Genomic DNA, 42,037 nt, shown 5'->3' with positions numbered 1-42,037 from the left:
AGGTGATGATTCACCCTCATCGGCAAGCGCCCACATGAATTACCTGATCAAATTGTTAAAGAGCAACTTTCTTGAGTTCGCTGCGACGGGCTCGGTGACCTGAACCGTGTTGCCTCAGCGAGGAAGGCGTATTCTACGCATTCCGTGGTGTTTGTCAAGGGCTGCTTTCAGCGCGTGAAGCGAGCGATCAATCCAACCAGCAGATGACGCTAACTTCCTGACAAACCGAAGGTTTTTCAACCTTCTTCACCGCTGGTAACGCTTGGCGTCCCCGGCAGCGGATGCGTACTTTACGGATTCGCTACCGGGTTGGCAAGGGCTTTTTTAAAATAATTTCAGCTCAGTGCTTGGGCTTGGCCTTGACCTTGGCCTTGCGCATGACGGCCAGCATCGGCCCTGAGCAGACGTAGGCACCAAACAGCAACAGCAACATGACCGAGGGCTGTACCGAGATCATTACGAATCCAAGCACCACCGCCAGCAGCACCACGAAGGGCACGGGCTTCTTGAAGTCCAAATCCTTGAAGCTGTAGTAACGGATATTGCTCACCATGAGAATACCCGCCGCGCCCACCACCACCAGCATCAGCAGCTTGAAGCCGAAGGCATCGGCGTCGAAGCTGTGGAATGTCCACACGCTGGCGGCGACCAGCGCCGCAGCCGAAGGGCTGGGCAAGCCGATGAACCACTTTTTGTCGACGCTGCCGATCTGTACGTTGAAGCGGGCCAGACGCAGGGCAGCACACGCCACATAGAGAAAGGCCACCACCCACCCGGTCTTGCCGATATCTTGCAGTATCCAGGTAAAGGCGACCAAGGCAGGCGCCATACCAAACGAGATCATGTCCGACAGGCTGTCGTACTCGGCCCCAAAAGCGCTTTGCGTATTGGTCATGCGCGCCACGCGACCATCCAGGCCATCCAGCACCATGGCGATGAAGATGGCCGCCGCTGCCGACGTGAACTCGCCATTGATCCCGGCCACCACGGCAAAGAAACCAGAAAACAGTGCCGACGTGGTAAACAGGTTGGGCAGCAGGTAGATGCCCTTGCGGCGAATCTTCTTGCCGTTTTCGACGGCCTCCTCCACGACTTCGGTTTCACGAAGAAAAGCAGCGGCAAGATCCTCGTTCCGCACGATTTCCTCTTCCTTCGACGAAGGAGTAGCCGCGCTGTCCGCGCCTGCAGCGGACGAAGGGAGCGATTCCTGCTCTGGGTCGCGAGCATCCTGAGTCATAAGTGTCATCCATTTAGAGTGAAGTCACGTTCACAAGTAACCCTTCTCATTCTACACGGTGAACCCTTGCCGACCACTCCTGGCAGACGGAATGCAAAACGCCCCGCAGCACGCAGAGGCGCTTCGGGGCGTTTTCATGACGCTGGTCGATCAGTTTTTGGACTTGTCGACCAGCTGGTTGGCAGCAATCCACGGCATCATGCCGCGCAGCTTGGCACCCACCTGCTCGATTTCGTGCTCGGCATTCAGGCGACGGCGTGCAGTCATGGAAGGATAGTTGGTGTTGCCTTCCTGGATGAACATCTTGGCGTACTCACCGGTCTGGATGCGCTTGAGTGCATTGCGCATCGCGGCACGGGACTCGTCGTTGATGACCTCAGGGCCGGTCACGTACTCGCCGTACTCCGCATTGTTGGAGATGGAGTAGTTCATGTTGGCAATGCCGCCTTCGTACATCAGGTCGACGATCAGCTTGAGTTCGTGCAGACACTCGAAGTAGGCCATTTCCGGTGCGTAACCTGCTTCGGTCAGAGTTTCGAAACCGGCCTTCACCAGCTCGACCGCGCCACCACAAAGGACCGCCTGCTCGCCGAACAGGTCCGTTTCGGTTTCATCCTTGAAGGTCGTCTCGATGATACCGCTGCGGCCACCGCCAACGCCTGCAGCGTAAGAGAGCGCCAGCTCTTTGGCGTTGCCAGAGGCATCCTGGTGGATCGCGATCAGGTCGGGAATACCGCCGCCCTTGACGAACTCGGAGCGCACGGTGTGGCCCGGTGCTTTCGGCGCGATCATGATCACGTCGAGGTCTTTACGCGGCTCGATCTGGTTGTAGTGGATGTTGAAACCGTGGGCAAACGCCAGGGTCGCACCTTCTTTCAGATTCGGCTCGACTTCCTGCTCGTAGATGGCTTTCTGGTTTTCGTCCGGCGCCAGAATCATCACGACGTCGGCGGTCTTGCACGCTTCCGGCACGCTGGCGACTTTCAGGCCCGCTGCTTCTGCTTTCGCCGCGGACGAGGAGCCTTTGCGCAGCGCTACGGTGACATCGACACCCGACTCTTTCAGGTTGTTGGCGTGGGCATGCCCCTGAGAACCGTAGCCAACGATGGTGACTTTCTTGGCCTGAATGAGGGAAAGGTCGCAATCTTTATCGTAGTAAACGTGCATGGCGAGACTCCAGAAATCGGTTGAATCAGATCGTTATCGTGTATGTGTCAGCGTTGATGGCCACCCGTGCTGTCTAGTGCAGCACTGGGATTCGGCGTTGAAGTCACTCTACGCCAGCAGCACCATTGCGTAAAACGCTATATTTGCAACATACTATTTCATAAAATGAAATCACACTCAGGGCATCGACCCCATGGATTTTCGTCTTCTCAAACACATGGCCACCCTGGCGGATACGCTGCATTTCGGGCGCGCCAGCGAGCTGTGCCATATCAGCCCTTCCACCTTGAGCCGCTCGATTCAGCAGGTGGAGAGCGAACTGGGCACCCGACTGTTCGAACGCGACAACCGGCATGTCACGCTGACTCCGCAAGGGGTCGCTTTCCTGCGCTACGCCAAGCAGACGCTGGAGCAGTGGGAAACCCAAAAGCGTACGCTGGCCACCAGCGCGACACAGCTCAGCGGGGAAATCAGCATCTACTGCTCGGTCACCGCCAGCTACAGCTTTTTGTATGAGCTGTTGAGCGATGTGCGGGTACGCCACCCCGGCATCGAGCTCAAGCTGCATACGGGTGACCCGGCAGACGCCATGAACCGCGTACAGGAAGGGGCCGATGACATGGCCATTACCCCCAGGCCTCGCATTCCTCCCAGCGCCCTGGCGTTCAAGTCGCTCACCCGCTCGCCGCTGTTGTTCATCGCCCCGACGGAAACCCATGCCTGGCTGCCTAGCCATCCGGAAAGCTCGACCGCCGAACAGTGGCGGCATGTGCCCATGATTCTGTCGGAGGCAGGCCTGTCGCGGGAGTACGCCAACACCTGGTTCAAGGCCATGGGCATTGCGCCCCGTATCTATGCCCAGGTGGCGGGGCATGAAGCCATCGTCAGCATGGTGGGGCTAGGGTTTGGGGTCGGTGTGGTGCCGCGTATCGTGCTGGACAACAGCCCGCTGGCAGAGCGTGTGCAGGTACTCAACGTCAAGCCCGAGCTGCCCCACTACGATGTCGGCCTGTGCGTGCTGAACCGGCGGCTGCAGAATCCCATGATCGATGCTTTCTGGACCACGGTGGCACCTCGCTAGCGGTATCCGCCTTGCGCCACTCAAAAACAAAAAACCGCCCGGCGAAGGGCGGTTTTGGGGTGGGTACTAACGCGCGATCAGAGCGACAGCACCTTGTCACCGCGGGCAATGCCGGAGACGCCCGTGCGCGCCACTTCCAGAATGCCCACCGGCGCCATGGCCTGCAGGAAAGCATCCAGTTTGGAGGCATCGCCGGTGATCTGAACGGTGTAGAGGCTCGGTGTCACGTCCACGACCTGGGCGCGGAAGATATCCACGGTACGCTTCACTTCATCACGGGCAGCGCCCAGCGCCTTGACCTTCACCAGCATTAACTCCCGCTCGATGTGGTTACCTTCGGTCAGGTCGACCAGCTTCACCACGTCGATCAGCTTGTTGAGGTGCTTGGTGATCTGCTCGATCACCCGGTCGTCACCGATGGTGGTGACCGTCAAGCGTGACAGCGACGGGTCTTCCGTCGGTGCTACGTTCAGCGTTTCGATGTTGAAGTTACGCTGAGAGAACAACCCGACTACACGTGACAGCGCACCCGGTTCGTTTTCCATCAGAATCGAGATGATATGACGCATCAGGTACGCTCCGTTTTGGACAGCAGCATGTCACGCATCGCGCCTAACGGCACTTGCATCGGGTAAACGTGCTCAAAGGGGTCGACCTTCACGTCCAGGAATACCAGCTCATGCTTGTTGGCAAAGGCACGCTCCAGCGCTGGCTCCAGCTCGTCCAGGGTAGTGACCGTGATGGCGGTAAACCCGTAAGCTTCGATCAGCATATGGAAGTCGGGCAACGACTCCATGTAGGAGTGCGCATGGCGGGATTTGTAGTTCAAGTCCTGCCACTGGCGCACCATCCCCAGCGACGCGTTGTTCAGGTTGACGATCTTGACCCCCACCCCGTACTGCTTACAGGTGGAAAGCTCCTGCATCATCATCTGGAAGCTGCCTTCCCCCGTGACACATACCACGTCGTCTTCGGGGAAGTTCTGCTTGATGCCCATGGCGGCCGGAAAGCCGAAGCCCATGGTGCCCAGGCCTCCGGAGGTAATCAGGCGGTTGGGCTTGTCGAACTTGTAGTACTGCGCAGCAAACATCTGGTGCTGGCCCACGTCGGTGGTGACGTACGCTTCGCCCCGAGTGACGCGGCACAGTGCCTCGATGACTTCCTGGGGCTTCAGCGCCTCGCCGGGCTTGGAGGGCTCATAGAGCTTGCCTTCCCGCTCGGCGCGCCAGCCGTCGATCTTCTGCCACCAGTCGACCAACGCTTCGGGGTGGGCAATCTCGTGCCCCTGCACCAGGCTGATCATCTCGTTGATGACACTGGCGGCTGGACCGACGATGGGCACGTCGGCACGCACGGTCTTGGAGACCGAACTGGGATCGACGTCCACATGGATGATCTTGGCCGTGGGGCAGAATTTCGACGTGTTGTTGGTCACGCGGTCGTCGAAACGTGCGCCGATGGCAATGATCAGGTCCGCGTGGTGCATGGCCATGTTGGACTCATACGAGCCGTGCATGCCCAGCCAGCCCAGGCACTGGCGGTCGCTTTGCGGGTAAGCGCCAATGCCCATCAGCGTGGTGGTGATCGGATAACCAAGCTGCTTCACCAGATCGGTCAAGCCTTCGCTGGCCTTGCCGGTGACCACACCACCGCCGGTGTAGAACACCGGGCGCTTGGCCTTCAGCATCATCTCGACGGCTTTCTTGATTTGCCCGGTATGCCCCCGGGTCACCGGATTGTAGGAGCGCAGTTTGACCTTCTTCGGGTACACGTACTCGTAGCGCTCGGTGGGCGCGGTCATGTCCTTGGGAATATCGACGACCACGGGGCCGGGGCGACCGGTAGAGGCCAGGTAGAAGGCCTTTTTCAGCACTTCCGGGATTTCAGAAGGGTGACGAATCGAGAAGCTGTGCTTCACGATGGGCCGGGTCACGCCGACGATATCGGTTTCCTGGAAGGCGTCGTCACCAATCAGGTGGCTCATGACCTGACCACACAGCACGACCATGGGAATGGAGTCCATGTAGGCAGTCGCGATACCCGTGACTGCGTTGGTCGCACCGGGGCCGGACGTCACCAGCACCACACCGGGCTTGCCGGAGGCACGGGCATAGCCGTCAGCCGCGTGGGTGGCCGCTTGCTCGTGACGCACGAGGATGTGCTTCACTTTGTCCTGGCGGAACAGCGCATCGTAAATATGCAGTGCCGCACCGCCAGGATAACCATAGATGTACTCTACGCCCTCATCTTGCAAGAAGCGGGCGATCATGTCTGCGCCGGAAAGCAGTTCCACTGTATTTCTCCCCTGGAGGTCTCGAGTGCGATCCGCAGGACATCCTGCGGGGTCGAGTGCGGCGGTATGCCGCTGCCGGCCCATGCCGGCACCTGATGCCAAACCCTGGCAATATGGCCCGGTTAGGGCCTGCACTCTCATCGGGAGCACGCGTTGCTGGTCACCATGGCCTGTCTGGACGTGGCGAGCTTGACGCGTGCCTCCCTTACACGGCGGTTTGCCGTGTCGGGGCGTTGGCCAGGTCAGGCGGTTAGCCCGAGCCCGGAAGTCCTTCGGCGGGTAGAGGCGTGAGCCTACCCTTCGCGCGGTGATGAGGGATTGCCCGCTGGTTCCGCGCCCGCAAATCAGGAACCCACAAGATTCCATTAGCGCCCTTGGCGTGTCAACCACCTATCCGAGCAAACGCAACAAAGGTCGCAGTCGCTGCAAAAAAATGCCCCGCCAGCGTCACTGACGGGGCATTCGCCCTATTTGATTGCGCAGCAAGCCCTTCCGGGATCAGCCAAAGATCAGCTTGCCTTCACCCGCGCTGATGCGAATGGTATCGCCCGGGGCGTACTTGCCAGCCAGCAGATCCTGCGCCAGCGGGTTTTCGATGCGGCTCTGGATGGCACGTTTCAGCGGCCGTGCGCCAAATACGGGGTCGAAGCCAACCACCGCCAACTGCGCCATGGCGTCGTCACTGATTTCCAGGCTCAGGTCGTGCTCTGCCAGGCGAGCCTTCAGGCGCTCCAGTTGAATACCGGCAATCGCTTGAATCTGCTCCTGGCCAAGGGCATGGAATACCACCACTTCATCGATACGGTTGATCAACTCAGGGCGGAAGTGATTGCCCACTACTTCCATGACTGCCTGTTTCATCAGCTCGTAGTCGCTGCCGTCGTCACTGCTGGTGTCGCCTCCCATGCGCTGGATGATGTCCGAGCCCAGGTTGGAGGTCATGACGATGACCGTATTGCGGAAGTCAACGGTACGCCCCTGACCATCGGTCAAGCGCCCATCTTCCAGCACCTGGAGCAGGATGTTGAACACATCCGGGTGGGCTTTTTCCACCTCATCCAGCAGCAGCACCGAGTACGGCTTGCGGCGCACCGCTTCGGTCAGATAACCGCCCTCTTCATAGCCGACGTAGCCAGGCGGTGCGCCAATGAGACGGGCCACGGAGTGCTTCTCCATGAACTCGGACATATCGATGCGCACCATGGCCTCTTCGGTATCGAACAGGAAATTGGCCAGCGACTTGCACAGCTCGGTCTTGCCCACCCCGGTGGGGCCCAGAAACAGGAACGAGCCGTTGGGGCGGTTGGGGTCGGAGAGACCCGCCCGGGAACGCCGCACCGCGTTGGCCACTGCTTCCACGGCTTCGTGCTGACCGATGACCCGTTCGTGCAGGGCATCTTCCATGCGCAGCAGCTTGTCACGCTCGCCTTCGAGCATTTTGGACACCGGGATGCCGGTCCAGCGGGACACGACTTCGGCAATCTCCTCTTCCGTCACGTTGGAGCGCAGCAGCTGATGGCTGGTGGTATCGGCTTCACCCTCACCCGCTTCGCTGATCTTTTTCTCCAGCGCGGGAATCTTGCCGTACTGCAGCTCCGACATGCGCCCAAGATCCCCCTGGCGGCGCGCCTGTTCGAGGTCGATACGCGCTTGCTCCAGCTCGGCCTTGAACTGCGCTGCACCCTGGATGCTGGCCTTTTCCGCCTTCCAGATTTCATCCAGGTCGGCGTACTCGCGCTCCAGCTCATGGATGTGCTGATTGAGGGCTTCCAGACGCTTTTTCGTGGCGTCGTCGGTCTCTTTCTTGAGCGCCTCCCGCTCCATCTTGAGCTGGATCAGACGGCGGTCGAGACGGTCCATCTCCTCCGGTTTGGAGTCCAGCTCCATACGGATGCGCGATGCAGCCTCGTCGATCAGGTCGATGGCCTTGTCCGGCAGCTGGCGGTCGGTGATATAACGGGTCGAGAGCTTGGCCGCCGCGATGATGGCCGAGTCGGTGATATCGACACCGTGGTGAACTTCGTAACGCTCCTTCAAGCCGCGCAGAATGGCCACGGTATCCGCTTCCGAGGGCTCGTCCACCAGCACTTTCTGGAAGCGCCGCTCCAGGGCCGCGTCTTTTTCGATGTACTGACGGTACTCATCCAGCGTGGTGGCCCCGACACAGTGCAGCTCGCCTCGGGCCAACGCCGGCTTGAGCATGTTGCCTGCGTCCATGGCGCCTTCCGCCTTGCCTGCGCCCACCATGGTATGCAGCTCGTCGATGAACAGGATCACCCGACCTTCTTCCTGGGAGAGCTCCTTGAGCACGGCTTTCAGCCGTTCTTCGAATTCCCCGCGGAATTTCGCGCCCGCCAGCAACGCCCCCATATCCAGCGAGAGCACACGCTTTTCCTTCAGGCCTTCGGGCACTTCCCCATTGACGATACGCTGGGCCAGGCCTTCGACGATCGCGGTCTTGCCCACGCCCGGCTCACCGATCAGTACAGGGTTGTTCTTGGTGCGGCGCTGCAACACCTGGATGGTGCGACGAATTTCGTCGTCACGACCGATCACTGGGTCGAGCTTGCCTTCCAGCGCTCGCTGGGTCAGATCGAGGGTATATTTGTTCAGCGCTTCACGCTGATCTTCGGCGTTGGGGTCGTCAACGCGGGAGCCCCCACGCAGGCTGTCGATGGCCGCCTCGAGACTTTTGCGCGTCAGCCCGGCCTCTTTGAGCAGTTTGGTGATGGCACCGTTCATTTCCAGCGCTGCCAGCAGCACCAGCTCGGAGGCAATGAACTGATCACCGCGCTTTTGCGCTTCGCGGTCGGTCAGGTTCATCAGTTTGACGAATTCCCGAGAAGGCTGGACCTCGCCGTCGAACTGGCTGACTTTGGGCAAGTCTTCCAGTTGGCGCTGCAAGCCGTCGCGCAGCCGGGAACCGCTGCCTTCGGCTTTTTCGATCAGCGCCTTGATGCCGGTATCGCGCGTGTCAAGCAACGCCAGCAGCAAATGGGCAGGGTCGAGTTGATTGTGGCCACGCCCCACGGCGAGGGATTGAGCCTCGGCAATGGCGGCCTGCAACTTGGCAGTAAATTTATCGAATCGCATGGAGTGCCTCCTGGGGGGGGTGCCGTGCGTTTCGACCCACGGCGCACCCCGATAACCTGTCGTTGAACGTGCTAAAGACGATTAGCTTGACAAGTAACATGGCGGCAGTTATGGCCATTTCAAGAGGCGTGCGATATTAACCAGCCGCTGCCCGACTGCTCACTTGATCCAGATCACGCTTGCCATGCGGCCGGTGTTGCCGTTATCCCGCCGATAAGAGTAAAAGCGCGATTCGCAGGCCGTGCAGAAGTGACCACCGCTGATCTGATGGATGCCCAACGCCTCCAGGCGAAAGCGCGCCAGGCGGTACAGGTCGGCCATGTAATGGCCCAGACGATAAGGGCTATGATCGAAGGCTTCTGCGGTGTCGGGCTGGATGGCCACGAAGGTGCCGTACACTTCCGGGCCCACCTCGAACTGGGCATTGGAGATCGCCGGGCCAAGCCACACCAGAATGTCTTCGGGGTCGCAGTTCATCGCTGCCACCGTGGCTTCCAGCACACCACCGGCGAGCCCGCGCCATCCGGCGTGGGCCGCCGCTACCTGGGTGCCCTGCCGATTGCAGAACAGCACCGGCAGGCAGTCGGCGGTCAGTACCACACAGGCATAGTCGCTGCTGCTGGCCACCGAGGCATCGGCTTCTGGCACGCTTTCCTGATACTCCTGCTGCACCCGTGCCCCGTGGGTTTGATTGAGCCACAGCAGCGGACGGCTATCGCCGATTTCCTTGTGCAGCAGCCGACGACAAAGCGCCACGTGGTCGGCGTTATCGCCCACGTGGGCTGCCGGGTTGAACGCCGCGAAGTCGTTCTGGCTGGGGCCTGTCTCGCGGGTGGTCACAAAGGCCTGCACGTTGGCAGGCGCCGCCCAATCAGGGCGCAGCAGCGTGGGGCGCAGGTCTATGGCATCGCTCATCGCATGGTCTCGCTATCTTCACGCAGATAATCCAGCAGCATCAGCAAATCGTCAGGCAGCTCCGCCTTGAAGGTCAGCGTTTCTCCACTGGTGGGGTGGACGAAGCTCAACTGGCGCGCATGCAGCGCCTGACGGGGAAATTCACGCAGAATCTCCTTCAATGGCCCGGCTGCCCCCGGCGGTAGCTTGGCGCGACCGCTGTACAGCGGGTCGCCCACCAGCGGAAAACGCGCATGAGACATATGCACGCGTATCTGGTGAGTACGCCCGGTTTCCAACTGGCAGCGCACGTGGGTGTGCGCGCGGAACCGCTCGACGACACGAAAATGCGTCACCGCAGGCTTGCCCGAGGCGGTCACGGCCTGGCGCTTGCGATCCTTCGGATGCCGACCAATGGGGGCGTCGATCGTGCTGCCCGACACCGGCTTGCCGAGCACGACCGCATCGTACTGGCGTGACACGGTCCGCGCCTGAAGCTGCTCCACCAGCGCCGTTTGCGCGGGCAGGGTCTTGGCCACCATCATCAGGCCAGTGGTGTCCTTGTCCAGCCGATGGACGATGCCCGCTCGGGGCACTTCTGCCAGCGAAGGGTGATGGAACAGCAGCGCATTGAGCAGCGTGCCATCGGGATTGCCTGCGGCAGGATGTACCACCATTCCCGCAGGCTTGTTGACCACCATGACGTCGTCGTCTTCATAAACGATGTCCAGGGCGATGTCCTGGGGCGCAAAGCGAGTGTCTTCTTCGATGGTGGCGTGGAGCGCCAACACTTCGTGACCGTGCAGCTTGGCCTTGGGCTTGGCCTTGGCCCCATCGACCGTAAGCTCTCCCGCATTGATCCACGCTTTCAAGCGCTCGCGGGAATAATCGCTGAACAACTCCGCGGCGGCCTGGTCCAAGCGTGCGCCCGCCAGGGTGGCGGGGACGCGCTGCGTGGCTTCCACAATTCGAGACATGAATGACCTCTTTATGACACAAACACGCCTACTTCTGGATGATACGACACCGCTAACCCCTTACAGCAAAGTATCGCCAAGCCTGCGTTTTGCGCTCAGGTGTTTTATAGTGGGCTGACTGCGACCTATTCTACCATTTCTACTTATGGCCATCGTCGCTTTTCGGTGATTGAGGCTTGTTTGCAACGAGGATGATGATGCGCGTTTTTTCCGCTGCCAACCGCTTTGGCGCCCTGGCCCTGAGTCTTGCCCTGTTAGCAGGCTGTGCCAGCAATGACACCACTCCGGAAGACGAAGACGAGCTTGCCGGTGTTCAAGAGCGCGAGCTGTATGAGCTGGCCCGTACGGCCCTCGACAGCAATCGCTACCCTATCGCCATCGAGCGCCTGGAAGCCCTGGACACCCGCTACCCGTTTGGCCCTCATGCCGAACAGGCCCAGCTCGAACTGATCTACGCCTACTACGAGAACAGTAACTGGGAAGAGGCCCGCGCGGCGGCCAGCCGATTCATTCGCCTGCACCCTGACCACCCGCAAGTGGATTACGCCTATTACCTGCGCGGGCTGTCCGCCTGGCAAGCAGGGCGCTTCAGCCTGGAACGCCTGCGCCTGATCGATATTTCCAAGCGCGACCTGGGCGCCTCACGGGATGCCTACAACGACTTCCGCGAGCTGATTCAACGCTATCCGCAAAGCCAATACGCCCCGGATGCCCAGCAGCGTATCGTCTACCTGCGTGAGCTGCTGGCTCGCCATGAGCTGCATGTCGCCGACTACTACCTGCGTCGTGGCGCCTTCCTCGCGGCCATCGAGCGCGGTCGCTGGGTCGTTGAAAACTATCCGGAATCCAACGCCACGCGGGATGCTCTGGCCACCATGGTAGAAGGTTACCAGGGCATGGGCATGCAAGATCGCGCCAGCGAAGTCCTGGCCGTGCTGCGTGAAAATGCGCCTGACCATGAGCAGCTTCAGGGCAGCCGTTTCGTGCCTAAATATAACGGTGGCCGCAACTAAATGACCTGTTAGTGAACATTGATCGCGGCATTCAGGACGCGGTCAATGTCTTACAAGCCGCAGTGACGACAACGGGCCCAGGGCTGGCCGCTGCTGGCAGCAGGCGCTATTCGCCTGGCTGCCAGCCATTGACGATGGGGTAACGCCGGTCACGCCCGAAACCACGCGGCGTGACCCGTACGCCTACCGGAGCCTGGCGACGCTTGTACTCGCAGCGGTCCACCAGCTTCACCACTTTGTAGACATCCTCCTCGTCGTAACCCGCCGCAATGATGGCTTCGGCGCTCATGTCCCCTTCGATGTAGCGCACCAGAATCGCGTCCAGCACATCGTAATCCGGCAGGGAATCGCTATCCTGCTGGTCAGGCGCCAGCTCTGCGCTGGGCGGACGCTCGATGACCCGCTCTGGAATGGCCAGCGACTGGGTGTTACGCCAACGTGCCAAGCGGTAGACCCAGGTCTTGTAGACATCCTTGATGGCGTTGTAACCGCCCACCATGTCGCCATAGAGCGTGGCATAGCCCACGGCCATTTCGCTCTTGTTGCCGGTGGTCAGCACCATCAGGCCCTTCTTGTTGGAAATGGCCATCAGCAGCACGCCTCGGCAGCGCGACTGCAGGTTTTCCTCGGTGGTGTCACGCTCGGTGCCCGCAAAGCTATCCGCCAGGGTCGTCATGAAGGCTTCTACCATGGGCTCAATGGGCATCACGTCATAATGCACCCCCAGCAACGTGGCCTGCTCGGCGGCGTCCTGTTTGGAGATGTCGGCAGTGTAGTGGTAAGGCATCATGACCGCCTGCACGCGCTGCGGCCCTAGCGCATCCACCGCAATCGCCAGCGACAAGGCGGAGTCGATACCGCCGGAAAGCCCCAGCACCACGCCTTTGAAGCCGCTTTTATTGACGTAGTCACGTAGTCCGGTGACCAGCGCACAGTAAAGGCTCTCTTCCGGCATGACCTCCGGCTCGATCTCTCCGGCCTGGGGCTCCCAACGCTCGGCGCTGGTTTGCAGCAGTTGAACGGGCATCAGCCCGGCTTGCCAGTAAGGGGCCAGCACCTTGAGCTGGCCCTGCTCATCCACACAGCAGGAACCGCCGTCGAACACCAGCTCGTCCTGGCCGCCAATGGTGTTGACATAGAGAATGGGGCGCTGAACGTCCTGAGCCCGCTGCTCCAGAAGGCGTAGCCGCTCGGTGGGCTTGTCCTGGTGGTAGGGCGAGGCATTCAGGCTGATCAATACTTCCGCCCCGGCCGCCTGCGCCGCCTTGACCGGCGAGCCTTCCCACAGGTCTTCACAGATCAACAGCCCCAGCTTGGCGCCCTTGTGCTCGTAGACCAGCGGCTGGGTGCCGGGGGTGAAGTAGCGCTGCTCATCGAACACCTGGTAGTTGGGCAGCGCCTGCTTGGCGTACTCCGCTTCCCACTGGCCGTTGTACAGCACGCCCGCCATGTTGTAGCACTTGCCTTCACGCACGCCGGGATAACCAATGATGACCAGCACGTCCCGGGCCACCTTCTCGGCCATTTTGGCGCGGGCTTCGCGCAGGCGCGCCTCCATGGAAGGCCTCAACAGCAGATCTTCCGGCGGGTAGCCGGAAAGAAACAGCTCGGGAAAGACCACAATGTCCGCCCCATGCTCGATCCTCGCCTCACGCACGGCCTCGATGGCGCGCGCGGCATTGCCGGGAATATCTCCCACTAGCGGGTCGAGTTGGGCCATTACCAGCGTTAAGTCTTGCATGGGCGTCAAAATCTCTTGAGAATCTTCAGAATACGATGGCACTTTGGGCATTGTCCCGCAAGGTGCGCCTGCTGGCAAAGGCCATACGGCTACAGGCGTACTGCCCGCTTTTTCCCGGTATGGGAGTTATCGAGGATGAACCTGTTGATCATTCGGCTGATTATTTTTGCGGTGCTGTTTTATGCAGGCCTGAAACTCTACGGCATGTATCGCCAGCACCGCCTTTCCCAGCAGCAGCCCCCCGCTCCTCGCCATGAAGGCGGGCAGATGGTGCGCTGCCGCTGGTGCGACGTCCACGTGCCGGAAAGCGAGGCACTGCGTGACCATGAGCAGTGGTTTTGCTGCAGCGCCCACCGCGACCGTTTCCTGCAGGAACAGCGTGATCGCGACGACGGTAATGCTTGATGCGCTACCCCCGACGTAGCGCCACCGGCAAGTAAGGCGCTGGGTCGATCAGCGGCTCACGGTCCAATAGCTGGTCGACCAGCAGATGCGTCGAGGCGGGAGCCAGTACCAGACCATTACGGTAGTGCCCTGCATTGACGAACACGTTGGGAAATTCCGGCAGCGCCCCGATGAACGGAATGCCGTCCGGGGAGCCCGGACGCAGCCCCGCCCAGTGATACGCCACGGGGTACCTGGCCAGCGCAGGAATGATGTTTTCAGCACTCTGGCGCAGCGACGCCAGGGCGTCCTGGTCGGTGGTTTTATCGAACCCGGCCTCTTCCAGCGTCGAGCCCACCAGCAGCAGACCATCGTTACGCGGAATCACATAGCGACCATCTTTCAGCACCACCCGCTGCACCAGCCCTGGCGGGGTCTGATAAGCAATCATCTGCCCTTTCACGGGCCGAACGGGCAACTGGACACCCAGGCCTTCCAGTAGCTGGGCTGCCCAGGCTCCGCCACATACCACTACTCGCTCGGCATGCAGCTCGCCCGACGCCATGGCCACCCCCACGACCTTGCCCTGACGCTGGAGGAAGCCGGTGACCTGACACTGCTCGACCAGCGTGACGCGCGGCATCGCCGCCAGCCGGGCCCGCAGCGCCTGGCCAAGGCGGGGGTTACGAATGCTACCCAGCGTCGGCATCCACAGAGCGCTCCCGCCAGAGGCCGGCGCGGCGGGCTCTTTCTGCTGCACGACCTCTGCCTCGACCCGTTCGAGCGGCTTGCCCATTTGCCGAGCCCACGCCAGCGCCTGCTCGTCATCTTCCACGTTCAGGTAAAGCAGGCCTTTCTGGCGATACTCGGGGTCGATGCCCGTTTCTTCCAGCAGCCGTAGCGCCAGCGTGGGGTAGACCCCTTCCGACCAGCGCGAGAGCCGCGACACCGGCTCAGCGTAACGCCAGGGGTAGAGCGGCGAGACGATACCCCCACCCGCCCAGGAAGCCTCCTGGCCACACTGCCCGCGCTCCACCAACGTGACCTGCTGCCCTGCATCAGCCAGCTGGAGCGCGGTCATCATGCCGATGACACCGCCGCCAATAATTAAGATATGGCTCACAAGCTTTGTCCGTTTTGGCTTACATAAAAAGAGCACAAGGCCCTCTAGGATAAGTCCCATGACCGTACACAGAGGGTCTCATGATGATATGCGATACCGCTGCACACCCACAGCCTGGCTCGGTTCAGCGAGGCTTTACGCTCCTCGAACTGATGGTGGCCCTGGTGCTGATGGCCGTCATGACTGCCTGGCTGGCCCCAGGTTTTCAAGCCTTGGGGCACCACAGCATGCTCAACAGTGAAACGACGCGGCTGCAGGCTGCGTTTGCCTTGGCGCGCAATACGGCCATTACCCAGCGCACGGCGGTCACCGTCTGCCCAGCCAACCCACAACACACTGCCTGCACTGCGAGCTGGCACGACACCTTGATGGTGGTGAAAGGACGCGCCACGGATACCGTCGAGCCAGAACACGTACTGCGCACCTTTCCCGGCCAGTTGGCCACCTACACCACCTATAGCCGTGGCTGGCATCGAGTGACGTACACGCCACTCGGCCATGCCAGCGGCTATAACGGCAGCTTCGACGTGTGCGCGACCGGTGAAACGGGCAAGCGGCTGGTGCTGAGCCAGTTAGGCAGACTGCGTATCGATACGTCGCCTATCGCCTGCTAGTCGGGTCAGCCTCAGGCAATACCGTCCAGGTAACGCTCTGCATCCAGCGCTGCCATGCAGCCACTGCCCGCCGAGGTGATGGCCTGGCGATAGATATGGTCCATGACGTCGCCACAGGCAAACACGCCTGGCACGCTGGTGGCCGTGGCGTTACCCTCGCTGCCGGACTGCACCTTGATATAGCCACCGTTCATTTCCAGCTGGCCTTCGAAAACGCCCGTATTGGGGCTGTGGCCAATGGCGATGAACAGCCCAGGTGCGTGGATCTCCTTGGTGCTGCCGTCCTGGGTCGACTTCACCCGCACGCCGGTGACGCCGGTATTGTCGCCCAGCACTTCTTCCACCTCGTAAAACCATTCCAGGGCGATCTTGCCTGCCTCTGCCTTCTCGAACAGCTTGTCCTGCAGGATCTTTTCGGCGCGAAGCGTATCGCGGCGATGGACCAGCGTGACCCTGGAGGCAATGTTCGACAGGTAGAGCGCTTCTTCGACCGCCGTGTTGCCACCGCCAACCACGATCACTTCCTGATTGCGGTAGAAGAAACCGTCGCAGGTAGCACAGGCAGAGACCCCCTGGCCCATGAACTGCTGCTCTGAAGGCAGCCCCAGATAGCGAGCGCTGGCGCCGGTAGCCACGATCAGGGCGTCGCAGGTATAGACGCCGCTATCGCCCTTCAGGGTGAACGGCTTCTCGCCCAGGCTCACCTCGTGGATATGATCGAACAGCACTTCGGTGTTGAAACGTTCGGCATGCTGTTTCATGCGCTCCATCAGCTCAGGCCCTTGTACGCCCTCGGCATCGCCAGGCCAGTTGTCCACGTCGGTCGTCGTGGTCAATTGGCCACCCGCCTGCATGCCGGTAATCAGCAGTGGCTTCAGATTTGCCCGAGCGGCATAAACCGCTGCCGTGTACCCCGCCGGGCCAGAGCCTAGAATGATCAAACGTTCATGACGCGTTTCCATGACACCACCTTTGTGACAATTGAGCAGAGTTCGTCGTCGACATTCGTTGCAGGGCCGACATTCGCAGAAGAGTCTGCCTGAAATGGCGTCGAGTACAAGTAATTACAAGGGTTGGTCTACGCTATTAGGCCAGGATAGCTTGAAAGGCGAGCCAGCCACACCCATGTGCTCTATATGGGCCATACTATTGATTAGCGCTATCCAGACAGTGGCCGTTGCGATACCCATAAGCGATCGAGAGGAGAATGGAATGAGCAAGATACCCAGCACGCTTCATACCCTGACGGCAGGAAGCCAGGAGTATCACTACTACAGCTTGCCCAAAGCAGCCGAAACGCTGGGCAACATCGACCGGCTGCCCAAGACACTCAAGATTCTGCTCGAAAACCAGCTGCGCTTCGCTGACGACGAGAGCGTCGAACAGGCCGACATGCAAGCCCTGGTCGACTGGCAAAAAGAGGGGCGGTCCAGCCGCGAAATCGGTTACCGCCCTGCCCGCGTTCTGATGCAGGACTTCACCGGCGTACCGGGGGTCGTGGATCTCGCCTCCATGCGCGCAGCGGTCGAGTCCCTGGGCGAAGACCCCGCCCGCATCAACCCGCTCACTCCGGTCGATCTGGTCATCGACCACTCGGTCATGGTCGACAAGTTTGGCACCCCCACGGCCTTTCAGGAGAACGTGGATATCGAAATGCAGCGTAACGGCGAGCGTTACGAGTTCCTGCGCTGGGGCCAGAAAGCATTCGACAACTTCAGAGTTGTGCCGCCCGGCACCGGCATTTGCCACCAGGTTAACCTGGAGTACCTGGGCCGCACCGTCTGGACCAAACAAGAAGACGGCAAAACCTTCGCCTACCCGGACACGCTGGTAGGCACCGACTCCCACACCACCATGATCAACGGCCTGGGCGTACTGGGCTGGGGGGTAGGCGGCATCGAGGCCGAGGCGGCCATGCTGGGCCAGCCGGTATCGATGCTGATTCCCGAGGTTATCGGCTTCAAGCTGACCGGCAAGCTGCAGGAAGGCATTACGGCCACCGACCTGGTTCTCACGGTCACCGAGATGCTGCGCAAGAAGGGCGTGGTCGGCAAGTTCGTCGAGTTCTACGGAGATGGCCTGAAAGACCTGCCGCTGGCCGACCGCGCCACCATTGCCAACATGGCCCCCGAGTATGGCGCCACCTGCGGCTTCTTCCCGGTGGACGATGAAACCCTCAATTACCTGCGCCTGACCGGCCGTGAAGATGAGCTGGTCGCGCTGGTCGAAGCGTACAGTAAGGCCCAAGGGCTCTGGCGTGAGCCCGGTGACGAGCCCATCTTCACCGATACCCTCAGCCTCGACATGAGCAGCGTGGAAGCCAGCCTGGCAGGCCCCAAACGCCCGCAGGATCGCGTCTCTCTCAAGAACATGCCCAAGGCGTTTGCCAGCGTCATGGAGGAAGATGGCAAGCCCTACCCTGCTACGGAAATGGGCAAGCTTTCCTCGGAAGGCGGCCAGACCGCCGTCGGCATCGACCGGAGCTTCGAGCGCTCGTTTCAGCATAACGATAGCCAAGCGGTCAAGATGGGTGAGCAGGATTTCAACCTGGACCCCGGTGCCGTGGTCATCGCGGCCATCACTTCTTGCACCAATACCTCCAACCCCAGTGTCATGATGGCAGCGGGCCTGTTGGCACGTAACGCGCGTCAGAAGGGGCTGACCACCAAACCCTGGGTCAAGACGTCCCTGGCGCCTGGTTCCAAGGTGGTCACCGACTACCTGGCCGCTGCCGAACTGGATGATGACCTGGATGCGCTGGGCTTCAACCTCGTGGGCTACGGCTGCACCACCTGTATCGGCAACTCCGGCCCACTGCCCGACGCCATTGAAAAAGCCATTCAGCAGGGGGACCTTGCCGTCGCCTCCGTGCTATCGGGTAACCGCAACTTCGAAGGCCGCGTGCATCCGCTGGTCAAAACCAACTGGCTGGCTTCACCGCCGCTGGTGGTGGCCTATGCACTGGCAGGCAACGTTCAATGCAACCTGTCCACCGACCCGCTTGGGGAAGACAGCGATGGCAACCCGGTGTACCTGAAAGACATCTGGCCCTCGCAGGCGGATATCGCCAATGCCGTACAGAAGGTCAACACCGAGATGTTCCGCAAGGAGTACAGTGCCGTTTTCGAAGGCGACGAAACATGGCAGTCGATCAAGGTGCCGGAAAGCAACGTCTACGAGTGGCCCTCCTCCACCTACATTCAGCACCCACCCTTCTTCAAAGGCATGCAGCGCGAGCCCGATGCCATCGAAGATGTCCAGAGTGCTCGAGTACTGGCGATGCTGGGTGACTCCGTCACCACCGACCATATTTCCCCAGCAGGCTCCATCAAGCCCGACAGCCCTGCTGGCCGCTACCTGCAGGAGCATGGCGTCAAACCCGTGGACTTCAACTCCTACGGCTCACGCCGAGGCAACCATGAAGTCATGATGCGCGGCACCTTCGCCAACGTGCGGATCAAGAACGAAATGCTGGACGGCGTGGTCGGGGGTGAAACGCGCCATGTGCCCAGTGGTGAGCAGATGTCGATCTATGACGCCGCCATGAAGTACAAGGAAGAAGGCACGCCGCTGGTGGTGGTGGCAGGCAAGGAGTACGGCACCGGCTCTTCCCGCGACTGGGCAGCCAAGGGAACCCGGCTGCTGGGCGTACGGGCGGTGATTGCCGAATCCTACGAGCGGATCCACCGCTCCAACCTGATTGGCATGGGCGTCGTACCGCTGCAGTTCCCCGAAGGCGAGAGCCGCACGAGCCTTGGGCTCACCGGTGACGAAGAGATTTCAATTGCGGGATTAAACGACTTGAGCCCAGGCGGCACGGTCAAAGTGGTCATCAAACAGGGCGACCAGGAGCGTACCATTGATGCCAAATGCAGAATTGATACCGCCAATGAGCTGGCTTACTACCGCCACGGTGGTATCCTTCACTACGTGCTGCGCAAAATGATCGGCGCAGCCTAACGGTAAAAACTTCCAATGCTTGCATCGCCCCCACCTTGGTGGGGGCTTTTTTTGCACCGCGCCTTAGAAAGCGCGGCGACGGTAGAAGCGATACTCCGGCGACCAGCAGGACTTTTCGATACGCTCACGCAGCTCCGAGCCGCTGGTTTTCAGCGCCACGCCGTTTTGCTGCGCCTGGGCAGCCACTTCGAAAGCAATCGACTTACTGATTTCACGAATGCGCGACAGCGGTGGCAGCAGCGCACCCTGCCCCTCCCTGACCAGCGGTGCTTCACGGGCCAGAGCACGCGAGGCGCTCATTAGCATCTCGTCGGTCACGCGGTGGGCGTCGGCGGCAATCACCCCCAGGCCAATACCGGGGAAAATATAAGCGTTGTTGCACTGGGCAATGGGGTAGGTCCGCCCGTTGTAGACCACCGGCGCAAAGGGGCTACCCGTGGCTACCAAGGCCTGGCCGTCGGTCCAGCGAATCACGTCCTCAGGCACGGCTTCTGCCTGGGAGGTGGGGTTGGAGAGCGGCATGATGACCGGGTGTTCACAGCCTGCATGCATGGTACGCACGACCTGTTCGGTAAAGATGCCCCGCTGGCCACAGACCCCAATCAGGATGGTGGGTTTGATCTGGGCGATGGTCTCTTCCAGCCCCTGACCGTTCCAGTTGGCTACCAGCGCAGGATCATGGGCCAGACGACGCTGGAAATCCCGCTGCCAGGTCTGGTCGCTGGTCATCAAGCCATCCCGGTCGACGATGAAGATGCGTGCTCGCGCCTCTGCTTCGGTCAAACCTTCGGCCTCCATGGAGACCACTACCTGCTCGGCGATACCACACCCCGCCGAACCACCGCCCACGAACACCACCCGCTGCTGCGCAATGGTTTCGCCCCGCGCCTGGCAGGCAGCCATCAGCGTACCCACCACTACAGAGGCCGTTCCCTGCACGTCGTCGTTGAAGCAGCACAGTTCGTTGCGGTAGCGCTCCAGCAACGGCACGGCGTTGGCCTGGGCAAAATCCTCGAACTGCAGCAGCACATTCGGCCAGCGACGCTTCACGGCGCAAATGAACTCGGCCATGAAGGCATCGTACTCTTCCTGGCTGACCCGCTCGTGACGCCATCCCATGTACATGGGGTCATCCAGCAGCGCTTGGTTATTGGTGCCCACGTCGATCATGATCGGCAGCGTGTAGGCAGGGCTGATGCCGCCACAGGCGGTATACAGCGCCAGCTTACCGATAGGAATGCCCATGCCGCCGATGCCCTGGTCACCCAGGCCAAGAATACGCTCGCCATCGGTTACCACGATGACTTTCACGTTGTCCTTGGTGGCACTGCGCAGGATGTCGTCCATATGCTCGCGGTCCGGGTAGCTGATGAACAAGCCCCGGTGGTTACGATAGATATTGGAAAACTCCTGGCACGCCTGACCCACAGTAGGGGTGTAGATGATCGGCAGCATCTCTTCCAGATGCTCGGACACCAGACGGAAATAGAGCGTTTCGTTATCGTCCTGAATGGCGCGCAGATGAATATGACGCTCCAGGTCACTATGGCACTGCTGGTACTGACGATAGACACGTTCGAGCTGGTCGTCGATGGTTTCGACTTTTTGCGGGAGCAGGCCGATCAGGTTGAACGCCAATCGCTCCTCTTGAGTAAACGCGCTGCCTTTGTTCAATAGCGGCATTTCAAGCAGCGAAGGACCGGCGTAAGGAATGTACAGGGGGCGTTTACTCTTCGTAGACATAGGCACTCTCTTTTTATGTCAATTGCTGTTGCAATGCAGCAACGCTGGGCGTTGGCGACGTTTGTGCGTAATGTAACATGGTCGTGCGACAAAGGTAGAAGCAGCGCCAGGAATGGCCATAAAAAAACACCCCGGCCATGGCCGAGGTGTTCATCGAATACACCAAAACGCTATCGATCAGCAGCTCTTGGCCGTGGGGCGACGCCCCTCTTCCCCGGCAAAGAAAAACGGCCGCAGTTTCACGCCGATCATGTTGCCCGCAAACGCCGCTGCCATCCAGACCCAGCCATGCAGGCTACCCGACGCAATGCCGCTGAAGTAAGCACCGATATTGCAACCAAACGCCAAACGCGCACCATACCCCAGCAGTAGGCCACCAATCACAGCGGCCAACACCGAGCGCAGCGGAATACGGAAATTCGGTGCGAAACGCCCGGCCAGATGGGCGGCTGCCAGTGCTCCCAGCATGATACCCACGTTCATGACCGTCGTGATATCGCTCCATACGCTGGCTTCCAGCGCGGCCGCGTTACCCGGTGCTTGCCAATAACCCCACTGGCTCACATCGCCGCCCACCAGCTCATACGCCTTGGCGCCCCACAGCGCAAAGGCCGAGGTAATTCCCCAAGGGCGACCCGCCAATGCCAGGGTGGCAAAGTTGAGCAGCGCCAGGGCCACGGCCCCCGCCACCAGCGGCCAGGGTCCCGTGAGCCAGCGCTCCACGCCGGGCTTATCGACCGTAGGGACCTGCTCCAGCTGGCCATGACGGCGCTTCTCCATGATCACCGTAAAGGCGGCAATGGCAGCGAACAGCACCAGGCTGATGCCGATGCCGCCCCCCACACCAGCCACATTGACCAACGACACCGGCTGGAAGGCGGGCAAACTTTGCCACCAGGTGAAATGCGCGGAGCCAATGACCGAGCCCACGATAAAGAACACCAGGGTAATCAGCATACGGGCATTACCACCGCCAGCGGTAAACAGCGTGCCCGAGGCACAGCCGCCTCCCAGCTGCATGCCGATACCGAAGATGAACGCACCGAACAGCACCGAAATGCCGATCGGCGAGACGAAGCCACTCACCGGCGTACCAAACAGCGACCCCGCCCCCAGCGCCGGGAAAAACAACACTACGGCAATCGCCAGCATGATCATTTGCGCCCGTAAGCCACGCCCACGACGCTCGGTAATGAACACCCGCCAGGCCGCCGTAAAGCCAAACGCTGCATGATAGAGCACCATACCCAGCAGGCCACCCACGATCATCAGCAGCCCGATATTGGCGCCAAAGATGACGCCAATCACGAGCGCCCCCAGCACAATCGCTGCCACGGCCAGAAGGGGCACGCGGTACGAGCTCGAAGCCACCATTGAGGTAGTCGCCATAATTCACCTGTTAGCAACGCCAAAAGCGCCTGCAACAGCAAGGCGCTTGGCTAAGTTGGACAATAGTTATAAGCCTAACGGCGAGGCGTAAACGCCGGAAATTCTTTATTAAAAGGTTAATATTCCAAAAGTGAATAATTAAACAAAACGCCCCAGCCCAACCACCGAACGCAGCTTATCCATGGTAATGGATGCCTCGGCACGGGCACGCTCAGCGCCTTTCTGCAATATGGCTTCGATATGGGCTGGGTCTTCCATCAAGGCATTATAGCGTTCACGCGGCGCGCTGAGATGGGCATTGAGGTATTCGAAGACCTGATCCTTGGCCTCTCCCCAGCCAATACCTTCCTCATATTGTTGACGCATGGTGGCGGTTTCGGCATCGCTGGCAAACGCAGCATAGATCTGGAACAGCGTACACGTGTCGGGGTCTTTGGGCTCACCAGGTTCCAGAGAGTTGGTCTTGATCTTGCGCACCAGCTTTTGCAGCTTTTTCTCGCTGACAAAAAGCGGAATGGTATTGTTGTAGCTTTTGGACATCTTGCGACCGTCCAGGCCTTTCAGCACCTCTGCCTTTTCGTTGACCTCGGCTTCCGGCTGAGCAAAGTACTGCCCTTTGAACAGATGGTTGAAGCGCCCTGCGATATCACGTGCCATCTCGATATGCTGGATCTGGTCGCGCCCGACCGGCACTTTATGGGCATTGAACATCAGTATATCGGCGGCCATCAGTACCGGGTAGCTAAACAGCCCCATGGTAATGCCCTTGTCCGGATCCTGGTCGCCAGCCTCTTCGTTTTCGGCCACGGCGGCCTTGTAGGCATGGGCTCGGTTCATCAGGCCCTTGGCACAGACGCACGACAGCATCCACATCAGCTCGGGAATTTCGCTGATATCCGACTGGCGATAGAAGATGGCGTTATCGGTATCCAGACCCAACGCCAGCCAGGTAGCGGCGATCTCCATGCGTGACGCCTGAACACGCTTGGGATCCTGACACTTGATCAGGGCGTGAAAGTCGGCCAGGAAGTAGAACGACTGCACGTTAGGGTCCTGGCTTGCCTCGATGGCAGGCTTGATGGCCCCGACGTAATTGCCGAGGTGAGGCGTCCCCGTCGTGGTAATTCCGGTCAGCACGCGGGTTTTGGCTATCTGACTCATGATCTGGATCCAACTGAATAAAGGTGAAAAACGATACGCTATTGTACGCCTATTTCCAAACAACGGCTGCCTGCCCATCCTCATGCAGCTCCAGCCGCACGAACACGGGCTCACTCTGGGCCACGACGCCATCATTTTCAGACAGCACTGCCCCCAGCGCCATGACCCACGGCTCGCCCTGAAACATCACCGGCACGAACAGACAGCCCTGGGAGGGGCAATTCTGCGACACACGATAGGCAAGAGGGTTGCCAAGGTAGTCGTCGAAGCGCACCGTGGCGGGAACTTCTATCTGCGGCGCGCCCTCCCACGATAGTTCGTCGAATCGCCATACCGCGTGTGCCGCCGCACTCCCTGAGTTCATTTGAGCCTGCAGGGAAGCACGGAAATTGCCCGCGAGCCGCTCGTCCACCAGGGCGGACTGCATGCCCATCATCGCCGTGACCAGTGCACTGGCCAGCAATACCATGACAATGACCAGCGCAGCGCCTCGCTGAGTGTTCATCTGCTCGAGCCCCCCAGGCTATTCATCCGGATGGAATAACGCTTCACGATGGGCCACATGAAAAGTGACTGCTTGACCACTGGGTCCTAACGGCAACACTACTTGATACACGTCAGACGCCTGTCCAACGACGGTGCCGACGGGTTCATCGCGTGCACAGGAGGCACCCTCTGCAGCCTGGAAGGTCACCAGCGGCTGCGCTCGCGACATATCCTGTAGTGTGCAGCGACACTCACTGGCTGACGGGACGCACTGTAACCGGTAGTACGGCTCTCCCGTATCGTCGTATGCCCCGTGGCGCTGTAACGTGGCCGTAATGTGGGCAACGGAGAAAATCAGCGCCTCCTGCTGGCGCCCGAGACTTTCTGTCTGCCTAAATGTGTGCAGAGTGCTCAAGAAGAGCTGCCCTGCCCCTATCACAATGGTGACGCCCACCACCATGGCCACCATCATCTCTGTCAGGGTGAAGCCGTTTTGCCTCTCCATAGGCGCCGCCACACTCTTTAAAGAGGGAGTTGAAAAGGATAAACAAGCGACTGGGCGCTTGCGTCCAACGCGCTGTCCAGCCCGACCGTCACCTCGAACAGGCAATCTTGCCGGGTAATGGTGCTATCAGCCGCCCTGGCATGGCGGATAAGCGGCCCACCTGAAGCAGCGAACCAGGCCGCGTGCCAGGCACGCTCGATCTCGGCAAGCGGGATATCCTGACAGCCCTCGGCATGACGCGTTGCCGCCCAGACCCGTTCCTGGGCATCCAGCGCCGCTACGCTCACCAGCGTTTGCTGATAGCCGCGCTGCACGGCCTGCAAGGCTTTCAGCTGCATGGCAGCAATACTGATCAGGCCAAGTGACAGCACCACCAGCGCCACGAGTGCCTCGACCAAGGAGAAGCCGCCTTGCTGCCGGTGCTTACCAGCAGGCAGCAGGCAGCCTTTCGCCACGGGCGTTGTACTGCAAGTCTTGTTCGCAGCCATCGTCTCGCTCACTGGAAGCCGTTAGCAGGAAACCACCGTCTTCGTCACCACCATTGGCGACCGTAATGGCGTAGTTACCATCGGGCGAGGTGGCCGTGACGGTGCAGTCATTGTAGGAGTATTGACGTGAATAGCAGCGCTCCATCTCGGAGGCGGCCTGAAGCAGGCCCGCATGCGCATCGGTGCGCAGGGAACGCTCGACATAGCGGTTATAGCTGGGGTAGGCGATACCGACGATGATACCGATGATCGCGACGGCGATCAGCAACTCGATGAGGGTAAACCCCTGAGGGGGAAATTTGCCACCCACAGGGGGAATAGAGCGATCTGGCACGCGCGGTGCTCCCGTATCAACTGAACCATACTTCGAGTATGTCCCAAACCGATACGCTTTGCACCTCCATGAACAGCTCAGGTGTTAACGCTGTCTCACTGATGATTATTCACTAACGATCACACGCTCGCGTAGCTCTTTGGGCATGGAGAAGGTGATGTTCTCCTCACGCCCCTGCAGCTCCACGGGGGCTTCTGCGCCTAGCGTCTGTAACTGGTCGATGACGCCTTTCACCAGCACTTCCGGGGCGCTGGCACCAGCAGTGACGCCAATGCGCTTGACGCCTTCGAGCCAGGCAGCCTCAATCTGCTCGGCATTGTCGATCAGATAGGCGGGGGTCCCCATGCGCTCGGAAAGCTCCCGCAGGCGGTTGGAGTTCGAGCTGTTGGGGCTGCCCACGACCAGCACCAGGTCGCTGTCCGCTGCCAGCTCGCGCACGGCATCCTGGCGGTTTTGAGTGGCGTAGCAGATATCGTCCTTGCGCGGCCCCTGGATCTCGGGAAACTTCTCCCGCAGCGCGTCGATCACTTTGGCCGTGTCGTCCATGGAGAGCGTGGTCTGGGTGACGAACGCCAGCGCCGCAGGGTCGTTGACGACCAGATTGGCAACGTCCTGTTCGTCTTCCACCAGATAGATCTTGCCCCCATGGGAAGTGTCGTAGCGCCCCATGGTGCCTTCGACTTCGGGGTGGCCTTCATGCCCGATGAGAATGCACTCCTGGCCGCGTTTGGCGTAGCGCAGCACTTCCATGTGTACCTTGGTGACCAGCGGGCAAGTGGCATCGAAAACTTTCAGACCACGCTGTTCGGCATCCTGCTGAACCGCTCGGGAAACGCCGTGGGCCGAGAAGATGACGATCACATCGTCGGGCACTTCATGGAGTTCTTCGACGAAGACTGCCCCGCGCTCGCGCAGCGTTTCCACCACGAAGCGGTTGTGCACGACTTCATGGCGCACATAAATCGGCGGGCCGAAGACATCCAGCGCGCGATTGACGATATCGATCGCACGGTCGACCCCGGCGCAGAACCCGCGCGGGTTAGCCAGCTTGATCTGAATGGGCTGAGATGACTCTGATGACTGCATAAATGCGCCTTGATGCAACCTGCATCGCTCGGGAAATTAGTGTTTGGTGATCGGCGTGACGTTGAGCACTTCGACCTCGAACGTCAGCGTGCGCCCTGCCAGCGGGTGGTTGAAATCGACCTCCACGCGGTCACCTTCTACTGTTTTGACCACGCCCGGCAGTTCCGTTCCCGCCTTGTCGGCAAACGACATGACCATACCCACTTCGGGCTCGTCGTCACCAAAATCGGCTCGCTTCAAGGTCTGGATATTCTGCGGATTATGCTGACCGAAGGCATGCTCCGGGGTAATCTGGAATGACCCGCTCTGGCCAGCAGCCATGCCCTTGATGGGGTGCTCGAAACCCGGCGGCAAGTTGCCATCGCCATATTGAAACGTGGCAGCCGCTTTCTCTTTGGTGGAATCCACCACCGTGCCGTCCTCCAGCTTCAACGTGAAGTGGAGGGTAATTTCCATGCCATCGTCAATTAGGTAGTCCATAGTTCCTCACAGGTAGGTGCGGGGGCGTTCAGGCCATTTTTTTACGGCGTCGATCGCCCATGAACGACTCCCAGATAAGCCCCACGGCACCCAGCGTAATACCAATATCGGCCACGTTGAAAGCCGGGTAGTACCAGCCCGCCACGTGGAATGAGAGAAAGTCCACGACATAGCCGTGAATGAGCCGATCATACAGGTTGCCCAGCGCGCCACCGATGATCAACGGCAGCGCGATGGCCAGCAGCTTTTCGTCTGCCCGCACCCTGGAGAGCCACACGGTCAGCCCTATGCTGGCGCCAATGGCCACCGTGGCAAAAAACCAGCGCTGCCAGCCCGGATGGTCAGCCAGGAAGCTGAAGGCCGCGCCGGTATTGTGCAGCAGGGTCAGGTTGAAAAACGGCAGTACTTCAACCGGCTGTGCATAACTCAAAAAATGGCTGGCGGCGTATTTGGTCAGCAAATCCAGCACGATCACCGCCACCGCCAGCCATAGCCAGCGCAGCGGCCGCCGCATGGGCGGACGCTGGTGGGTCGAGGCTTCCGTGCCGCTCACGGTGTTAGGCATAGTAACGAATCTCTCCACTGCCTTCGGGCAAGTTGCTCACACAGCGGCCACACAGGTCCGGATGGGCGGCAAAACTGCCCACATCGGCGCGGTGGTGCCAGCAGCGCTCGCACTTGGCATGCTCACTAGCGTTGACGGCTACCTTCAACCCCTCAAGCTCGGTACTTTCGGCACCGGCCGCATCGGCCAGCGGTGCCAGATGCACTTCACTGGTGAGCATCACAAAGCGCAGCTCGTCGCCCAGCTTGGCCAGCGCCGTGTGCAGTTCGTCGTTCACGTAAAGCGTGACTTCTGCCGCCAGGCTGCCCTTGATCACTTTGGCGTTACGGGCATCTTCCAGGCACTTGTTCACCGAGTGCTTCACTTCCAGCACCTGCTCCCAGAACGCCCGGCCCATCTCGGCACCCTCGTCCAGCGTGGAGAGGCCTGTGTAATAAGTCTCCAGCAGCACGCTGTCGCCACGCTGGCCGGGGATATGCTCGAAAATCTCTTCGGCGGTGAACGATAGAATCGGGGCCACCCAGCGGCTCAACGCTTCCACCACGTGATACAGCGCAGTTTGCGCACTGCGACGGGCCAGCGAGTCGGTTTGCGTGGTGTACTGGCGGTCCTTGATGACATCCAGGTAGAAACCACCCAGCTCCCGGGCGCAGAAACCGTGCACCTGCTGGTAGACATCCAGGAAGCGGTACTCTTCATACGCTTTTTCGATACGGCCCTGCAGCTGAGCCGCACGGTCCACTACCCACTGGTCCAGCGCCAGCATATCGCCGAACGCCACCTGATCCCGAGCAGGGTCAAAACCGCTCAGGTTGGACAACAGGAAGCGGGCCGTGTTGCGAATACGGCGATAGACGTCGGCCGTACGCTTGAGAATTTCGTCGGAGACGGCCATCTCGCCGGAGTAGTCCGTCGAGGCGACCCACAAGCGCAGAATGTCCGCCCCCAGCTTGTCCATCACGCTTTGCGGGGCCACCACGTTACCGATGGACTTGGACATCTTGCGCCCCTGGGCATCGACGGTGAAGCCGTGGGTCAGCAGCTGCCGGTAAGGCGCATGCCCATCAATGGCCGCGCCGGTCAGCAGCGAGGAGTGGAACCAGCCCCGGTGCTGGTCCGAGCCTTCCAGGTAAAGGTCTGCCCGGGGGCCACTCTCATGGCCATGGGGGTGCGAGCCGCGCAGCACGTGGCGGTGGGTGGTGCCCGAGTCGAACCACACGTCCAGCGTGTCGGTGACTTTTTCGTAGTCGGCGGCTTCCGCGCCCAGCAGCTCGGAGGGTTCCAGCTTGAACCACGCTTCGATGCCCTCTTGCTCCACGCGCTTGGCGGCCTCTTCCATCAGCGACACGGTGTTCGGGTGCAGCTCACCGGTCTGCCTGTGCAGGAAGAAGGGGATCGGCACGCCCCAGTTACGCTGACGGGAGATACACCAATCCGGGCGGTTGGCAATCATGCTGTGCAGGCGCGCCTGCCCCCAGGCAGGGGTGAACTCGGTGGCTTCGATACCGGCCAGCGCCCGTTCGCGCAGGGTCTTGCCATCCTTGCCTTTGATATCCATGCCGACGAACCACTGGGCCGTGGCACGATAGATGACCGGCGTCTTGTGGCGCCAGCAGTGCATATAGCTGTGCGTGATCGGCGTATGTGCCATCAGCGCGTTTACGTCACGCAGCTTCTCGATGATGTTCGGGTTGGCTTTCCAGATCATCTGGCCGCCAAAGAACGGCAGGTCATCGGCATAAACGCCGTTGCCCTGCACGGGGTTCAGCATGTCGTCAAAGCTCATGCCGTGCTCACGGCAGGTAACAAAGTCATCCATACCGTAAGAAGGGGCGGAGTGAACGATACCGGTGCTGCCGACTTCAGACTCCACGTAATCCGCCAGATAAACCGGCGAGAGGCGGTCGTAGAACGGGTGGCGGAAATTGATCAGATCCAGGTTGTTGCCCTGAGTCGTCGCTACCACCTCACCTTGTAAACCAAAACGCTCCAGGCAGCTCTCGACCAGCTCTTCGGCCAGCAGCAGCAACCGCTCGCCGGTATCCACCAGCGCGTAGGTGAAGTCGGGGTGAACGTTCAGCGCCTGGTTGGCGGGAATGGTCCAGGGCGTGGTGGTCCAGATCACCACCGCCGCAGGCTTGGCCAGCTCGCTCAGACCGAACGCCGCTGCCAGCTTGTCGGCATCTTCCACGGGGAAGGCCACGTCGATGGCGTCAGATTTTTTATCAGCGTACTCGACTTCCGCCTCGGCCAGCGCCGAGCCACAGTCGAAGCACCAGTTGACCGGTTTAAGCCCTTTGAAGACGTAGCCCGCTTCGACCATATCGGCCAGGGCGCGGATCTCGCCCGCCTCGTTGGCGTAATCCATGGAGCGGTAGGGGTGATCCCAATCACCGATGATCCCCAGGCGCACGAAATCCACCAGCTGGGTTTCGATCTGGGCACCGGCGTACTCACGGCACAGCTCACGGGCTTTATCGGCCGGAAGGTGCTTGCCATGGGTGGTCTCGACCTTGTGCTCGATAGGCAGGCCGTGGCAGTCCCAACCCGGCACGTAGGGTGCATCGAAGCCCGCCAGGTTCTTGGACTTGACGATGATGTCCTTGAGAATCTTGTTGACGGCGTGACCGATATGGATGCTGCCGTTGGCATAGGGAGGGCCATCGTGCAGGACGAACAGCGGTGCCCCCGCACGGGCTTCGCGCAGGCGCTGGTACAGGTTCATGTCCTGCCACTGGGAAACGCGCCCTGGCTCCTGCTTCGGCAGCATGCCGCGCATGGGAAAGTCGGTTTCTGGCAGGTTTAGCGTGTGCTTGTAATCCATAGTTCCGGTCAGCCGTCGTTAGCATCGGCGTCGTTATCCGCCGAAGTGAAATCAGAAGAAGCGGTCTCACGCCCAAGCGGGGCCGAGGCCAGCGGAAGAGTACGTGCTACGCCAGCCTCAGCCGCCGCAAAATAGCGGCGCGCCCTGGCCTGGTCGTGTTGAATCTGCGCCTTCAGCGCGTCGAAATCGTCGAACTTCACTTCCCCGCGCAACCGTGCGCAAGGGTAAACCGTCAGCCGCTGACCATACAGGTCGCCGGAAAAGTCCAGCAGATGCACTTCGAGGGTGGGCCGTTTGGCCCCCACGGTGGGCCGAAAACCGACGTTGGCCACGGCGGGCAGGCGAGCACCGTTCGGCAGCTCGGCCACCACGGCAAACACGCCGCGCAGCGTCAGCGGCTGGGGCAGTAGCGGCAAATTGGCCGTGGGCACACCGATGGTGCGCCCCAACTGCTGATCGCGCACCACGCGGCCATGCAGCGAATAGGCCCTGCCCAGCAGGCGCGCCGCCACCTCGAAATTGCCGCTGGCCAGCAAGGTACGCACCCGGGTGCTCGATACACGCTCCCCTGCCACCGTGAAGGTGTGGGTATTTTCGACGCCAAACCCATGGTGACTGCCCACGGCTTCCAGCAGCTCGAAATCGCCCTGGCGATCACAGCCAAAACGGAAATCATCCCCTACCACCAGATGGCGGACGTTCAACCCCTGGATCAACACCTGGTCGATGAACTGGCGGCCGGTCAGGCTGCGCAAGGCGTCGTTGAACGGCAGGCAAAGCACCTGTTCCGCACCGTGGTCGTGCAGCAAGCGCACTTTTTCCCGCAGCCGCGTCAGACGAGGCGGCGCCTGGTCACCCGCAAAGAACTCCCGTGGCTGCGGCTCGAAGACCACCACGGTCAAGGGCACTCCCAGGCGGGCCGCGTGCTCTCGGCACTGCTGCAGGATCGCCTGATGGCCGCGATGCACGCCATCAAAATTACCGATGGTCGCCACGCAGCCACGCTGAGAGGGTGTCAGATTGTGCAGACCTCGAATGACGTGCATGGCACCTCTGCCGTCTTGAAAGCGTTTGATTATAACGAACGTGCTGGCCTGGTGCAGGTCAAGATTGCCATCGGGCCATCTTGACCAACGCCCCGCCTCAGCCTAGCTATTCATCCTGAAATGCCGTGGGCGCAGCCCCAGCGCCGTCAGCCACAGGAAGTAGAGTCCACCGCCAAGCACCACCAGTCCGGACACCCAGCGAATCCGCTGCCACATGTCGAACTCCAGCCACACCTGCCAGTGGGGTGACACAAAATAGAGCGCCGCCCCCATCAGCAGGCTGCCCCCACCCAGCTGCACCGCGTACCGCCCCCAGCCAGGCTGAAACACCAGCACGCCCTGACGATACAACAGGTAGCCCAGCAACCCCGCGTTCAGGAACGCCGACAGCGCCGTGGCCAGCGCCAGCCCTGCGTGCGCCAGCGGCCAGATCAGCAGCAAATTGAGCAGCATGTTGGCGACCATGGCGACGATCCCGACCTTCACGGGGGTTTTGGTGTCCTGGCGGGCAAAGAAGCCAGGGGCCAGCACCTTGATCAGCATGAAGGCCACCAGACCAAACGCATAGGCGCGCAGACTCATGGCTGCCATCTGAATATCCACCTCGGTCATCGCCCCATAGTGGAACAGCGTGATCAGGAAAGGCTCGGCCAGCACCGCCAGCGCCAGCGCCGCAGGCACGCCCAGCAACAGCACCACGCGAATGGCCCAGTCCAGCATGGCAGCGAAATGTTCGCTGGACTGCTCTGCGTGGCGCTTGGAAAGCGCGGGCAGGATGATGGTACCAATGGCTACCCCAAACACGCCCAGCGGCAGCTCCACCAAACGGTCCGAGTAGTAGAGCCAGGAGACGCTACCGGCTACCAGCAGCGACGCCAACACCGTATCCAGCAACAGGTTGATCTGCGACACCGATACGCCAAACAGCGCCGGAGCCATCAGCTTGAGAATACGCTTGACCCCATCATGGGCGAAGTTGGGCCATGGCGTTGGCAATAGCCCCAGGCGCAGCAAAAACGGCACCTGAAAGGCGAGCTGGGCAGCACCGGCAATCAGCACCCCCCAGGCCAGCGCCATGGCAGGCTCTTCCATCAGAGGCATTAAAAACAGCGCCGCCCCGATCAACGAAAGATTGAGCAACACTGGCGTAAACGCAGGAACGGCAAAGCGGTTCCAGGTATTCAGAACACTGCCGGAAAAGGCCGTCAAGGAAATCAGCAGCAGGTAGGGGAAGGTCAAGCGCAGCATGTCGGCGGTCATGGCCAGCTTGTCGGGGTCACGCCCAAAGCCTGGCGCAAACAGCCATACCAGCCAGGGCGCACCGAGCATGGCAAACGCCGTGATCAGCGCCAGGATGGTGGTCAGGCTGCCCGCCACCGCATTGAGCAGCTCACGAATTTCCTGCTTGCTGCGCTGGGTCGAGTACTCCGACAACACCGGCACAAAGGCCTGATTGAAGGCCCCTTCGGCGAACAGTCGGCGCATGAAATTGGGAATCTTGAACGCCACGAAGAAGGCATCGGACCCGTTGCCCGCCCCCAGGAAGGTGGCAACCACCACATCCCGCACCAGCCCCATGACCCGCGAGATCATGGTCATGGCGCTCACCACCAGTCCAGAGCGCATCAGCCCTCGGCGCGGCGGCGACATATTGGCTTGCGGCGGTGTCTTCGCACTCATCACTGGTTCCATACTGAGAAAAGGGGGGCTCAAGCAGCACGGGCAACGTTTGGACACAAAAAAACCGGCCGCAGCCGGTTTTTTAGGGCGACTGCCGGCTTACGCCGCCAGAGCCTTGATGCGCTTGTTCAAGCGGCTTTTCAGGCGCGCTGCTTTCTTCTTGGAAAGCACGTCCTTGTCAGCAATGCGGTCAACGACCGGCTGCATGACCTTGAACTCTTCCATGGCCTTGCCATGATCGCCAGTGTTGATCGCCTTGATCACGCGCTTGATGTAAGTGCGGACCATGCTGCGCTGGCTGGATTTCAGGACGCGACGAGTCTCGGCCTGGCGGGCGCGCTTGCGTGCTTGCTTGCTGTTCGCCACAGGTATCTCCTTGGAGAATAAAGGTTGCCCATCAACGGCAACGGATTAACTATGTGTCTGTCGGCTGGCAATTGCCTTGGCACGACATTTCCGTACGAATCTTTCCACAACAACCGATTGATTTGGCAGCACTTTCAATTCTGCCAAATAGTGTAACGAGCAGTCATTTCGCTGCCCGTTCACGGGTCTTGTCTGAGAGGATGGCGTAGTCTATCACGCGTCAAGCGTGCTTGCTAGCCGTTGTCAATGGTTTCAAGCTGCGACTTCAGCTTCTCAAGCCGCTCGTAGGACTTGCGCAACCACTTGCATGCCTAACTCATTGAGTAAGTCAGCCGCGCATCCTACGTATCGACGCGAAGCGTGATGCGCTAGTTAAGCGGCGAGCCTTGGCGAACGTCAAGGCAAATACTGGATAAATATCAGGTAATGGCTTAGGCTTTTTCCATGACTCGAACCATGATTCGCACGGACAAGTGGCCACTACAAGCCACGACGCAGCAGCGACACCTGATGCGTTTGACGCTGGCGGAGTATCGCCAGTTCTGCCGTGCGTTGTCGGTGGTGGTCCTGGCCAACTGGCCGTCGCTGCAGCAGGCCCCTAGCTTTGCCGCTGCCGTGGAGCGGCTGATGCACCCGACCAAGAAGAACCCCTCGCCTCGCCACCACTACTTCGTGAAGCGTTTCTACAAGTTCCCGTCCTACCTGCGCCGAGCCGCCATCGAGTTCGTCAAGGGCCAGGTATCGAGCTACCTGACCCGCTATTGGGCCTGGCAGTCGGGAGATCGCCAGCGGAAACATGCCCAGCCACCGCGTTTCAACCCCGTGGCCGGCTGCTATCCGGCGATGTATCGCGGGCAGTTGGTCAAGTTCGATGCCGACTTCACCACCGCCAGCCTGAAGCTGTGGGATGGCAAGGAGTGGCTGTGGCATAACGTGGCGATCAAGGCGGTACGTCAGCGCCATCTTCTCGGCACTGTGAAGTCGCCCACCCTGGTGCTCAATCGACGCTGCCACCTGGCGGTGCCGGTGGCGTTGGCGCCTCAATCCCTCCCTGACCAGCAGCGCGTATGCGCCGTGGACGTGGGGATCAATACGCTGGCCACGGCCAGCATCGTGACACCGGACGGCACTGTCGCAGCGCGTGGATTCTTCCACCCCGCCGCGGACATAGACCGTCGCGACAAGCGCGCCACGCTGATTCGCCGCAAGGCGCGCAAGACCGCCAGGCTCTCGAAAGGGTTCGGGCGGATGTGGTACCGCAAGGCCCAGCACATCAACGAGCAGATTGCCCAGCAGACCTCCCGTCGACTGGTCGACTTCGCACTGGCACAGGGCGCCGATGTGATCGTGCTGGAAGACCTGAAGGGCTGGCGCCCCAAAGCCGGCAAGAAACGGTCGGGACTTCGCCAGCGCTTCCATCAGTGGCTACATCGCCGGCTGACCACGCTGATCGAGCAGAAAATGGCCGAGGCGGGTGGTCGGGTTGTCTACGTCTATGCCCGGGGCACGTCTTCCTGGGCTTTCGATGGCTCGGGTCGCGTCAAGCGGGACAAGGCACAGCACGAACTGGCTATCTTTCCGAACGGCAAGCAGTACAACGCCGACCTCAACGCCAGCTACAACATCGGTGCCCGCTATTGGGCCTGGAAACACAAGCTGACCCGCCGCAAGGACGGGCAGTTGTCAGCGGGCAGAAGCTCCCTTGGCAAACCGAGAACACCGGTCACGCTCTCAACGCTCTGGCGGCGAGAGCCTGAAGCCCCGCATCAATGCGTCGCATGATGCGTGGGAGTGTTCACCAGACCAAAGACATCGGTCTCCTCGATCCAGCGATTGATCGGCTGCGCCGACTGAGCCGCCAGATCGATGACCAGGTCACGTTCGGGGTGCTCTTTCACGGCAGAGGCGTATGCCCAAAGGGGAATCTAGCAGGAAAAGCAGAGCGAAAAATAGACAAGGCGCAGAAATAGTCGCGGGCATTGCCGTAAAGCCAACCTGCATCAGGCAAAAAGCCCGATCCCTCTCGGGCTCGGGCTTTTCAGCGTTAGGCGGTGGCACTAAGTAGCAGCACCACCCAACAAGCTCACATCATGCAGCGATGGCAGCATCACCCATTTTCTGACGAAGCTTTTTCATGGCGTTCTTTTCGAGCTGGCGAATACGCTCGGCGCTCACCCCGTAAACATCGGCCAGGTCATGTAACGTGGCTTTGTCATCGGTTAGCCAGCGGCGCTGGAGGATATCCCGAGAGCGGTCATCCAGTGCCTGCAAGGCCAGCTGAAGGCGGCGCGTCGAATCCTCTTCGAAGTCGCTATCTTCCAGCTGCGTCGCCGGGTCTGCCGAAGCGTCATCGAGGAAGTAGGCAGGTGCCTGATAAGCGCTCTCGTCGTCATCGCCGGGCGCTGCGTCGTAACCAGCGTCGAATGCCGACAAACGGCCTTCCATGTCACGCACGACTTCCGGCTTGACGTCCAGGTCCTTGGCGATAGCGTTGACTTCGTCGTTGTTCAACCAGGCCAGACGCTTCTTGGCGCTGCGCAGATTGAAGAATAGTTTGCGCTGTGCCTTGGTGGTAGCAATCTTGACGATACGCCAGTTGCGCAGCACGAACTCGTGGATTTCTGCCTTGATCCAGTGCACTGCAAAGGATACGAGGCGCACGCCCTGGTTAGGGTCGAAGCGCTTGACGGCCTTCATCAGGCCAACGTTGCCTTCCTGGATCAGGTCGGCCTGGGGCAGGCCGTACCCCGAATAGCTGCGCGCGATGTGGACAACGAAGCGCAGATGCGACAACACCAGACGACGCGCCGCTTCCAGGTCGCCTTCGTCATAGAGGCGAAACGCCAGCTCACGCTCTTCTTCGACGCTCAAGACGGCAATGCCGTTGACCGCCTGAATGTAGCCGCCCAGGTCGTTACCTGGCGACAGCTGTCCCACCGGTAGAAGACTAGTGCTCATGTGCAAACGGTCTCCCTTAAAATCTTTTATAGTCGACGCGTAGGCTATGCTCGGCCAGCGCATCTGGAATTGACTGATAAGACCCCGGCCAACCGTCAAGGTTCACTAGGCCAGTTCATCAGCGGTAGCACCTCTTTCAGGCGTGTCACTGGTCCATTAACCTGAAATGACATGACCGTGACTACCCGATGTCCTGCGCCGTGAACCTAGCGCGGGCGGATACTGGAAAGGTGGCGGGTCACTGCCAGCCATGCTCCTAACCACCCCAGTAGTATACTGCAAGATAGCAGAATTGTAGAGCCCGTCACATCCAGCTGCGGCAAAGTGAAGCTGGCGCCATAGCTGGCTGCCAGGGCCGCTACTGGCAGCGATAGCCAGTGATTTCCCAACCCCAGCAACCCGAGCGCAATCACGCCTCCCCCAATGCCGTACCAGGCACCACTGTAGAGAAATGGCCGCCTGACAAAGGCATGGGTGGCCCCCATGAGCATCACCACCTCGATCTCGCGGCGGCGGCTTTCTACCGCCAGGCGTATGGTGTTGCCCACCACCAGCAAGACGCCAAAGCCGAACAGAACGCCCAGCGCCAGCGCCACCCGGCGCCCCAGCTCGGCCAAATGGCGCAGCCGCTCCACCCAGGCCAGATCGACACGAACTTCGTCTACGCCAGTGAGGGTTTCGAGCCGATGGGCCAGCTCCGCCATGGCATCGGGGTCGACGCTTTGCGGTGCAATCACGATGCTGGTGGGCAACGGGTTGTCATCCAGCCCCGCCAAAGTGTCATCGATACCCAGCGACTGCTGGAATTCGGCCATGCCCTCTTCCGGGCTGATCATGCGTGCCTGCGCCACGCCTTCGTCTGCCACGACCGCCTCTTCTATACGCGCCGCCTGCGCTTCGTCCACGGCAACGTCGAGGTAGACCGTCAGCGTCGCGCTTTCATCCAGCTCGGTATTCAGCAGGCGAGCGCTATCCAGCGTCAGCCAGAGCGCAGCCGGGAGTACCAGCGCAATCGCAATGGCCAGCATGGTCAGCAGGTTGCCCAGCGGCTGGCGCACCAGCCGGTACAGGCTGTCGATGGCCATGGCACGATGGTGCCTGCCCCAGGCACGCAGGCGACCGCTGAAACGTGTCTGCTGCGAACGCGCCCCCTTGCGTGCTGGCGCTTCGCTCGGTGAGGGCGGAGTGGGCGCAGCGCGTTTGGCTCGCGGGGCAGCGCCGCCCTGGCGCGGCGTAGCAGGGTGGCGAGGTGTCGAACGCTTCATAAGGCTCCCTCGTCACCCACCAGACGACCACCCTGCAAACGCAGAATGCGGTGACGCAACCGGGCAATCAATGCCAGGTCGTGGCTGGCGATCATGATGGTCGTGCCAATCCGATTGAAATCCTCGAAGAGCCCCATGATATCCGCCGACAGCTGTGGGTCGAGGTTACCGGTGGGCTCGTCCGCCAGCAGCAAGGCAGGCTTGTTGACCACTGCCCGCGCAATGCCCACCCGCTGCTGCTCACCACCAGAAAGTTCGATGGGCAGCGCTTTCTCGCGATGCAAGAGACCTACCTTGTCGAGGGCGGCACGCACCCGCCGGGCGGCTTCTCGTGGCTCGACACCCTGGATTTCCAGCGGCAGCGACACGTTGTGGAACACGCTGCGGTCGAACAGCAGTTGGTGGTCCTGAAACACCACGCCAATCTGGCGGCGGTAGAACGGCACCTGACTGGGGTGCAGCTGGGCAATATCGTGCCCCGCCACCACCACCCGGCCCCGGCTAGGAGTCTCAAGACGCATGATGAGCCGCAGCAGCGAACTTTTGCCTGCCCCCGAGTGGCCGGCCAAAAAGACCATTTCACCTCTGGCCACGCGGAAGTTCAGGTGCGCCAGCGCATCAAAGCGCCCTCCATAGCGCTTACCCACATGCTCGAAGGCAATCATGCGCGGCTATCATCTCCCTGGCGGTCAAACAGTGCGTTGACGAAATCATGGGCATCGAAGGGGCGCAGGTCGTCCAGACCTTCACCCACGCCAATGAACCGGATGGGCGTCTCCAGCTGTTTGGCCAGCGCGAAGATGATGCCGCCCTTGGCGGTACCGTCCAGCTTGGTCAGCGTGATGCCACTGATCGGCACCGCTTCATTGAACGTGCTGGCCTGGGAGATGGCGTTCTGGCCCGTGCCCGCATCCAGCACCAGCATGACCTCGTGGGGTGCGGTATCATCCAGCTTCTGCATGACACGGTGCACCTTCTTGAGCTCTTCCATCAGGTGGCTCTTGTTATGCAGCCGCCCGGCCGTGTCGGCAATCAGCACGTCCACCCCACGGGCCTTGGCCGCCGCCACCGCATCGTAAATCACCGATGCGCTGTCCGCGCCGGTGTGCTGAGCAATCACCGGGACGCTGTTGCGCTCACCCCAGACCTTCAACTGCTCCACGGCGGCCGCCCGGAAGGTATCCCCCGCCGCCAGCATGACGCTCTTGCCTTCGCGCTGAAAACGCTGGGTGAGCTTGCCGATGGTGGTGGTTTTCCCCACCCCATTGACCCCCACCACCAGAATGACGAAGGGCCCGCCATTGGCGCTCTGGACATCCAGCGGCGTGGAGACCGGCCCCAGCAGCGCGGCCAGCTCTTCCTGCAAGCCGCGATACAGCGCCTCCGGGTTGTTCAGTTCCTTGCGGGACACCCGCGCTTCCAGGCGCTCGATGATCTCGCTGGTGGCTTCGATGCCCACATCGGCCATCAACAGCTGGGTTTCCAGGTCTTCCAGCAGCTCGTCATCGATATGCTTCTTGCCCAGAAACAGATCGGCCAAGCCATCGGTCAGGTTGGCGCGGGTCTTGCCCAGCCCCGATTTGATGCGTGCAAACCAGCCCTTCTTCTCGCCCTGCTCGGCCACCGGCTTCTCTTGCAGCGCGGGCTTGACTGGCTCTGGCTCTGGCTCTGGCTCTGGCTCTGGCTCTGGCTCTGGCTCTGGCTCTGGCTCTGGCTCTGGCTCTGGCTCTGGCTCTGGCTCTGGCTCTGGCTCTGGCTCTGGCTCTGGCAGCGTATGTTCCACAAGCTCACTGTGCACCGGCTCTTCGTCCTGGGGTAGCGGCGCCTCTTCCTCGGTGGCTGGCGGAGATAGCGGCTCATCCAGCGCCAAGGCGCTGGCGGGCGCGTCTTCGCGAGGCGCCTCTGGCGCGGCCTCTTCCGCCGCGGGAGCCGGTGTGTCACGCTCGCTGACGGGGGGTTCAGCGCCTAGCGACGGATCCTGACTTTCCTGCGGCTCCGGCTGGGAGTCGTGCTTTTTCTTGCGTTTGAAAAAACCGAACATAAGGGTCATCCGACTGAATAGGTGAACATTGCGATTATCCTACCACCGCAGGCCAAGACTTTGGATAAGTTGCCCGCTACAATCCGCGTCATGAAACGACAACGCTCCTCTCGCTCAACGCCTCGCGGCGCTTCTGCATCCCGTGGCCCGACTCGGCCACCGGGAAAATTGCGCATCATTGGGGGTGACTACCGCCGCCGTTTGCTGCCGGTACTCGACCAGCCGGGGCTGCGCCCCACGCCGGACCGGGTGCGTGAAACCCTGTTCAACTGGCTGGGCCAGGCGCTTTACGGCCAGCGCGCCCTCGATCTGTTCGCAGGCACCGGTGCGCTGGGTATCGAAGCGCTCTCCAGGGGAGCGGCTGCCGTGACCTTCGTCGAGCGCACCCCGGCGGTGGCGTCACTCATCGGCGACAATCTGGCCACTCTGGGCACCCTCAAGGGGCACGTGGTGACCCAGGAGGCGCAGGCATTTCTCGCCCAGCCCGGCGACCCCATGGCGCTGGTGTTTCTCGACCCCCCCTTCCATCAGGGGCTGGCAGCACCTTGCTGCGCCCAACTGGAGGCAGGTGGCTGGCTGGCCAACGATGCCATGATCTATCTCGAAACCGAGCACACGCTGACCCCGGAAGTCCCGGCCAACTGGCAATTACATAGAGAAACCCGAGCGGGTGAAAGCGTTGCCCGACTCTATCGTCGCGGGCCTGCGTAAAGCGCTTGCCGACGACTCGCCGCAGCGTTACGCTCGGCGCATCGACATCGTTATTCATTCCCATGTCGGCAGGCCGCTGCCTGCCGATCGTCACCGGAGGTAGGCATGAGCCTGGAGCTTTTCAATCAGTTGGAGCAGAAAGTCACCGACACCGTCGAGGCGTTGGAGATGATGAAGTTGGAAAACGAAGAGCTTCGCAATGAAAACAGCCAGCTGAAGCAGGAGCGCGAAGAGTGGGAGCGTCGCCTGCAGGGTGTCCTGAGCAAGTTCGACGGTATCGAAGGGGGCAGCGCCTCTTAAGGCAACGCCCGCGACATCAGCAGCGCATCTTCTCGCCCGGTCGTCCCTTCAGCGGCCGGGTAGTAGCCTTTACGGCACCCATCCTGTGCGAACCCCGCCCGCCGATAAAGCGCTATGGCCCGCTGGTTGCCAGCGCGCACTTCCAGCAATAGCCGCTCGGATGACCACTGCGTGGCCGCGGCCACGCAGGCGTCCAGCAACTGCCTCCCTACCCCTTGCCCCTGTGCCTCCGGGCTTACGCCAATGGCCTGCAACTCGGCATCGAAGGGCAGCCTGACCAGCAGCGCATAGCCCAGCAGAACACTCTCTTGCCAATACCCTGCCACCCAGGCTTGTTCGTCCTGCAGCGCTGCCAGCAACTGAGCGCGACTTGCTCCGCTGCGCGCCTGCGCTTCGAGCGAGCACACTCCTTCGGCGTGCTGGCCATCAAGCCGAGTGATCATGCAGGCTCCACTGCTGCCCCAATGCCACCAACCGTGGCCACAGGGCACGTTTGGCCCCGGCCTGCTGCATCAGTGCCGACAACCCTGGCGCCTCCCATACCGGCAAGGACAAGCTGCGGCTACGCCCATCGGTCAGGGCCATCACCTGCGCCATGGCCGATGCCTCGACGGCATCGCTCGCGCCCCACCAGAGCACGTTTTCCAACGCCCAGCCCTGACGGCTGGCCGCGCCGGAGACGAAGGCAGCCAGCCCCTCCCGGGCTTCTTCCAACGGGTCCTCTGGGGTAAATGCAGTGGCCATCGGCGGCCATTTGAAAGTGACCACCGTGGGCAGCTCACCTTTCAAAAGTCCTGCCGCACGCAGCATATTGGCCAACAGCTGCTGCTCGGGAGGTGACATGTCGCCTTCGCACAGGCTGAGCCAGCGGCCATCGAGACAGACGCAGGACAGGCTGAACTCCAGCGGTTTGGCCACTGCCTTGGGGGTCTCGGATACGGCATCGTCTGGCACTTGCGGCGCTGGCGCTTCGACAGGTTGGCCGCCCAGCAGCGCGCGCACCGCCTGGGGGGCGGCATGGGAACTGGCAGG

Annotated in this window: 39 protein-coding genes; 8 read left to right on the top strand and 31 right to left on the bottom strand. The window is 61.0% G+C overall.

The annotated features are described in order from the left end of the window. Positions 1-340: 340 nt before the first annotated feature. Both pssA and ilvC read right to left on the bottom strand, forming a co-directional pair. A complete protein-coding gene (pssA, locus tag B7L72_RS09525; RefSeq protein ID WP_081194002.1) occupies positions 341-1,237 on the bottom strand; it encodes a CDP-diacylglycerol--serine O-phosphatidyltransferase in 897 nt (298 codons plus the stop codon). Positions 1,238-1,387: 150 nt separating this feature from the next. Further along, positions 1,388-2,404 carry a ketol-acid reductoisomerase gene (ilvC, locus tag B7L72_RS09520; protein WP_016916053.1) on the bottom strand — a complete coding sequence of 339 codons (1,017 nt, stop codon included), beginning with the start codon at positions 2,402-2,404 and terminating at the stop codon, positions 1,388-1,390. Positions 2,405-2,597: 193 nt separating this feature from the next. Between ilvC and ilvY the strand changes: the two genes are divergently transcribed. Beyond that, positions 2,598-3,485 carry an HTH-type transcriptional activator IlvY gene (gene ilvY, locus B7L72_RS09515; RefSeq protein ID WP_081194000.1) on the top strand — a complete coding sequence of 296 codons (888 nt, stop codon included), beginning with the start codon at positions 2,598-2,600 and terminating at the stop codon, positions 3,483-3,485. A gap of 77 nt (positions 3,486-3,562) precedes the next feature. Here the strand turns inward: ilvY and ilvN are convergent, their stop codons facing one another. The 5 genes from ilvN to rluD all read right to left on the bottom strand — a co-directional run bounded on the left by ilvN (position 3,563) and on the right by rluD (position 10,742). Then, entirely contained in the window at positions 3,563-4,054 is a 492-nt protein-coding gene (gene ilvN / locus B7L72_RS09510; RefSeq protein ID WP_016916051.1) for an acetolactate synthase small subunit, read from the bottom strand. Continuing rightward, positions 4,054-5,778, bottom strand: a complete 1,725-nt coding sequence (locus B7L72_RS09505; RefSeq protein ID WP_081193998.1) for an acetolactate synthase 3 large subunit — start codon at positions 5,776-5,778, stop codon at positions 4,054-4,056. The genes ilvN and B7L72_RS09505 overlap by 1 nt, the downstream gene beginning before the upstream one ends. Positions 5,779-6,276: 498 nt before the next feature. After that, positions 6,277-8,871, bottom strand: coding sequence for an ATP-dependent chaperone ClpB (gene clpB, locus B7L72_RS09500; protein ID WP_016916049.1), 2,595 nt, complete (start codon positions 8,869-8,871; stop codon positions 6,277-6,279). 159 nt (positions 8,872-9,030) lie between these two features. Next, on the bottom strand, positions 9,031-9,786 hold the full coding sequence (gene pgeF / locus B7L72_RS09495; protein WP_081138872.1) for a peptidoglycan editing factor PgeF: 756 nt from the start codon (positions 9,784-9,786) through the stop codon (positions 9,031-9,033). Beyond that, entirely contained in the window at positions 9,783-10,742 is a 960-nt protein-coding gene (gene rluD / locus B7L72_RS09490; protein ID WP_081138870.1) for a 23S rRNA pseudouridine(1911/1915/1917) synthase RluD, read from the bottom strand. Before rluD ends, pgeF begins: the two co-directional genes overlap by 4 nt. A gap of 197 nt (positions 10,743-10,939) precedes the next feature. Between rluD and B7L72_RS09485 the strand changes: the two genes are divergently transcribed. Further along, positions 10,940-11,755 (top strand): outer membrane protein assembly factor BamD, encoded by an 816-nt coding sequence (locus B7L72_RS09485; RefSeq protein WP_016916046.1) that lies wholly within the window; start codon positions 10,940-10,942, stop codon positions 11,753-11,755. Between the two features lie 106 nt (positions 11,756-11,861). Here B7L72_RS09485 and B7L72_RS09480 read toward each other — a convergent pair whose 3' ends face one another. Beyond that, positions 11,862-13,496, bottom strand: coding sequence for an NAD+ synthase (locus B7L72_RS09480; RefSeq protein WP_081193996.1), 1,635 nt, complete (start codon positions 13,494-13,496; stop codon positions 11,862-11,864). 135 nt (positions 13,497-13,631) lie between these two features. Here B7L72_RS09480 and B7L72_RS09475 point away from each other — a divergent pair, with 135 nt between their 5' ends. After that, positions 13,632-13,901, top strand: a complete 270-nt coding sequence (locus B7L72_RS09475; RefSeq protein ID WP_081138865.1) for a PP0621 family protein — start codon at positions 13,632-13,634, stop codon at positions 13,899-13,901. 4 nt (positions 13,902-13,905) lie between these two features. Here the strand turns inward: B7L72_RS09475 and thiO are convergent, their stop codons facing one another. Further along, on the bottom strand, positions 13,906-15,003 hold the full coding sequence (gene thiO / locus B7L72_RS09470; protein WP_081193994.1) for a glycine oxidase ThiO: 1,098 nt from the start codon (positions 15,001-15,003) through the stop codon (positions 13,906-13,908). Positions 15,004-15,083: 80 nt separating this feature from the next. Between thiO and B7L72_RS09465 the strand changes: the two genes are divergently transcribed. Further along, positions 15,084-15,617: a GspH/FimT family pseudopilin gene (locus B7L72_RS09465; protein ID WP_081193992.1), complete on the top strand. Its 534-nt coding sequence runs from the start codon at positions 15,084-15,086 to the stop codon at positions 15,615-15,617. Between the two features lie 11 nt (positions 15,618-15,628). Here B7L72_RS09465 and trxB read toward each other — a convergent pair whose 3' ends face one another. Further along, positions 15,629-16,579, bottom strand: coding sequence for a thioredoxin-disulfide reductase (trxB, locus tag B7L72_RS09460; protein WP_081193990.1), 951 nt, complete (start codon positions 16,577-16,579; stop codon positions 15,629-15,631). 250 nt (positions 16,580-16,829) lie between these two features. Between trxB and acnA the strand changes: the two genes are divergently transcribed. Next, complete coding sequence (acnA, locus tag B7L72_RS09455; RefSeq protein WP_081193988.1) at positions 16,830-19,577, top strand: aconitate hydratase AcnA; 2,748 nt, start codon at positions 16,830-16,832, stop codon at positions 19,575-19,577. A 63-nt stretch (positions 19,578-19,640) separates the two neighbouring features. Here the strand turns inward: acnA and B7L72_RS09450 are convergent, their stop codons facing one another. The 14 genes from B7L72_RS09450 to rpsT form a co-directional block, all read right to left on the bottom strand. Next, complete coding sequence (locus B7L72_RS09450) at positions 19,641-21,320, bottom strand: NAD-dependent malic enzyme (RefSeq protein ID WP_081193986.1); 1,680 nt, start codon at positions 21,318-21,320, stop codon at positions 19,641-19,643. 177 nt (positions 21,321-21,497) lie between these two features. Next, positions 21,498-22,709 carry a YeeE/YedE family protein gene (locus B7L72_RS09445; protein ID WP_081138857.1) on the bottom strand — a complete coding sequence of 404 codons (1,212 nt, stop codon included), beginning with the start codon at positions 22,707-22,709 and terminating at the stop codon, positions 21,498-21,500. A 138-nt stretch (positions 22,710-22,847) separates the two neighbouring features. Next, positions 22,848-23,870 (bottom strand): tryptophan--tRNA ligase, encoded by a 1,023-nt coding sequence (locus B7L72_RS09440; protein ID WP_081193984.1) that lies wholly within the window; start codon positions 23,868-23,870, stop codon positions 22,848-22,850. A gap of 49 nt (positions 23,871-23,919) precedes the next feature. Next, positions 23,920-24,375 carry a pilus assembly PilX family protein gene (locus B7L72_RS09435; protein WP_081193982.1) on the bottom strand — a complete coding sequence of 152 codons (456 nt, stop codon included), beginning with the start codon at positions 24,373-24,375 and terminating at the stop codon, positions 23,920-23,922. 18 nt (positions 24,376-24,393) lie between these two features. After that, positions 24,394-24,861 carry a PilW family protein gene (locus B7L72_RS09430; protein WP_016916035.1) on the bottom strand — a complete coding sequence of 156 codons (468 nt, stop codon included), beginning with the start codon at positions 24,859-24,861 and terminating at the stop codon, positions 24,394-24,396. Positions 24,862-24,878: 17 nt separating this feature from the next. After that, the gene (locus B7L72_RS09425; RefSeq protein ID WP_227407525.1) at positions 24,879-25,316 is read right to left on the bottom strand and encodes a type IV pilus modification PilV family protein; all 438 of its coding nucleotides are present in this window, start codon (positions 25,314-25,316) and stop codon (positions 24,879-24,881) included. Further along, positions 25,285-25,683: a type IV pilin protein gene (locus B7L72_RS09420; RefSeq protein ID WP_139788489.1), complete on the bottom strand. Its 399-nt coding sequence runs from the start codon at positions 25,681-25,683 to the stop codon at positions 25,285-25,287. The genes B7L72_RS09425 and B7L72_RS09420 overlap by 32 nt, the downstream gene beginning before the upstream one ends. 105 nt (positions 25,684-25,788) lie before the next feature. Next, entirely contained in the window at positions 25,789-26,769 is a 981-nt protein-coding gene (ispH, locus tag B7L72_RS09415) for a 4-hydroxy-3-methylbut-2-enyl diphosphate reductase (protein ID WP_016916032.1), read from the bottom strand. 36 nt (positions 26,770-26,805) lie between these two features. Then, positions 26,806-27,249, bottom strand: a complete 444-nt coding sequence (gene fkpB / locus B7L72_RS09410) for an FKBP-type peptidyl-prolyl cis-trans isomerase (RefSeq protein WP_081138848.1) — start codon at positions 27,247-27,249, stop codon at positions 26,806-26,808. 28 nt (positions 27,250-27,277) lie between these two features. Continuing rightward, positions 27,278-27,814 carry a signal peptidase II gene (lspA, locus tag B7L72_RS09405; RefSeq protein WP_016916030.1) on the bottom strand — a complete coding sequence of 179 codons (537 nt, stop codon included), beginning with the start codon at positions 27,812-27,814 and terminating at the stop codon, positions 27,278-27,280. Further along, the gene (gene ileS, locus B7L72_RS09400; RefSeq protein ID WP_081193978.1) at positions 27,807-30,638 is read right to left on the bottom strand and encodes an isoleucine--tRNA ligase; all 2,832 of its coding nucleotides are present in this window, start codon (positions 30,636-30,638) and stop codon (positions 27,807-27,809) included. Before ileS ends, lspA begins: the two co-directional genes overlap by 8 nt. An 8-nt stretch (positions 30,639-30,646) precedes the next feature. Beyond that, positions 30,647-31,684: a bifunctional riboflavin kinase/FAD synthetase gene (gene ribF, locus B7L72_RS09395; protein ID WP_026001968.1), complete on the bottom strand. Its 1,038-nt coding sequence runs from the start codon at positions 31,682-31,684 to the stop codon at positions 30,647-30,649. Positions 31,685-31,786: 102 nt separating this feature from the next. After that, on the bottom strand, positions 31,787-33,364 hold the full coding sequence (murJ, locus tag B7L72_RS09390) for a murein biosynthesis integral membrane protein MurJ (protein ID WP_081193976.1): 1,578 nt from the start codon (positions 33,362-33,364) through the stop codon (positions 31,787-31,789). 99 nt (positions 33,365-33,463) lie between these two features. Then, positions 33,464-33,730, bottom strand: coding sequence for a 30S ribosomal protein S20 (rpsT, locus tag B7L72_RS09385; protein ID WP_016916025.1), 267 nt, complete (start codon positions 33,728-33,730; stop codon positions 33,464-33,466). 444 nt (positions 33,731-34,174) lie between these two features. On the opposite strand from rpsT, the gene B7L72_RS09380 reads away from it, so the two are divergent. After that, positions 34,175-35,512, top strand: a complete 1,338-nt coding sequence (locus tag B7L72_RS09380) for an IS200/IS605 family accessory protein TnpB-related protein (RefSeq protein ID WP_026001967.1) — start codon at positions 34,175-34,177, stop codon at positions 35,510-35,512. Here the strand turns inward: B7L72_RS09380 and B7L72_RS18905 are convergent. The 5 genes from B7L72_RS18905 to ftsY all read right to left on the bottom strand — a co-directional run bounded on the left by B7L72_RS18905 (position 35,497) and on the right by ftsY (position 39,994). After that, positions 35,497-35,628, bottom strand: a complete 132-nt coding sequence (locus tag B7L72_RS18905; protein WP_254893791.1) for a hypothetical protein — start codon at positions 35,626-35,628, stop codon at positions 35,497-35,499. The two genes, B7L72_RS09380 and B7L72_RS18905, sit on opposite strands and share 16 nt — an antisense overlap. A gap of 190 nt (positions 35,629-35,818) precedes the next feature. Next, positions 35,819-36,688, bottom strand: coding sequence for an RNA polymerase sigma factor RpoH (rpoH, locus tag B7L72_RS09370; protein WP_081193972.1), 870 nt, complete (start codon positions 36,686-36,688; stop codon positions 35,819-35,821). Between the two features lie 206 nt (positions 36,689-36,894). Next, positions 36,895-37,953: a permease-like cell division protein FtsX gene (ftsX, locus tag B7L72_RS09365; protein WP_081193970.1), complete on the bottom strand. Its 1,059-nt coding sequence runs from the start codon at positions 37,951-37,953 to the stop codon at positions 36,895-36,897. Beyond that, positions 37,950-38,618 carry a cell division ATP-binding protein FtsE gene (ftsE, locus tag B7L72_RS09360; RefSeq protein ID WP_081193968.1) on the bottom strand — a complete coding sequence of 223 codons (669 nt, stop codon included), beginning with the start codon at positions 38,616-38,618 and terminating at the stop codon, positions 37,950-37,952. The genes ftsX and ftsE overlap by 4 nt, the downstream gene beginning before the upstream one ends. Further along, positions 38,615-39,994, bottom strand: a complete 1,380-nt coding sequence (gene ftsY / locus B7L72_RS09355; RefSeq protein ID WP_081194008.1) for a signal recognition particle-docking protein FtsY — start codon at positions 39,992-39,994, stop codon at positions 38,615-38,617. The genes ftsE and ftsY overlap by 4 nt, the downstream gene beginning before the upstream one ends. 90 nt (positions 39,995-40,084) lie before the next feature. On the opposite strand from ftsY, the gene rsmD reads away from it, so the two are divergent. Beyond that, positions 40,085-40,705, top strand: coding sequence for a 16S rRNA (guanine(966)-N(2))-methyltransferase RsmD (gene rsmD, locus B7L72_RS09350; RefSeq protein WP_170919515.1), 621 nt, complete (start codon positions 40,085-40,087; stop codon positions 40,703-40,705). 105 nt (positions 40,706-40,810) lie between these two features. Next, positions 40,811-41,005, top strand: a complete 195-nt coding sequence (locus B7L72_RS09345; protein ID WP_016916017.1) for a cell division protein ZapB — start codon at positions 40,811-40,813, stop codon at positions 41,003-41,005. Here B7L72_RS09345 and rimI read toward each other — a convergent pair. Next, a complete protein-coding gene (gene rimI / locus B7L72_RS09340; RefSeq protein ID WP_081138842.1) occupies positions 41,002-41,448 on the bottom strand; it encodes a ribosomal protein S18-alanine N-acetyltransferase in 447 nt (148 codons plus the stop codon). The two genes, B7L72_RS09345 and rimI, sit on opposite strands and share 4 nt — an antisense overlap. Beyond that, positions 41,432-42,037: hypothetical protein (locus B7L72_RS09335; protein ID WP_081193966.1), on the bottom strand; the 606-nt coding region annotated here is incomplete at its 5' end. The genes rimI and B7L72_RS09335, both read right to left, overlap by 17 nt.

The organism is Halomonas sp. BC1 (assembly GCF_002078135.1).
Lineage (GTDB): Bacteria > Pseudomonadota > Gammaproteobacteria > Pseudomonadales > Halomonadaceae > Vreelandella > Vreelandella stevensii.
The sequence above is the reverse complement of the archived record's forward strand: the minus strand, read 5'-3'. Positions and strand labels throughout refer to the sequence as shown.

What these genes read in the sequence shown, in the direction of transcription:
- pssA (WP_081194002.1), bottom strand. Translation starts at nt 1,237, where the DNA reads ATGACTCAGGATGCTCGCGACCCAGAGCAGGAATCGCTCCCTTCGTCC.
- ilvC (WP_016916053.1), bottom strand. Translation starts at nt 2,404, where the DNA reads ATGCACGTTTACTACGATAAAGATTGCGACCTTTCCCTCATTCAGGCC.
- ilvY (WP_081194000.1), top strand. Translation starts at nt 2,598, where the DNA reads ATGGATTTTCGTCTTCTCAAACACATGGCCACCCTGGCGGATACGCTG.
- ilvN (WP_016916051.1), bottom strand. Translation starts at nt 4,054, where the DNA reads ATGCGTCATATCATCTCGATTCTGATGGAAAACGAACCGGGTGCGCTG.
- clpB (WP_016916049.1), bottom strand. Translation starts at nt 8,871, where the DNA reads ATGCGATTCGATAAATTTACTGCCAAGTTGCAGGCCGCCATTGCCGAG.
- pgeF (WP_081138872.1), bottom strand. Translation starts at nt 9,786, where the DNA reads ATGAGCGATGCCATAGACCTGCGCCCCACGCTGCTGCGCCCTGATTGG.
- rluD (WP_081138870.1), bottom strand. Translation starts at nt 10,742, where the DNA reads ATGTCTCGAATTGTGGAAGCCACGCAGCGCGTCCCCGCCACCCTGGCG.
- B7L72_RS09485 (WP_016916046.1), top strand. Translation starts at nt 10,940, where the DNA reads ATGCGCGTTTTTTCCGCTGCCAACCGCTTTGGCGCCCTGGCCCTGAGT.
- B7L72_RS09480 (WP_081193996.1), bottom strand. Translation starts at nt 13,496, where the DNA reads ATGCAAGACTTAACGCTGGTAATGGCCCAACTCGACCCGCTAGTGGGA.
- B7L72_RS09475 (WP_081138865.1), top strand. Translation starts at nt 13,632, where the DNA reads ATGAACCTGTTGATCATTCGGCTGATTATTTTTGCGGTGCTGTTTTAT.
- B7L72_RS09465 (WP_081193992.1), top strand. Translation starts at nt 15,084, where the DNA reads ATGATGATATGCGATACCGCTGCACACCCACAGCCTGGCTCGGTTCAG.
- trxB (WP_081193990.1), bottom strand. Translation starts at nt 16,579, where the DNA reads ATGGAAACGCGTCATGAACGTTTGATCATTCTAGGCTCTGGCCCGGCG.
- acnA (WP_081193988.1), top strand. Translation starts at nt 16,830, where the DNA reads ATGAGCAAGATACCCAGCACGCTTCATACCCTGACGGCAGGAAGCCAG.
- B7L72_RS09450 (WP_081193986.1), bottom strand. Translation starts at nt 21,320, where the DNA reads ATGTCTACGAAGAGTAAACGCCCCCTGTACATTCCTTACGCCGGTCCT.
- B7L72_RS09445 (WP_081138857.1), bottom strand. Translation starts at nt 22,709, where the DNA reads ATGGCGACTACCTCAATGGTGGCTTCGAGCTCGTACCGCGTGCCCCTT.
- B7L72_RS09440 (WP_081193984.1), bottom strand. Translation starts at nt 23,870, where the DNA reads ATGAGTCAGATAGCCAAAACCCGCGTGCTGACCGGAATTACCACGACG.
- B7L72_RS09435 (WP_081193982.1), bottom strand. Translation starts at nt 24,375, where the DNA reads ATGAACACTCAGCGAGGCGCTGCGCTGGTCATTGTCATGGTATTGCTG.
- B7L72_RS09430 (WP_016916035.1), bottom strand. Translation starts at nt 24,861, where the DNA reads ATGGAGAGGCAAAACGGCTTCACCCTGACAGAGATGATGGTGGCCATG.
- ispH (WP_016916032.1), bottom strand. Translation starts at nt 26,769, where the DNA reads ATGCAGTCATCAGAGTCATCTCAGCCCATTCAGATCAAGCTGGCTAAC.
- fkpB (WP_081138848.1), bottom strand. Translation starts at nt 27,249, where the DNA reads ATGGACTACCTAATTGACGATGGCATGGAAATTACCCTCCACTTCACG.
- lspA (WP_016916030.1), bottom strand. Translation starts at nt 27,814, where the DNA reads ATGCCTAACACCGTGAGCGGCACGGAAGCCTCGACCCACCAGCGTCCG.
- ileS (WP_081193978.1), bottom strand. Translation starts at nt 30,638, where the DNA reads ATGGATTACAAGCACACGCTAAACCTGCCAGAAACCGACTTTCCCATG.
- ribF (WP_026001968.1), bottom strand. Translation starts at nt 31,684, where the DNA reads ATGCACGTCATTCGAGGTCTGCACAATCTGACACCCTCTCAGCGTGGC.
- murJ (WP_081193976.1), bottom strand. Translation starts at nt 33,364, where the DNA reads ATGAGTGCGAAGACACCGCCGCAAGCCAATATGTCGCCGCCGCGCCGA.
- B7L72_RS09380 (WP_026001967.1), top strand. Translation starts at nt 34,175, where the DNA reads ATGACTCGAACCATGATTCGCACGGACAAGTGGCCACTACAAGCCACG.
- rpoH (WP_081193972.1), bottom strand. Translation starts at nt 36,688, where the DNA reads ATGAGCACTAGTCTTCTACCGGTGGGACAGCTGTCGCCAGGTAACGAC.
- ftsX (WP_081193970.1), bottom strand. Translation starts at nt 37,953, where the DNA reads ATGAAGCGTTCGACACCTCGCCACCCTGCTACGCCGCGCCAGGGCGGC.
- ftsE (WP_081193968.1), bottom strand. Translation starts at nt 38,618, where the DNA reads ATGATTGCCTTCGAGCATGTGGGTAAGCGCTATGGAGGGCGCTTTGAT.
- ftsY (WP_081194008.1), bottom strand. Translation starts at nt 39,994, where the DNA reads ATGTTCGGTTTTTTCAAACGCAAGAAAAAGCACGACTCCCAGCCGGAG.
- rsmD (WP_170919515.1), top strand. Translation starts at nt 40,085, where the DNA reads ATGAAACGACAACGCTCCTCTCGCTCAACGCCTCGCGGCGCTTCTGCA.
- B7L72_RS09345 (WP_016916017.1), top strand. Translation starts at nt 40,811, where the DNA reads ATGAGCCTGGAGCTTTTCAATCAGTTGGAGCAGAAAGTCACCGACACC.
- rimI (WP_081138842.1), bottom strand. Translation starts at nt 41,448, where the DNA reads ATGATCACTCGGCTTGATGGCCAGCACGCCGAAGGAGTGTGCTCGCTC.